The sequence below is a fragment of the Streptococcus cuniculipharyngis genome, assembly GCF_007859195.1.
GTDB classification, from domain to species: Bacteria; Bacillota; Bacilli; order Lactobacillales; family Streptococcaceae; genus Streptococcus; species Streptococcus cuniculipharyngis.
This window is the reverse complement of sequence record NZ_VOHL01000005.1, coordinates 1-57,671: the sequence shown is the minus strand read 5'-3', so window position 1 is coordinate 57,671 and position 57,671 is coordinate 1. Positions and strand designations below refer to the sequence as shown.

Sequence of the window (57,671 nt, the reverse complement as noted above, 5' to 3'; positions counted from 1 at the left end):
ACCAGCCATGGCTGCCTTGCCCGTATCACCAGAGGTTGCTGTTAGAATAACAATCTTATCCTTGACCCCTTGTTTTTTAGCCGCCACCGTCATGAAATAAGGCAGGACTGACAGGGCCATATCCTTAAAGGCAATAGTGGCGCCATGAAAGAGTTCCAAATGATATTGCTGACCCAATTTAACCACGGGTGCGATAACTGACGTGTCAAATTTATCATCATAGGCATGTTGAATACAATAGTCCAGCTCTTCTTCTGTAAAATCATCCAAAAAGGCTGACAAAATCAACTTGGCTACCTCTTGGTAGCTCGCCGCCTGCAACTGCTCAAAATCAAGATCAAGCTCTGGCAAGTCCGTCGGTGTAAACAAGCCACCATCTGACGCCAAGCCCTGTAGAATGGCTTGACTTGCCCTAACCTTATTGTGTGCATCGCGCGTTGATTGATACATTAAGACCATAAACTTTCCTCACTTGTCAGAGTTTTCCTTAATTATAACACAAGCCTAGCAGTTTAGAAAAGTTTGACTCAGCAAAAAAGGGCTTAAAGCCCCTTTTTTAGCTATTTCAGACGACCTGGTCTTTCCTTGTAACCATAGTAAGCGTCCTGCACGATTTCTTTCATGTCATTGACCAGGGCCAAGCGTGGGTTGGCTGGGGTACATTGATCTTCATAAGCCAAATAGGCAATTTCTTCAGCCTTAGCCATGAATTCTTTTTCGTCAATGCCTTGGTCCTTGAAGCACATCTTAATACCGATACGCTCACCCAATTCATAGACAGCCTTAGCATAAGACGCCACACCTTCTTCTGGTGTTGAAGCTGGAAGACCTAGCATTTTGGCAATATCTTGGTACTTCTCATCAGCCTTATAATAATTGTACTTAGGCCAAGTCGCTGTTTTAGCTGGACGAGTACCATTGTAACGGATGACATAAGGAAGCAAAATGGCATTGGTCCGACCGTGAACAGTATGGAAGATACCACCAATCTTATGAGCCATTGAGTGAGAAATGCCAAGGAAGGCATTGGCAAAGGCCATACCGGCAATGGTTGACGCATTGTGCATCTTCTCACGAGATTCAAAGTCAGCATTCTTAACTGAATTTTCCAGATTTTCAAAAACCAGTTTAATCGCTTGTAACGCTAGACCATCCGTATAGTCATTAGCCACCGTTGACACATAGGCCTCTGTCGCATGGGTCAAAACGTCCATACCTGTATCTGCTGTGACATGAGCCGGTACAGTCATGACAAGGGCTGGGTCCACAATGGCAACCGTCGGTGTCAACGAATAATCAGCGATTGGGTATTTACGGTTGTTGGCCTTGTCAGAGATAACCGCAAATGGGGTTACTTCTGAGCCTGTTCCTGATGTGGTTGGGATAGCGATAAACTTAGATTTCTTACCAAGTTCAGGGAATTTGAAGGCACGCTTACGGATATCCATGAATTTTTGCACCAAATCATGGAAATCAACCTCTGGTTGTTCATAGAAGAGCCACATCACTTTAGCAGCATCCATAGGGGAGCCACCACCCAAAGCAATAATGGTATCTGGCTTAAAGCTTCGCATCAAGTCAGTTCCCTTATAAACCGTTGTAATGTCTGGGTCTGGTTCAACATCAGCAAAAATTTGGTAAACAACCTTGTTGCGACGAAGTTCTAGTTGCTCCAAAATCCGATCAAGGAAGCCTAATTCAACCATGGCATGGTCTGTAACAATCATGACACGTTCCACATCACGACATTTTTGAAGGTATTGAATCGAATCACGCTCAAAGTATGTTTTTGAAGGAACCTTAAACCACTGCATATTATTTCTCCGTCTGCCCACTTTCTTAATATTCAAGAGATTGACTGCGCTGACATTATCGCCAACTGAGTTACGGCCATAAGAACCACAACCAAGCGTCAATGACGGTAGGAAGGAATTGTAAACATCACCAATCCCACCAAAGGTTGATGGAGAATTCCAGATGACACGGATAGCACAGACCAACTTACCAAATTCTTTGGCCAAGGCTTCATCTGCTGTGTGGATAGCCGCTGAGTGACCCAGTCCGTCAAATTCGACCATTTGGCGGGCTTTTTCAAGACCATCCTCACGAGAGTCAGCTTTCAGGACTGCGATAATTGGCGAGAGTTTTTCACGTGTTAGTGGCTCAGCCTCCCCAACCTCTGCTACCTCTGCCGCCAAGATATTGGTTCCCTCTGGCACACTGAAACCTGCTTGTTCAGCAATCCAGGCAGCTGGTTTTCCAACGATGGCTGCATTAAGTTTAGCTTCAGCACAGTTCTTGCTACCTGCCTTGGCACCAAAGCAATAGGCTTCCAAGAGTGCTTTTTCTTTCTTAGTGACAAAATAAGTGCGATAAGACTTGAATTCTTCTACAAACTCATCATAGATTTCTTGGTCAATAATGACCGCCTGCTCAGAAGCACAAACCATCCCATTATCAAAGGACTTGGACATGACAATATCATGAACAGCTTGACGGACATTGGCTGATTTTTCCACGTAGGCAGGAACATTTCCCGCACCAACACCAAGGGCTGGTTTCCCACAAGAATAAGCTGCACGCACCATGCCATTACCACCAGTCGCCAAGATTGTCGCAATCCCATCGTGATTCATCAAGGCCGATGTTGCTTCCATTGATGGCTGACTAATCCATTGGATACAGTCTTCTGGGGCACCTGCTGCAACGGCTGCATCACGCACAATCTGAGCCGCATGGGCTGATGATTCTTGGGCGGATGGATGGAAAGCAAAGACAATCGGATTTCGTGTCTTCAAGGCAATCAAGGATTTGAAGATTGTTGTTGACGTTGGGTTAGTGGTTGGCGTTACCCCACAGACCACACCAACTGGCTCAGCAATCAAGGTCAAGCCTGTCACATCATCTTCTTCAATGATACCAACCGTCTTGGTGTGACGCATGTTATTAACCACATGCTCACAGGCAAAGAGATTTTTTGTTGCCTTATCTTCAAATACGCCACGCCCTGTTTCCTTGACCGCATGCATGGCCAACTCACCATGGGCATCTAGAGCCGCAACAGAAGCCTTGGCCACAATGTAGTCAACCTGCTCTTGATTGAGTTCTTTCATCTGCTCAAGGGCTGCCAATCCCTTTTGAACCAGCTGGTCAACATGCACTTGAGCTTCTAGCACTTTATCGTCTTGGACATCCGTCTTTTTAACCATATAATCCTCCTTGGATGCGATTGTTAAAAGTTTCACAATTTATGTACAATCTTATTATAGCTTATTTTAGTTTTATTGTAAACACTTTCTTGAAATTTTGTCAAAAAAAAAGAAAATGAGTTTCTCAACCCATTTTCTTGGCTTCTCAAGTTTCTTTATTTAGCAGCACTTTTAGCGGCTTTCTTGATTGCCCCTTGGATGGTTTCTACATAACGTTTGGCTCCTTCAGTATTAGCATCAGAATAATGGACACCATCCGTTCCTCGCCAAATAGTTGGGTAATCTAAAGCTGTCTGATACCAGTCGGCCACAGTCACATAAGAATATTTCTTGGCCAATTCTAACTCATAGTCCCTCATGGCCGCAATTCGGCTATCTTTTGCATTATAAGGGGTCACCAGAATCAGGCGATAGCCTTTCGGTAAATCGTCAATAAAGGCTTGGAGAGCTTTAGCATAACCGTCTACCGAATTCACTCCGACTGCTAGAACCACTGTTTTTGATAGGGTATTGGTCTTAATATGATTCTGGAAAATCGTGTAGGCATCTGTAAAATTACGACTAACAGCCGCATCCAGTTGAACCTCAGGCAACAGTTCGGTGAAAGCGCTGCTTGACCGAAGAGCCACCGAATCACCAATAACCATGACATCACTCATGGCATTAGCATCCCCAGCAATCAAAGTGTGCGTCCGATTCACGTTAGCCTGGGCCTGGGTCAACGAATTGACCAGGAGTTCATTTTCAAAATTCCCCACCTTGGGTGCGAAGGCTGCAATTCCTAAGGTCACCACCCCTAACAAACCAACCGTGCCATAAATCCATTTCTTATAGGGAAGCAAGTTAAGTTCGTAGTCAAATAAGCGAACCGTTTTACCTGCGATATAAGGCTCAATCACATAGAAGGATAGGCTTGAAAAAATCATTGAAAAGACCAGGGTTAGAAAAACTGCCAAGCCGTTAGACATTAGCTGGGTGAAAATCACATACAAGGGCCAATGGAACAAGTACATGCCATAACTAATGTCAGCTAAATACGTCAAAATAGCTGGCTCTTTACTAGATGCCGTTTGGTCACTCAAGACACGCGCTGCGTAAATCATGACCACACTAAAGAGACTAGCCAAAATAAAACCAAAAAGATAGGTAAAGAGGTGATTAAAGTCCAAAATCACACTCAGCAACATGAGGAGGGCAAAAGCGCCAAAAAAATAGAAAATTGTTCGTGATTTTGGCCATAGACGGACATTTTTCTTAAAGCGAGTAGTCGTTTCTTTTACCCCAGTCAAAGTGGCAAACATGGCACCGAGGAAAAAGGCAAAACTATGACTCAAGCTTGAAAAATAAATGGTTGAAAAATTATCGACCAGAAAAGCACGGATAAACATGCTTAAAAAACTAATCGTAAAAAAGACACTGGATAGTAAAAAAACCGATCCGCGAAATTGTTGAGCTGTCCCCCTTCTTTTAGTCATCAGCCAGAGGAAAAAGGCCCATAGAAGATAAAATTGTACCTCAATTGCCAAGCTCCAAGTATGGACAAACAGGTGCGGAATAAACTGACTCTCGTAACTGCTACCAGTGAAAATCTCATAGAAATTGGTCGTAAATCCCAGAGCTCCCGCAATTTGTTGACCAATATCAGCAACAAAGTCCCGCCTTACCAAAAATGTAAAGGGCATGACCAATAAAACCATTAGCAATAAGGGAGGGAAAATTCGATAGAAACGCCGCTTATAAAACCCAATGAGATCAATTCTTTCTTTCTCAGCATATTCGTCTACCAAGAGTGCCGTAATCAAAAACCCTGAAAAAGTGAAAAAGACGTCCACTCCAATAAAGCCACCAGCAAATTTTGTTTTAAAGAAATGGTAGAGAAGAACCAGCAGTAAACCAGTTATCCTTACCAAAGAAAACCATTTTATTCTCATTTTTGATAAATCCCCTGCTTAAATGTTCCTTTATACACTTTTTTGTCCTTAGCAATCAAGGTTCCCTGACCATCTGGTTGGCCATTTTTAAATTGACCTTCATACTGCCAGCCGGTTGCTGCAATAAATTTTCCCTGACCGTTGAACACCCCATTGATAAATTGGCCTTCATAAACATCACCATTGTCATAGGTTAATTTCCCTTGACCATTCAACCGCTGATTAACCACCTGACCAGAATAGCTCAGCCGTCCATTATCATAGCTCAAGGTAGCTTGACGTTTGATTGGTACAAAAAAGACAGAAGCTCCTAAGACTAGTATGATAATACAGGCCAAGACTTCTGTCATCACCCTGCTGATCTTTTGTCCTCTCATCCTCTCATCCCTACCTTTCTTTTTATTCCTTCATGCCTTGCTTTCTGAGCCATTTTTGGCAGGCTCCCTTAACTAGGCGATAGGTCTCCTCAAAATCTCCAGTATACCAAGGGTCAGGCACACCATCCTCAACTAAAAGTTGGATTTTATCATCAAATTGACCTGCCGAAAGAGCTCGTAAATCCGCTAGATTTTGCTGATCCATGGCAAAAATCACGTCAAAGTCAGCCAAATCAGCCAGACTAACCTGTTGCGATGTCTTATTGACATCAAACGGGATACCATATTGACGCAAAATCTTCTGCGTTCCTGCATGAATGGGATTGCCATGTTCCCAACTAGAAGTCGCCCGACTGACAACTTCAATCCCTGCCTCATCCTTGACTAAGTCTTTCATCACAAACTCTGCCATCGGGCTACGGCAAATATTACCCAAACAAACAAAACAAATCTTGGTCATCTTAGTCTCCTTTCGCTAGATAAGGGTAGCCCATGTGGTCATAGGCCTTCTGCGTTGCCACCCGACCAGAACGAGTGCGCATGATAAAGCCCTTTTGAATGAGATAAGGCTCATACATGTCCTCAAGGGTCTCTCGCTCCTCAGCAATGTTGATGGCCAAGGTCCCAAGACCAACAGGGCCTCCCTGATAGACTTCAATCATGGTTTTAAGAATTTTCTGGTCCGTGTAATCCAAGCCCTCATGGTCCACATCTAAGAGGGTCAGGGCCTGGGCGGTTATCTCTTGGTTGATTTGACCATCCCCCATAATCTGGGCATAATCCCGCACCCGTTTCAGCAAACGATTGGCAATCCGAGGTGTCCCACGACTACGGCGAGCTAGCTCTAGGGCAGCTTCTGGGCTAATGCTGGCCTCAAAAATATCAGCCGTTCTTTCCACAATTTCCCTTAAATCTGCCAGGTCATAGTATTCCATGTGGCCATTGATACCAAAACGAGCTCGCAAGGGATTGCTCAACATCCCTGCTCGTGTGGTTGCCCCAATCAAGGTAAAGGGTGGCAATTCCAAATGCACACTGCGACTGGTCTCTCCTGCCCCAATCATAATATCAATATAAAAATCTTCCATGGCACTATAAAGTACCTCTTCTACTGCCATGGGCATGCGGTGGATTTCATCAATGAAAAGGACATCGCCAGGCTCCAAGTCATTAAGAATAGCGACCAAATCTCCTGCTTTTTCAATGGCTGGGCCAGAGGTTTGTTTAAGATTTACCCCCAGTTCATTGGCAATGACAAAAGCCATGGTCGTTTTTCCCAAACCTGGTGGGCCAAAAAGCAAGACATGGTCTAGGGCCTCATCACGTAACTTGGCTGCCTCAATAAAAATTTGTAACTGTTCCTTAACCTTATCCTGACCAATATATTCCTTAAAGGATTGGGGACGTAAGCTACGCTCCACTCCTTCATCACTGGGCAAAAGGTCCTGGTCTAAAATTCTATCCATATCCCTATTATAACACAAATCATGACTCACTTGAAAAACACAATTACCAGAAACTAACTTATTTTTCAGAATAATTAACTTTCTATTTTTATTGTAAGCGCTTTTTTGCTATACTAATAGTGTCATATATTACATAAAAAATAATGGAGGTAGGTTATCATGAACAAAAAATATCAAAAAGCACTCATTTGGTCAAGTTGTTGTTTACTAGCGCTGTCAAATATATCCCCCACCATAGCTCTTGCGACAACCGATAATTCTCCAACTATACAAGAAACAACACCAACCAATTCGACAGTGGTTACTTTCAGTAGTTCAGATTTATTACAAGCAGCTCAAAAATTATATGATGATGGCATCTTTACCAAAGAACAGTATCAAACTGTGTTCACAACCTTAACGCAACGTCTCGGTAGAAAAGGAGTTAATAAGACAGTCTATTTAGGTAATAATCTCTATGACAACTACATTGACTCTGTTACCTGGTCTCTAGCTGTTAGTCTCGGAGCAGGTGCCTTTGGAACTTTATTAGGAGCTATCCCTGGTATAAATGCTGCTTTAGCAGGATTTATTGCATCTGTTGCCTCAGGTGTTGGAAGTAGCTATCTCTCCGCAGATAGAGGCGTTATTATCAGAACAAGGCAAGTCTATGTCCCTTCTAACGGTGTGGGAGGGGCAAGGATTGAAAATCGAATTGTCAGCATTAGGGAACAATGACTCTAAATCAGTTGATTGATCAATTCCTTGATTTTTTTATCAAAAGACCCATCATTCTTTCCTTTCCCTTAGGTTTTATATTGGGTAGATGGTTGAGGAAATTTCTTGCTAAGCACCGTTAAAAAACACCCTAGTCAATCATGACTAGGGTGTTACTTGTTTTATAGACGAGCATTAAGTTCAGCCGATAGGTCTTCAAATCCTGGTTTACCCAGTAGGGCAAACATGTTTTTCTTATAGGCTTCTACCCCAGGTTGGTCAAATGGGTTAACTCCATTGAGATAGCCAGTAATGGCAATGGCCAACTCAAAGAAATAGATGGTATAACCAAGGGTGAATTCATCCTGAGCAGGCAGGGTCAAGTGCATATTGGGCACACCACCGTCAGTGTGGGCTAAGAGAACACCGTCAGTGGCTTTTTTATTAACAAAATCAACATCCTTACCTTGCAAATAACCTAGACCATCAAGGTCCAAATCTTCACTTGGAATCACCAAGTTACGACGTGGTTTGTCCACACGCACGACGGTTTCAAAAAGATTGCGGTAACCTTCTTGGATATATTGACCAAGGGAATGAAGGTCCGTTGAGAAATGAGCAGAAGTCGGATAAATGCCTTTTTGGTCCTTGCCTTCAGACTCACCTGCTAATTGTTTCCACCATTCAGCAAAATACTGCAAGGATGGCTCATAATCGGCGAAAATCTCGGTAATGTAGCCCTTGCGGTAAAGTGCGGTACGAACCGCCGCATATTGATAGGCTTCATTTTCAGCCAACTGGTCTGACGCATAAGCCTTGCGGGCTGCATTTGCCCCTTCCATCAAGGCAGTGATGTCGGCTCCTGAAACGGCGATTGGCAAGAGGCCAACAGCTGTCAAGACGCTAAAGCGACCACCAATATCATCTGGCACGACAAAGGTTTCCCAACCGTTAGCATCTGCTTCAACCTTGACCGCACCTTTCTCACGGTCAGTTGTGGCATAAATCCGCTGATTAGCTTCTTCCTTGCCATATTTCTTGACCAAAAGTTCCTTGAAGACGCGGAAGGCAATAGCTGGCTCTGTCGTTGTTCCTGACTTGGAAATCACATTGATTGAGAAATCCTTGTCCGCCACATAATCGACCAAGTCTGCCAAATAGTTTGACGAAATTGAATTTCCAGCGTAGAGAATTTGTGGTGCTTTACGTTCTTCCTTGCTCTGCAGATTGACAAATGAATGGCTCAAAAAGTCAATCGCCGCACGAGCACCAAGATAAGACCCACCAATCCCAATCACCACCAGGACATCACTGTTGCTTTGAATGGTTTTAGCCGCTACTTGAATACGAGCAAACTCTTCCTTGTCATAATTTTCTGGCAAATCCAACCAACCCGTCATTTCTGCACCTGGACCAGTTCCCTGGCGTAGGGCTTGGTCTGCTAGGCTAACCTGACCTTGCAGGTAGTCCAACTCATGCTGACCGATAAAATCTAATGTTTTTGAATAGTCAAATGTAATATGTGCCATGAGGCAACCCTCCATAATTTCAATGTAGTTACTATAATACCGCTTTCTTTTCTTTTTTTCAATCATTTTCTGCGATAATTAGCTAACTTTTTAACAAACTCTTCTCAACCACTTGCTCTCTCAAATGATGATTAGAAAAAATCATCAAAGAGGCTTAATTGGTTATCCTCCGGGAGATTACCCAAGATATTCATCTCAGCCATTTTCTCAACCAAGGTTGTTGACAGCCCGCCACGTTTACGCAGTTCGGTCTTGGACAGAAATTCTCCCTCTTCACGAGCCTTAGCAAACTGGTTGGCCACACTTTCTCCCAGTCCATCCATAGCAATCAGCGGTGGAATTAAGGTATCACCATCAATCAGAAACTCGGTCGGATGACTGCGGTAAATGTCCAACTGACCAAACACAAAACCACGCTCTAACATTTCATTAACAATTTCCAAGGTGGTGAAGAGGTCCATCTCAACCTTGGTTTCTTGGTTGTTTTTCCGCTTTTCTGCAATTTCAGCCATTTTTTTCTTGACTGCATCAAGGCCCGCACTCATGGTTTTGATGTCAAAGGCCTTGGCACGAATCGAAAAGTAAGCACAGTAGTAATAAAGTGGGTGGTGGACCTTGAAATAAGCCACCCGCAAGGCCATCATGACGTAGGCTGCCGCATGGGCCTTGGGGAACATGTATTTGATTTTTCCACAAGATTCAATGTACCAGTCTGGCACCTGATTATCTCGCATGGCTTGGATATAGCCATTACGTTCCTCCTCGGAAATTTTCAACCAAAGGCCCTTACGCACCCGTTCCATGATATTAAAGGCCATCTTGGGCTCCAAACCAGCATGCATGAGATAAACCATAATATCATCACGACAGCCGATAACCGTAGATAGGTTGGCAATACCTTGCTTGATTAAATCCTGAGCATTGCCCAACCAAACATCCGTCCCGTGAGAAAGCCCTGACAGCTGCAAAAGTTCTGCAAAAGTGGTTGGGTGGGTTTCATCTACCATCCCCCGAACAAAGTTTGTCCCAAACTCTGGAATCCCCAACATCCCCGTTGAGGTGCCAATTTGTTCTGCACTAACCCCCATGACTTCTGTTCCAGAAAAGAGTTTCATGACGTCTGGGTCATCCATGGGAATATCAGCCGGTGAAATTCCTGACAAGTCCTGCAACTTACGAATCATGGTCGGGTCATCATGACCCAAAACATCTAGTTTAAGGACATTTTCATCAATATCATGGAAATTGAAATGGGTGGTTTGCCAACTAGCTGATAAATCATCCGCTGGGTACTGAACAGGTGTAAAATCATAAACATCCATATAATTAGGAATCACGACAATTCCCCCTGGATGTTGACCAGTCGTTCGTTTGACGCCGCTGGCTCCCATGGCTAGTCGATCCACTTCGGCATCACGGTAAAACTTACCATAATCTCGCTCATAGCCCTTGACAAAACCATAAGCTGTTCGGTCAGCCACCGTACCAACCGTTCCTGCACGAAAGGCATATTTATCACCAAAAATATCACGCACATCTAGATGGGCGTTGGGCTGGTCATCGCCAGAAAAGTTCAAGTCAATATCGGGTACCTTGTCCCCATCAAAGCCGAGGAAGGTTTCAAAGGGAATGTCCTGACCATCTTTTTTATAAGGAATCTGGCACTTAGGACAGTCTTTATTGGGCAGGTCAAAACCTGATCCATAGGAACCGTCCGTAATGAACTCCGAGTGCTGGCACTTAGGACAGACATAGTGGGGTGGCATGGGGTTAACCTCGGTAATCCCAATCATGGTCGCTACAAAGCTAGAGCCAACCGAGCCACGACTACCCACCAAATAGCCACGTTCATTAGACCGTTGCACCAGCATTTGAGAGGCCAAGTAGATCACGGCAAAGCCATTCCCCAAAATCGAGGTCAATTCTTTCTCAATCCGTAGGTCAATAATATCCGGCAGGGGATTGCCATAGATTTCAAAAGCCTTGTCATAGGTTAGGCGAGCCACCTGTTCTTCAGCATCTTCAATGAAGGGCGTGTAAAGGTCTTTTTTCACCACCTCAACATGCTCAAACTGGTCAGCCAGTTGATTGGGATTGGTAACCACCAGCTCATAGGCTAGGTCCTGACCCAAGAAGGCCAACTCATCTAGCATTTCGTTAGTTGTCCTAAAATGAGCCTGCGGTAAAGATGCTGGCTGAGCATTTTCACCACGACCAATCGTACGATTAATCATGGCTCCCTGCCCCAGACTGCGGACAATGATTTCCCGATAAATGGCATCCTCCGGCTCCAAATAGTGAACATTGCCGGTAGCTAAGACTGGCTTGTCCAATCGACGTCCTAATTCCACCAAATCACGAATCATCTGTTCAACACCTGCCTGATCCTTAATCAATTCTCGTTCAACTAACGGTTGGTACAGGGCCGGCGGCATAACCTCAATAAAATCGTAATACTGGGCCACTTCTTGGGCTGCCTCCAAACCATGCGACAAGAGGGTATCAAAAACTTCCCCTTCAGAACAAGCTGTTCCTAAAATCAAGCCCTCTCGGTAATCATCTAAAACCGTGCGTGGAATCCTTGCCACACCAGAAAAATAGGTGACATTGGATAAGGAGACTAGCTTAAAGAGATTTTTCAAGCCTGTCTGATTTTTGACATATATGGTTGCATGTTTGGTTTTAGCCTGCTTATAAGAATCCTCTGCCACCAAGCGAGTATTCAGCTGATTGAGATTGGTCAAACCATATTTTTCAATGGCATCATTGATAAAAATAAAGAGTAAGCGTCCTGTAGCTTCCGCATCATAATTAGCCATATGATGATGTTCCAGACTGATTTGGAAACGTTTAGTCAAGGGCCCCAAGCCATGACGTTTGAAGTCTGGATAAAGATTTCTCGAAAATTCCAAGGTATCAATGACCGGTTGACTAATTTTGGGTAAGCCATGGCGCTCATAGTTAGCATTTAAAAAGCCAACGTCAAAGGTAGCATTGTGGGCCACTAAGACTGTCCCCTTACAAAAATCTTGAAACTCTTGCAAGACCTGCAGGAGGGGTTTGGCTCCTTTGAGATGATTATCCGTGATTCCTGTCAATTCTGTCGTAAACTGGCTAAGAGGGTAACCTGGATCAATAAATTCATCAAACTGGTCAATGATGTTATTCTTATACATCTTAGAAGCTGCCACCTGGATAAGGTCATTATTAACCGCAGAAAGACCGGTTGTCTCCACGTCAAAAACCACATAAGTCGCCTCTTTTAGGTCAAGATCCTCCTCATTGTAGGTAATAGGCACACGGTCTTCCACAATATTTGCTTCTAAGCCAAAAATCACCTTAATCCCTGCTTTTTTACCACGATGATAACCATGGGGGAAACTCTGCACATTCGCATGGTCCGTAATAGCGACAGCCGCATGTCCCCACCTCGCTGCTTGGTCAATTAACTCTTCAACCGTCGGTAAGGCATCCATGGTTGACATGTTGGTGTGGGCATGAAATTCCACCCGTTTCTGTCCTTCTGGCATCAAATCCTTGCGGGGCTGATGTACAATAGCCTTAACGTCCTGCACATTCATGGTGAGAGACTTGGTATAGGGATTGTTTTCCACATTACCCCGCACCCGTAGCCAGGCCCCCTTAGCAATCATGTCAAACTTCTTCAACTCCTCATCATCCTTAGCCCAACGCTGCATGGGAAAAGAAGATGTATAGTCGGTCATCTTAAAATTAATGATATGGCGACCTGTCTTAGTTGTTCGTTTTTCGACATCAAAGACCAAACCTTCAAAAACCAGACGATTTTCTTCTGTTTCCACCTCAATCATCGGCGTAATTTTAGCCTTATCAAAACTAGCTTGACGTTGGCTATTCTGTTCTTGATAATTTACTGATGGCTTGACTTCCTCAGCTGGTGGCTGCTGAGCTGCCAAGGACGCTTGCCACTGAGCAGCTTCCTGACTGGCTTTTTCTAGCAATTCTTGCTTATTGGTTTCTAGCTGAGATTTCAGGGTCTGCGTCATCTGTTCATCTGAAACCATAGAAAAATCCAACTTGCCAAACCCAAAATCTGCAAATACCTGACTCAATTTAGGCAAATGTTGTTGGCGAAAATGGTCATTGTTGACAAATTGTGGTGCCAAAATCGTGACCTGTTGCCTACTAGCTCTCACCTGCAGTTGAGCAAAGGAAGCCCGGAAGCTCGGTTCATTGCAAGGAGGATGCTCAAAAGCCTCCTGATAATAAGCCTGAAGTAACTCTTCATCAAAGGTCGCTTGTTGACTGCTAATGTCAAAAGTCACCCGAATATCTGCCCGTTCAAATGTGGTTTGTAAACAAGTCCGTAAGGTTTGATAACTCTCTATCGGTAAAATTTCTGGAAAGCTAAAATGAAAATGCCACCACCGAGATTGCGCATGCAGGTCAACAGCCTGTAAATCTCCCGCCAAAAAAAGGGGGGAATTGCGCAAGTCCAGTGGTAGTTCAATTTGTTCCATTAATTGGTTAAAGGAAGCTGACATAAAATTCTCCTTGGTCTAGTAGCTTTATTATAACAAAAAAGCGAGCTATCGTCAGAATTTGATAAAGAGAGAGCCCTTTCTTGACTTTTACACCTAAGAACTTACAATAGAAATATGAAATATTTAATCCCAACGGCCAAAGAAATGGCTGAAAAAGACCCTATCGCCCCGCATCCCCTAAGTAGTCAAAGCAAGACTATCATTCAAGAACTGGCCCAGTATAGTCCAGACCAGCTTGCCAAACTTTATAAAATAAAGGCAGAAGCCAGCCTTCTTGAAGAGCAACGATGGCAGGAGTTAGCTCAAAACAAGGCAAGCAGCTACCCCGCCATCCAGCTATTTAATGGGCTTATGTACCGCCAGCTTGACCCAGAAGTCATTCAGCACGGGCAAGACTTTCTGCAAAATCAGGTCTTTATCACCAGTGCCCTCTACGGGGTCATCCCCGCCAATTTCCCAATCCAGCCCCACCGCTTAGATTTTAACTGCTCCTTAAAGGTGACTGGCAAATCCTTGAAACATTACTGGCGAACTGATTTTGACCAAGCTGTTGAAAAAGAACCAGTTGTTTCCCTCCTCTCTAGCGAGTTTGAAACCGTCTTTTCTCCGAAAATTGCCAAACAATTTATCCGAATAAGTTTCCAAGAAGAAAAAGATGGCCAACTCAAAACCCACTCAACGATTTCTAAAAAAGGGCGTGGCCTCTTGCTAAATCAAGTTATCCAACACCAGGTAACTGACCTAGAAACCATCAAGCAGCTAAACTTTGCTGGCTTTGCCTATGCTCCTCAGCTCTCAGAAGAGTATCATCTGGTCTTTGTCAAAACGGTCAACTAAGCCTACCAAAATAAACGCGTGCCATGCACCTGCTCAATCCCCAAAACATCGACCAACTGATGATAGTTGGTCTGAGTTAGTCCACCACCCACGACTAGCTCTATCCGGCCATCAGCGTAGGTCACCAATTCTTTCAGCCAATCCAGGTGTTCCAAGGCAGAACCTGCCAGACCACCCCTGGTTAAAATTCGTGTGACCCCATAATCAACCAGGCAATCCAAGGCTGCCAATTGGCGTTGACGAGGAATCTGATCAAAGGCCATGTGAAAAACAGTTTGACAGCCCTCAGCCTGCTGCATGAGTTGAGCTAGAGCAACTTCATCCAACCACCCCTCTTTGGTCAAGGCACCAAAGACCAGACCATCGGACCCTAGGGATTTTGCCAGTTGGCTATCCGCCAGCATGATGTCAAGCTCTGCTTGATGGTAACAAAAATCTCCCCCGCGTGGGCGAATCATGGTCATGACAGCTGCTCCTTGGGCATGGGCCTTGCGGCAAACATGGTCAATGACCCCATAACTAGGGGTTGTTCCCCCTACTGCCAAATTGTCACACAATTCAATGCGGTTGGCTCCTAGACTCAAAGCCCGTTCCACATCACTATGATTTTCTGCACAAAATTCCCTAATCATACCGTTTCCTCCTGTTTTTCATTTATTATAACACACCTTTGACAAGCTACGATAGCGTTTGCCAAAGCTCCGCAAAAAAGATAAAATAGAGACATCATGACATGTAAGGAGAGCCTATGACATTTTCTGATTATACTTATGTTCGCCCAGACTATCCAGCGTTCAAGCAAACCTTTGCTGAAAAAACAGCCAAACTAGCAACAGCCACTAGCTTGGCTGAAACCCGTCAGCTGGTTCAGGACATCACGACCCTGCTTCGCCAGATTGACACCCAAGCCAATCTTTGGTATATCCGCCATTCCATTGATATGACTGACGAGTTTTATAACCAAGAAACCAAATTCTGGAATGAACACACCCCCTTATTTGACGAGCTGACAACTGATTATTATCGAGTTATTGTCGCATCACCTTTTCGCCAAGACCTATCGGACCTGCTCCCTGATACCTTTTTCATGCAGGCAGAAAACAAGATAAAAACTTTTTCTGCGGCAGCTATTCCCCTTTTCCAAAAGGAAAATGAACTGGTAGATGACTACAATAAATTGATTGCAGGGGCAGAAATCAATTTCCAAGGGCAAAGCTACAATCTCTCCCAGATGATTCCCTTTGGCCAATCAACAGACCGAGACGTCCGCCAAGCAGCCTCAGAAGCCACCACAGCCTATTATGTGGACCATGAGGAAGAGTTTGATCGAATTTACGACCAACTGGTCAAGGTCCGCACAGAGATTGCCCAAACTCTTGGCTTCAAAGACTATGTGGACTATAGCTATCTCAAGATGAACCGTTTTGACTATAACCGCGAGATGGTTAAGGTTTATCGCCAAGAAATTCTCAAGCATATCGTGCCCATCGTCGCTCAACTTAGGGAGCGTCAGGCCAAACGCCTACAACTAGATAGCCTCAAGCACTATGATTTGGCCCTGACGTTTTTGGATGGCAACGCTCGGCCTCAGGGTGACCCTGACTTTATTCTAGCCCAAGCCCAAACCATGTATCGGGAATTATCCAAGGAAACGGGCGAATTCTTTGACTTTATGGTGGAACATCAACTACTGGATTTAGTGGCCAAAACTGGTAAAGATAGTGGTGGTTACTGCACCTATATCGCTGATTACCAGAGCCCCTTCATCTTTTCTAATTTCAATGGCACTAAGGGAGACATCGATGTCTTAACCCACGAAGCTGGACATGCCTTTCAGGTTTATCGTTCGCGATGGATTCAAAGTCCCGAAGTGATTTGGCCAACCTATGAAACATGTGAAATTCATTCCATGTCCATGGAATTTTTAACCTGGCCATGGATGGACCGTTTCTTCAAGGACCAGGTTGACAAATACAAGTTCAGTCATTTGGCTGACGCCCTGACTTTTCTCCCTTACGGGGTCTTGGTTGACCATTTCCAACAGGAAGTCTACGAGCAACCAAACATGACGCCTGCAGAACGCAAGGCAACCTGGGCTCGTTTGCAAGCACTCTACTTGCCAGACCGTGATTATTCCGACTCAGAAGCCCTCAGCCGAGGTATTTTCTGGTACCGCCAAGGACATATTTTTGCCAGTCCTTTCTACTACATTGACTATACTCTGGCCCAGGTTTGTGCCCTACAATTCTGGAAACGCAGTCAGGTGGACCAAGACCCGACAGCTTGGGCAGACTACCTTGCTATCTGTGACTTAGGTGGCAGCAAGACCTTCCTACAGGTCATTGAAACAGCCCATCTCAATTCGCCATTCCAGCCAGGTGCTTTGGAAACAACCGCCAAGGCCGCAACTGATTGGTTAAATGCCATTGACGATAGGCAACTTTAAAACTAAGCAAGATGTCACTAATCAAAAGGACTGAAAATCATTCAGTCCTTTTCTTGTCGTTGCAGGTGTTCATAACTGGTCTGGCCATCCTTTAACTTGTCCCAAATAACGACCTGACCACTAGCTAACGATTTTTTGACATCAATAATGCGTTGATTTGACGAACCTCGAAATTGTAACATCAGATTTTTTTTGGCTAATTCAAAACGTCCATCTACCAAAATATCAACCAAACCTAATAGCTCCAACTTATCTGGAGTTTCCAGCATCAACTCCTCCCAAGTATAACCCGTCCAAGACCAAATATCCTTATCTGGTAACTCTCGCCGAACCCGCTTAACCAAGGGAAGTAAAATTCCCGTATTTAAGAAAGGTTCTCCCCCCAACAAGGTCAAACCTTGAACATAAGGCTGGGCTAAATCAGCCATAATCTGTTCTTCTAATTCAGCCGTGTAGGGAATTCCCGCCTTAAACGACCAAGTCGCCTTATTGTAGCATCCCTCACAATGAAACATGCAACCAGCAACATAAAGCGAATTGCGGACCCCTTCACCATCGACAAAATTAAAAGCCTTATAATCAATAATCCGACCCTGACTAAGTTCCTCAGCTGTCCACTCCTGAGGCTTGGGATTGTTCATACCGACCTCCTAATGTAATCCAATAACGTTCCGTCCCTTGACGGGTATCTTCTAACACGCCACACACGCCAAAATTGTCCGACGACTAGCCTCGTTTTCCTGATCACAAGTTACCAAGACCTGCTTAATATTCTTTTGTTGACATTCTTGTAAACCAAGTAGCAACTGTTCCTTAGCATAGCCCTTTTGACGTTGACTGGGACGAATCGAATAGCCAATATGACCTCCTTGTTCCAAAAGGTAGTCATTCAAACGTAGTCGCAAATGCAGGACACCAATTGCCTGACCTTGCTCATTAAAAGAGACAAACTGGATAGCAGGAACAAAATTCGGAAGTAAATTCAGACCCATCTCAGCTTCAAGATTGCTAGATAACCAGGCCTCATAGTCAAAAATCTTCCCAGGCCAAAAACCACCATGAACATGAGATTCACCGTTGGCGACAAATTCTGCTATCATTGCCCTGACCTCTGATTCATCAGCCAAGGTTGGTCTCCTGAGTTCCATCAGCTAACCCTCCTCTCTTATTTCCCTTTTTTGGTCAAAAATTGTTCTTTCAACGCCTGAATACGACTCTTTTTATCTGATTTTCCTTGAGAATGTTTCTCGTGAAACCTCGTTACCTGTGCTTGTCCTTTATAATCTAATTGATATTTTCCCATTTTATTTTCCTTTCCATACCATGGTCGAGCCATTCATGTGCTTGACTCGAGCTGCAATTTCCTTATGTCGTCCACTAACCATGGGACGAATTTGTGGATTTCCCAGATAACCACAGGTCCGCTTTACCACATCTACCGTCTGAGGGTCCGTATTCTGGCAGGATGGGCAAGCAAACCCACGTTCGGTCGGTGTAAAATCCCCTTCAAAACCACACGCGTAACATTTATCAATGGGCGTATTCGTTCCCAAATAACCCACCCGATCATAAGCATAATCCCAAACCGCCTCCAAAGCCTTAGGATTTTGCTGCAAAACAGGGTATTCACAATAATGAATAAAGCCACCACTAGCCCCAGCTGCTGGATAAGCCTTTTCAAAATCTAGTTTTTCAAAAGGAGTCGGGTTTTTCCGAACATCATAGTGAAAACTATTGGTATAATAGCCCTTATCCGTAACATCTTCCACCTGACCAAAACGTTCCGCATCTAGACGACAGAAACGATCCGTCAGACTCTCAGATGGCGTCGAATAAACCGAAAAATGATAACCATAGGCTTCTGACCACTGCTCACACAAGTCTTTCATCTGCCTGATAATGTCCAAGGTAAACTCCTTAGCTTCCATGTTGGTCTCCCAGTGGTTACCATAAAAAACAGTCGCCACCTCATACAAGCCAATGTAACCTAAAGAAACCGTTGCTCGTCTATTGGTAAACAATTGCTTCACCTCATCACCTGAATCCAATCGTTGCCCAAAAGCCCCATACTGGTAAAGAATCGGCGCATTAACTGGACTGGCTTGACAAACCCGCTGCACACGAAAAAGTAGGGCTTTTTTCGCTAGGGCCAACTGGTGATCAAATAATTGCCAAAAAATCTCTTGTCGTCCTCGACTGGCCAAGGCCAAACGTGGTAAATTAACGGTCACCACTCCTAAATTCATCCGACCAGAATTAACCTCTTGCCCGTCCTCATCTTGCCACCCTTGCAAAAAACTTCGACAACCCATGGGCACCTTAAAAGATCCCGTCAGCTCAATAATTTTATCATAAGACAGGATATCAGGATACATGCGTTTGGTTGCACACTCCAGGGCCAATTCTTTAATATCATAATTGGGAGTTCCAGGTTCCAGATTCAGCCCACGTTTCAGGGTAAAAATCAACTTCGGAAAAATGGCAGTTCGTCCCTCTTTTCCCAATCCCTTAATCCGAATCTGCAAAATAGCCTTTTGAATCTCACGCGCAAACCAGTCCGTTCCCAAACCAAATCCTAGCGACGTAAAAGGGGTTTGCCCATTAGAAGTAAACAGGGTATTGATTTCATACTCCAGAGACTGCATCGCATCATAAATATCTTTCGCCGTTTTTTGACGGGCATAATCCTCACGCTTCCCAGCTTCAATCCAACATTCAGCCTCCTGCAAATGTTTGTCATAATTGAGACTAGCATAAGGGGCCAATAACTCATCTATCCGATCAGCAGAACAACCACCATACTGACTAGAAGCAACATTAGCAATAATTTGTGCAATCTGAGCTGTCGCCGTTTGGATAGATTTAGGGCTCTCCACCTCTGCATTACCGATCTTGAAGCCCTTGGCTAACATCCCCTTAAAGTCAATCAAACAACAGTTGGTCATCGTTGTATAAGGGCTATAATCTAAATCATGGTAGTGAATATCACCGCGCTGATGAGCTTGGGCAACATCCAGGGGCAGGAATTGCAAACCCATAGACTTGCTCACCACACCAGCCGTCAGATCCCGCTGCGTGTTAAAGACATTACTATCCTTATTTGCATTTTCGTTAACCAAACGACTATCCCTAGCCATCAGCTGTTCCATACTCAAATTAATATCTGTCGCCAGCTGGTAAGCTTGATCGTCTACACGATACTGTTCAATCAAGGATTTAGCCACATGATTTAGCTCAACAGTTTCCAACTGATGCTCCAATTCTTGACAAAAAAGAGACCAGGTCAGACCACTATCCTGGTAAAAGCTTAAACCCCTGAGAATTTTCTGACCAATTTTTTTGGCCAATTCAATATCATCAATTTCCTGATACAACAGGCTCAACAACCGTCCCTGATCAAGGACCATCACCGAATCAGGTAATTGGGTTTTCGGCAATTTCTGTTTGTCAATTTGCTGTAAGACGCTCATATCATGTCAACTCCTTCACAATCTTATTATAGCACACACGCAAAAAAAATCAATATATTGTGTTAGATAAATCAAAAAACACAATATATTGATTTTCTATTCAAAACGATAGACCATAAATCTTGTCAAGCCCTTAATCTCTTGCCGTTTATAATTTTTTTTCAAATTATCAGAAACCGCTGGAGAGATCGGAAGGGTTTTATTAACAACAATATAACTAGCCTGATTCTGTAACAAATCGTCTTCCAACAGACGGGCATTGGTCTTGGTCGCCGTATGCGCATCTGGTAAGATAAGCTGGGAGCTTGGCGTCAAACCTGTTTTTTCGTAAATCTTGGTGCTATTATCCCAAGTGTACAATTTTTCCTCAGCATTGGCTGTTTTATTCAAATACTTAACCACTAACTGCCGATCTGCTGCAAAAGTAGACTGGTTAAGGCCTTGCCAAATCGGATAAACCAAACCAAACATCACGACTAGGAAAGGAAGATAGGCATGAGCTTTCATCATATCCATGAAAACTTTATCATTGACCCGTCCCTCTTTTTGACGACGATGAGACTTAACTTTTTGGGTATCATCCCTTCGAGCTGAAAGATAGCTGGCTGTCAGCAACAATCCATAAGGTAAGCTGTCTAAGAGCAGATAGGGAGCAAAACTCCTTGAAAAGAGGGCAAAGACTGCCATTAACAAAAAGATTAGAGCAATGAACCCTTGAAGATGACGCAAGCCAACTTGACCCGCTGATGTCTTAAACATCAATAACATCCCTGTGGCCAAACCTGCTCCCACCATCATTAGCAATTGAACACCGAAGGCCACCCATAAATTTTCACCACCTTGACTCAAAGCAGTTAGGCGGTAAACCAGGGCTTGCCCCACATAATTGTCCAAAATTTGCAAGTTAATCAAGAAATAACTGGCTGTGTAGAAAACAATAATGGAACCAAAGATTGTCGCTAGAAGCTGATAAAAACCGCGTGCCCTTTCTTTTCGTTTAAAACTCACACTTAAAACTAGCACACTGGACAAAAGCCAAAAAATAATTGTTCTAGGGTCAAGCAAGAGACTCAAAGCTCCTAAAAAACCATACACCATAAAAGATTCATCCAACGCCTGCCCTGCCAAATATTTAGCCAAAAACCAAAGGCCAATTAAGACAAATGGCAAGGCTAATTGAACAGGATAAAGCCCGCCAAACCCCAAGCTTCCGTTCAATAAATAGAATAATAGACTGGTAGCCATGGCCAAATCTTCCTTACGGGTTAAATAGCCTACCAGACGATAGAGGTATATGCCCGATACATAAAAAGCCATCACATAGGGAAGCAATAACCATAAAGGGGAACCCAAAAGGTAACTTAACCCCACGATCACATAATAGAGAAAGCCTCCCGTTGAAAAAATATCACCGTAAGGCAGTAAGCCCTTGGTTAACATCAAGCCCGAGTAAAGGTATTCCTCTTGTGCGGTATTGGTTAAACCAACTAACAAGGGAAGGGCTAGAGTCACAAGACCTGTCACTAAACTAAAAAGAAAGAGCGATAAGCGATGACGCCCGGTCACAGGAACCTTAAAAAATACCTGATTTCCCTCTAAAGAGACCTTGCCTTGCTGGCTGTCATAAGAGCGTTCTGAACGGCTATAGGCTGCCATATTCTCTCCTATATTAGAAACATGCCCTGTTTCTATATCTGTTGCTTTATTTCCCACAAATCTTCTCCTTGAATTCTCCTATTTCCAGTATATCAGAATTCGTCATTTAGTCAATTTTCTAAGGAGGTTGAGATAGCGACAAATATCGCGGAAATAGTGATAGGGACGGGCCTGATAGGCCTGCAAAAATTCTTTTTCCTCTGGACTTAACAATTCTTTTCTCATACCTATTTATTCGTCATTTGGCACAAAAAATCAGGTAGCACCCGCTACCTGACCCTTATTCTTCATCTAAAAAGCTATTAAATACTTCTTCAATCATGTTCCACTCAGCTTCTGAATCTTCAGGAATTGGTTGCAAATCGCCTTCGGTGCCATCTTCATTCTCGATAAACGAATAAGCCTGAATTTCAACCTGACCTGCTTCGTCTTCCTCAGCACCAACCGGTACTAGCAAGACATAATTTTTACCATACTCCTCTTGACCATCAATGGTTAACAGAATCTCAAAGAGGGTTTCATTTCCCGCTTCATCCACCAAAGTAATAACTTCATGATCATGCTCATGGTTATGTGACATTTTTCTTCTCCTTAAAACATTCGATCTAAATAATTTTGTAAAATCAGTTGGGCAGCCAGCTTATCAATAACTTTTTTACGTTTGTTACGACTAATATCTGCCTGTTCTACCAGCATGCGTTCGGCTTGTACCGTTGTCAACCGTTCATCTTGATAATCAACTGGTAAATGGAACAAATCTTCCACTTTTTTTCCATAGGCTTGGCTGGCTTCCACCCTTGGTCCACTGGTATTATTCATGTTCTTAGGCAGACCAATCACAAAACGTTCCACCTGGTAGGTCTTGACCAACTCAGCCAAACGATCCAAGCCAAACTCTTCCTTGTCCTCATCAATGCTAATGATTTCAAGTCCTTGGGCGGTAAACCCCAAAGGATCACTGATGGCAACACCTACCGTCTTAGAACCAACATCTAGCCCCATGACCCTCATAGGCTATCAATCCCATTTCCTTTAAGATAGAAACGAACAAGTTCTTCAACTATCTCGTCTCGCTCATACTTGCGGATTTGATTGCGTGCATCATTGTAACGGGGAACATACGCTGGATCACCACTCAAGACATAACCGACAATCTGGTTGATTGGATTGTAACCTTTTTCTTCTAGCGAACGATAGACCGCTGTCAAAGTTTCGCTAATTTCTTTTTTATTACCATCATCCAATCTAAATCTAACAGTTTCATCTGTAAATCCCATAAATCCACCTACTTTCCATGGTAATCTTAGGTTTTATTATAACGTATTTACGGCAAATTAACAAGAACAACTACTTTATTTCTTAAATTAATTTTTCCACTACTCATCCACTCTCACTGCCTCTTGTGCCACAAGATTGGCAATATAATCCGTCGGCTTTAAAACCTTAAAATCAGCAAAATTTCCTGTCAAGCCATCCAGAGCAGAAAGTTCATCCAGATTGACCACCTGCATGTCAATCACCACCCGCGCTACAAATGTGTAATCTTCTCGCAAATCAATACTCGTTGTAATGCCTTTAAGCGCTCTTAGTTGAGATAAACTGGCCTCATTTTCAACAGAAGTAATAATCTCCTCTTTAATACTGGCCAAATCTTGTCCTGCTAACACAGCCTTAGTCTCCGCATCTAGAGGCTCCTCAATCAGCAAATCCAAACTTAAAAAAGTATCTCCTTGATAGGTAATTTTTTCAGTCATTGTTTGAATCTGTCCTTCATCAGTCTCCTGATACTGGTAGGTCTCCGTCTTAATCTCTTCCTTCTCTACTGAGGCATCCGACTGAAACCATACAATCATCTCCTTAGTAGTTTTTATAATTACATTACACCTTAAATAAATTTGCGTTGCAAGCGTTCACTGATTTATTCCAATTTCCTTTTGACAACAAGAAATCTTACTAACATGTCCGCACAAAAATCACAAAAATCAAAAGTTTTATCGCATAAGCTCACTCAGCCAAAAGAAAAAATCTCTCTAATTACAATATCTTTTCTTTTTACTTTTACTGATATAGATATGATTGTGCAACAACTGAAATGTGATTATCTCCCAGATTATCTGAAACAATTTTTATAGCCACACGATTAATGGCTTTCTCCAACTCTGTCTTTTTCGCATGATACCTTTTTCTTTATTTGAAACATTATCTAAATTTCTAACATAGCATTTATATAGCCTCATTGCGTAGCTAATTCGGTAGCTATATTGTCATATATGGAAAATATAAAATTTATCTCCGAGTTTCATAAAGTGGAACTTTCAGCTACTTTTTCCTTGAAATTTAGTTAAAATTTGTTGATTAAAGTTCTTCTCACTTTCCAAAATAAGAAACTTTTTAAAAATTAATCAATTATAGAGTTAAAATAAAACTATCAAATAAATCAAAAGGAGGTTAACATGACAAAAATTATTTATGGAGATCAAATTATTAAAAACTCTATTCAAAAATTACCCAAATTATTTAAAGGAGAATAAATTATGTTTGCTAGAATCTTTAAAAACTGTAAATGGTATGACGCAAACGGGAATGTCATTCCCCAAGATAAGCGAAATGTAATTCATAAACAAGTACAAAAAGAGTTAGATGATGAATTACATGATTCTGGATTTGAAGGATTTATTAAACGATTTGTCTTAAATATCATGAATAAATCAGTTGTGGAGGAATAAACTTATGAATAGTCAAAAACTAAACAAACTACCAAATAATACTGTTACCACTCAAGGAGCTATCACTATTACTATCTATTGCCCTTCTAAGTAATTAAGGAGAAAAAAATTATGAACACTCAAAAATTAAATCAATTACCAAATAATACTGCTACTACACAAGGGATTATCAAAATCACTATTTATTGCCCTTCTAAATAACTAAATAGGAAATAATAACCATACATACTTAAAAAACTAATAATCTTATTATTTAGTAACTAATCAATCCATCACTATTATTCTTTATTGAACTGATAAAATAAAGTAAAAAGAAAACTAGTTAAAAATTCTACTATAAACCCCTACCATCAGAATAACTACCATAAATGATTGTAGTTATTCTGATGGTGGGGGCTTTTCAATTCATCAAAAATATTGTTATAATGGTTATAAAACACATTCTATTTTTTAAATAGGGGGAATTAGATATGATTGATACAGTAGATATGGGAAGTTTATTTAAAAAAATACGACTATCTAAGAAGCTTTCTCTAAAAGATGTTGCAGGAGATTATTTATCTGTTTCCTTTCTTTCAAAATTTGAAAGAGGAGAATCTGAAATCTCCCTATCCCGTTTCTTTTCATTATTAGAAAATCTCGATGTCAGCATAGAAGAATTTTATGGTTTAGTATCTAAAGAAAATCCTACAAATACTGAAGAATTACTTGAACATGTTAGTAAAGCTTTTTACCAAAATAACATATTAGCTTTACGAAAATACCTTTCGACAGAAATAGCTAAATACAACGAAACAAATAAAAAAACTTTTCTTTATAATTCCATAATGATTGAATCGTTTTTAGTGAATCTTACTGGTAATAAAATCGATGAAAAAAAAATTAGACAGATTTCTGACTATCTTTTTGATATAGATCAGTGGGGAAAACGAGAATTAATTATCTTTGGGAATAGCATGACTGCAATACCAACAGAAACACTTAATATTTTAACAAAAGAAATTGTTTATAAAACTACTTTATTCGGAAATAACGATTCAAACAAAAGAATTCGAATTTCCATATTAATAAATGCCATATCTGAATTTTTAGATAGAAATGATCTCGAACATTCTAAACTATATCTTGACTTATTATCAGAAATGGATATTCCTGAAATATTTCTATATGAAAAACTTGAATACAATATTGTAGAAGGAAGTTATTGGATTAAAATAGGAAAAGTAGAAATTGGTAAGAAAAAAATAGAAATGGCTCTTGAATCATTAAAAAACCTAGGTGCTGAAAATCTTTTTCTCGCAAGAGAGCTGTACTATGAAAATTTGCTAAATTCCATTATATGACAAATAAAATTTCTTAGATATTTTATATAGTAAACTGTAATTACCAAAGGAGATCAGTCCCCGTAATTACAGTTTTTTTGAAAGGAATAAAAATGTCATTAATTACTCTTGAAAATATCACTTTTTATGACGATGTTACTATAAAGAATACTGACTGCTTTACTTACATTTCTATGTCTGAAACTGCTATTCCCTATCAAGGCTGGAAAATTCACATATCTGCGACTCTTGAAAACTATCAAGATATCCTAACAAAAACTATGTCTTGTTGTTATGAGGAACACATCTCATTCAAGTTTATCAATAATACCAAAGATCTATTAGATATATTTTCAAAAAAATCCTCACCTATTGAAGTTGGAAAATTCATAACCATATACCCAGAAAATGATAAAAAATTTTTAAAGATTTTAGAACTACTTCATAATCTATTAGATGGTTTTCAAGGAATTCAAATTTTAACTGATCACAGATACAAAAATTCAAATGTCCTTTTCTATCGTTACGGGGTAATGAATGCCACTTTAATAAATGGAGAACGCCCTCTACTAAAAGATTTAGAAGGTAATACCTATCCTGATATACAGGGACCTTATTATGAATGTCCAAGCTTTATTGAAGAGTTATTCCCAGACAAATCATACACATCTGCTCATGATAATAATGAAATAAAAATGAATAATCGTTACATAATGAAGTCGATTATTCATCAAACAGGTTCAGGTAATGTCTATATTGCTTTTGATATACTCAATGAAGAAAATGTAATTGTAAAAGAAGCAAGAAAAAATGTTTATATAAATGAGGATATATCTGCAATTGATTTACTACAGAACGAATACCATACATTATCTACTCTGCAAAAATCATTTATTCCGAAAGTTATCGATGAATTTTTTGATGATGAAAACTACTATCTTGTTGAAGAGTATATTAGAGGAGAAAGATTGGATTGCTTGAAAAACAAATTCAATCTCCTACTAAGCCGTCCATCAATCGAACATGATCTATTTTGCGACAATATTTCTGCAATAATTACTCAAATGTTTGAAAAACTAGAATTGATTCATAAAGAAGGTATACTTCTTGAAGATATCTCTACTAGTAATATGATTTTAGACTCTGAGGATAATCTGTATTTCATTGATTTTGAAACAGCTTATAGCAAAAAATCTGATATGTTAGTAGAAACTACAAATAATCATTATCCTTCTCATATTACTTCAAAATTTGAAAAACGAGATCGTATTAAGTTGTGGTACTCCATAATTGACTTGTTAACAAATGCTACTTCACTTCTAAAATTTGATAAATCTGGCTTTTCTACTGTGAAATCATTTTTAAAAATGAGCTATGAAATGAATTTTCCTATCCATATCATCCAGTTATTCTTGAACGATTTTAATAATGAAAAACAATTTGATCTTTCAACATTAATCTCTACTCTTCCGAATATAAATCTTGAACTGCTTGATTTTAAAAGAGTACAAATTCTAGAAACTTTACTTACCGTAAATTCTTTTGAAATACCCGGAACATCGTTGTTGGATACAGTTGATAATTATCTTGCTGTCAAATACTATGATTTACCATCTTCTGAGAACAATCTATTCGACGAAATACTACAAGACAAGCAAAATGATAATATTGAAACAGTACTTGCTAAGTTAATTCTAAAAAAAGATTCTTATAAAAAACACTTGGATTTTCTTGATAAAATCATTTATTCAAACAATACGAATTACAAATACAAATATCGTGTTTTACAAATTTTAAATAATCACGATGGGGAGGAAACTCTATTTAGAGAGACAGTTAAATCAATTAAAATTACTGATATTTCCTTTGAAAAGGGCATTCCTTATATAAAACTAGATCAATATCTTTCACCTTATTTGACTAATGGAAATTCTGGGCTAATCATCGAATTGATTAAATTTAGCCTAAAACACAATACTACTGAATTTGATGACTTTATCAAAATCTTAAGTCTAGGAATCGATCACACCTATGCCAAGAGTACCTCTCTCAACACTGGTTTAGCTGGTCTTGGACTCGCAAATGCTTGGCTGTATTTTTATTTTAATGATATTAAATACCTCAATATTAGTGTAAAAATTTTTAATCATATTTATGACTATTCAATTTATAAGGCAAATAAACTGGTCTTAATTGACCCTCTACAAGAGAAAATAAATTATAGCTATGCTAATGGTATGCTAGGACAATATTATTTTATTGATCATCTATTAACTTTAATCAAAAAAGGGAAATAAACTATGAAAAGATATATTCTTCAATTTAAATATAAAAACTTGCTTCATATCATTCTCCTAGCTCTTAATTCTGCGAGTATTGTCGGGGCATCCGTTACTCTTTCCCTAATGACAAATGAATTGGCAAATAAAAATTTTAACGGATTCTTATGGTGGCTTTTGGTTGAAATCAGTTTGTACCTTCTTTACATGTTCTTTACCTATATTATTGAGGTCCATCAAACACAACTAATTCAATTTATGTCTCTTTCTATACGAGAACAGTATATTTCAAATATCACCAAAGCAACTTTCTCTAATTTTCAGTCAAAAGATATCGGAGATCATCTTTCCATTTTAAACAATGATATAAAAATGATTGAAGATAGCGGTTTTTCAAGTTTTTATAGTCTACTAACAACCGTATTTACTACTCTTTTCTCCATCATTGCCTTACTTAGTTATGATTACAGAATTGTTGCCTTAACTATTATTCTAACTCTTCTCCTAACATATCTACCACGCCCATTTGCAAGCAAGATGGAGAATCTAATGGGAGATTTCTCAACGGCTAACGAAAATTTAATTTCAGAACTTACTGATTATCTAACGGGTTACAAAGATCTCTACTATTCTAACCGTAAACTTTCTCTAACAATCCAAATCAAAAAAACTATTCAAACTTTCATCTCACAAAAAATCGAATTCACCCAAAAGACAACATTTATTGAAATTATCATGGCATTATTTTCAATTGTTGGTCAAATGTCAATTATACTTCTAACAGGCCTTCTTATTGCCGCAGGACAAATTTCACTCGGAGCAATCTCTTCTGTTGGACAAATTTCTGGAAATATTTTCAACTCATTAACTACATTTAATCAATTACAAGTTGCAATTTCTTCTGTAAAACCACTCTTCAACAAACTTGAAAAAGAAACCATCAATGACGGAACAAACCTTTCAGAAGAAATTAACGCTATTGATATCCAAAATTTAAACTATTCTTTTGGAGATAATAAGGTGTTTAGTAACCTTAACCTCACTTTTGAAAAAGGGAAAAAGTATGCTATTATTGGAGAATCAGGTAGCGGTAAATCAACTTTGATTAATATCCTTTTAGGAAATAGTAAAGATTACTCTGGACTACTCAAATATAATGCTAGCGAATTAAAAAATCTAAACGAAAGTAGTCTCGTATCAAAAATTGCTTATATCGGTAATCATACACATATCTTCAATGATACACTAAGAAATAATATTAGTCTTTGGGATAGCAATATCAGTAATCAAGCTATTGAAAATATTTTAGAAAAAGTGAACCTTTTAGAATTACTTCCCCGTTTAGATGAAATTATTTCTTCCGATTTTCTTTCTGAAGGGCAAAAACAACGTATCGGTATTGCAAGAGCTCTGCTAAGAAATCGAAACTTTATTATTATGGATGAAGCTACTGCAAATCTAGATCGAAATAACGCTAATTTAATCGAAAACTTTTTGTTAGACAACCCTGATATTACTTATATTACAGTAACTCACCATTTAAATAATGAATCTACTAATAAATTCAATAACATTATCCAATTGAAAAAATAAATACTACTTATTATCAAACGATAATAGCACAGAATCACTCTCATAGCACATCTAAAATGTTCTAATTTTTTATTAACATTATCCATCTTAGTTAGATGGATTTTTTGTCTGCAATCCGTAAGGGCAGACAATCGCCCGTATTTAGGGCGACAAGAGGGCATTGGGAGCGTGGAGCGACCTTTGACCGATAATTGTTTATACGATTATTTGGGGCTGCGTAGCGGGCAAAAATGAACGTATAAACAATTATCTATAGCTTTTGTGGTTTATCTTTAATTTTTTAGTTTTTTTTCGTTTCACTTAAAATGGCAAGATTAAAGTATAGATTAATTGATAGATTGGAGCATATACAGAGGAAATAAAAGCATAAATTTTTGAGGAAACACTTTAGGTAGATGAGGATATGAAGTTTCAAGTTTAAAGAAGGTTGGATTTTGTGGGGATATGAAATTTAAGGATAAAAGGAAATGAAGTTTAGTCACACACCGAGTTTTTGGTGAAGTCAGTTATTAGAGAGCTAGCTCTATATCTAGCAGTCATGCAAAAGACTAGAAAGTTGCCATTATGTCATCGCATAGACATTCAGAAAAAAGTTGCGACAGGGTGGATAAAGCAAGGCCACCGGCATAGAGGAGTGATTACCTCGACGTTTGAACAGACATGTCTGGATAAACCAATAACATCTTTTTTAGAAAGGGTCACTATGGCTAACATGCAATCAAAAGGACGTTGGGCGAAGAAACGTCAACGTAAAAAGGAAAAAGAAACTAGGGTAGAGAGTTATCGAAAAGTAGGGCGTTTGCGTCTTCAAAATATGCTTCAGACTGGTATTGGAACGAAACGTTCCAAAGACAAGGCAGAAGCGGATACGAAAAATAAGATTTATTCAAAATCGACGTTTAACACATACAAGAACCAGTTCCGTTATTACTGTGACTGGTTACAACAAAATCATCCAGAGGTTAAAGGGATTGATAATGCCCTCAAATTCGTGGATGAATACTTAATACATTTAATAAACAAAGACAGGTCTGCTTATAGCATATCAACTGCCAAAGCAGCACTATCCAAGGTATTTGGAGTAGATTCTACCCAGTTTATCAGAATACCTCCCAGAAGTCGTGAGAATATTACAAGGTCGAGGAGAAGTGTAGAACGAGATAAACATATCTCAAGTGAAAAAGAACGAGTTCTAGCACGTTTTACGAGTGCTACAGGACTTCGTAGAGCAGAAATGATGAGAATTACAGCAGAAGACCTTTTCTTTCAGAATGGAAAGGCGATGCTTCGGGTTAACAAAGGAACAAAGGGCGGTAAGTCCAGAGTAGTTGAAATCGTTGGAAAAACACCAGCTGAAACAGGAGATATTGTTAGATGGATCCAATCAAAAAAAGGGAGATTATTCCCCAAGGTGTCGAGTAATTATGATAACCATAGCTACCGAGCTAGCTATGCAAGAAGAGTTTATGACAAGTACTCTCGAAGTACAGATAAAATACCTAAAGTTGACCGCTATGTCATGAGAAAAGACAGAGCGGGCGAGATATTCGATAAAATCGCAATGCAATTTGCGAGTAAGAATTTAGGTCATAATAGAATATCAGTCATCGCACAATCGTATTTGTATTAACGAAAAAGATAGAAAAGAAAAGTCTGCCAAAAAGGTAGGCTTTTCTTATGTTTTGACTGAGTTCGCTTATGCCGAGAAAACTCTGGACAATAAGCCCTGCTAGAGTACGCTAGCACGGGACGAGCCGAAAGGCTTTAGACTTTCGAGCCGACACGTCAGCAAAAAGACAAGGTATGATATAATAAAAGAGTCGCATTCACTATACTGCGCAAGTGGGAGGTGAAATTCTTATGCGTGCAATCACAGAACTTGTCGTCGTACCACTTTTGATAAGTGTAGCGTCAGAGCTAATTGCGGAATGGCTGATCCGTAAGTACTTCGAAAAACGCGACAAAAAATAAGCCTGAGTGCCTTGAGCAAGCACAAAAAAACACCTTTGGAATGCCCTCCAAGGGTGTTTTCTTATGCGCTTAGCTTTCACAGAACTTCTTAAGCATTTACATTATCTCATTCAGAGGGAGTTTTGTCAAATATTAGGGTCACAAATAGTGCCTAGAACAAACCTCTGAACAACTTAAAGAGCAAAACTATTCTCGTATTAATCCTTTTTATCGTTAGGGTTACTGCTATCTAAACCCTTTTTATTTTATTTGGTAAATTTTTTGAGGGACAGTTGATTCCAAATGGATATTTCTTCTTTTTATTTAACATTAACTTCCTTTAGACACCTCCATACCAGCTATAACCAGTAATAGAATAATGAAACTCATCATAAGTCCATTCACTAAAGTATTTTGAATAGATGACAAACCAATAATTTTTTTAAAGTTATCAGTTAGAGTATCAAAAGAATCTGACATTTTTCTTTGTTCATTTTTTTCACCATTAAAAGCTTTCATCAAACGAATATGATTAAATTTATGACTAATTCTGCTTGAAATTTTACCTAATCCTTCTTGATAATTAGTGTAGTAATCTTCTAATCTATTATTAACCGGTATAATAACAAATACCAAAATTGGAACTAGTAGAAAACTTATTAATGTTAATGATAAACTAATCTTCAACATAAAATAGATTGAGCCACCAATAACAACTATATTTAAAATCATATTTGGAAATACAACCGTAATAAAGTTCAAGACAACAGACATATCATTTGTTAAACGACTAGCTAAATCACCAGAACTATATCCATCTAACTCACTAACTGAAGAATTTAAAAGATGATTATAAATATATTTTTGCAACCTATTCATGGCTTGACTACCACAAATTCCTAATAAATAGCTAGCTAGAGCTTGTAAACCATAAACACCAATAAAGAAAGCTACTAAACTGATTAAAATTTCTTTTTCCGTAATTAACTTTTTTAAAAATTCCTCATCTAATAATTGGCCAATAAATTGAGGAAGTAACAAACCTAAAGTAGTTCCTAAAAAACTAACTGTTAATCCTATAATAACTTGTTTTTTATTTAAAAAGTCAAATAAAATTCTCAATAACTTTCCATGCTTCATATTAAAACTCCATATGTCTAAATTTTTTAAACCCAATTCCAGACAAGAGTAAGATATAACAAAGACTAATCCCAATAGCTCCCATAAAAGCAAATAACAGCTGATTGCCATAAACCAGTTGAATGAAACCAGTCGGGTAAATCATAGCCAACTTTCCTCCAATGATGGGAAGAATAGTCGTCACAATTCCTATAATGAGAGATGACGTCATCGTTACCCCGCTACCAAAATAAAGAGACAACAACATCGCAATAAAAACAGATATTAAAAAATCTAGTGAAGTGATTAAAATTGTAACAGCCGTCTGTGCCAACTCTACCAGAGTAGATGGGAAAACAGCTGGTGTGCCATATGGAAGATTAACTACTGCTGTATAGTGGGCAAATGTGGTAAAGACAAAACTTGAGCACAGAAAAATAACAACAATCAGTACTAAGCTGAGAATCTTAGCCCAAAAGACGTTTTGTCTACTAACATCTTTGTACAAAAACATAACTGAATCTTCAATTTCTTTTTTAAAAACAGTATGAGTCAAATAATAAAGGGAGAGAATGGGTAAGGTTAAAGAATTAATTGAACCTAATAAAAGACTATATAACTCAAGCAAACTCAGCTGATAACCATCTTCCATATGAATTTTCATAAACTCCGAATTAGGAAATAAGGTTGATAAGTAAAAAACCAACGGATATAGACTAAAAGCCAAAAATATCTTAGTTTCTTTTCTCTTCCAAACTGAACTAAAAACTGCGGAAAATATATTTTTCATGAACTTATCCCTTCATAAAGACATCCTTCAGGTGATTTTCTTTAATCTCGATGGATTCAATTAAATTATTGGATGCCAAAACTGTAAACAAAGTATTTAAGGTATTTTTATCTGCTCCAGTTGAAATTTCTAAAACATTGCCTGTCACAGTGACAACATCTGATTGATAGCTGTCATAATTTCCTTCTGAGGCAAGGTGCACCAGGATACTTGGATTCTCATGACCATCAAACTCATCGGCCAACTGACCACCTTCGATATAAACATAACGACTACACAAAGCTTCTAGCTCTCCTAGTTGGTGACTGGAAATCAACATCGAAATTTGTCGCTCACTGGACCATTTTTTCAAAATATCAATTAATTTTTGAACCCCAATTGGATCAAGACCAACAAACGGTTCATCTAAAATAAGAAAATCCGGTTCCGCTACCATAGCAATAGCCAAAGCAGTACGTTGCTTCATCCCAAAAGAGAAGCCCTTAGGTTTACGATTCCGTGCTTTCCATAATTCGACTAATTTTAGGGTGGGCTCAATATTATCATATAACGCTTGCTTACCATACAATTTAAGATAAAATTTTAAGTTATCAATAACTGACATTTCCGGATAAAATACGGGGTCAATCATGATACCAAAATCTTCCAAAACATTATCACGACTATTAATATCAATGCCCTTATAGGTAATAACCCCTGTCGTTGGCTTTAATGATTTTGCCATCATCTTCATTAACGTTGACTTTCCCGCACCATTTTTACCAATTAGGCCAACAATCTCACCTTTTTTAATCTCCATTGATACATCATGAAGTGAGTAGAAATCATTCCCCACAAATTTCTTTGATAGATTTTCAATTTTAAGCATACTGTTTTCCTCTTTGTTTTTTGTCTTTTTTGGTTGATAAGTAATAAGCTGTCAATGAAATACCGAAATACACTAACACCATAAAAATAATTTGACTAGGATCAAACCCATTGGCTTCAATTTCTACTGTTAGATTTTGATTAGAAACGGTATTATGATTAACAAAAGCTTGCCAAGATCCCGACTTTTCTGTTACCCACGACAAGGCTGCATAAAACAAGGTAGAAAACAAAGGTAAGATCAAACTCAAACTTAGTTTTTCTGTCTTATTTTTTCTCAAAGTAATACCTAAAACATTCAATAATGGTGGTAATAAATAAATTAAGGCTAAGTAAAGAACTACAGACATTGAACTCAAAAACTGATTGCCTAGCAGGGTTAACCCAAAATAAATTGCAGCATACATAACAAGTGTTACTAGCATCATAAATCTCCTTAGAAACCAAATTTAATCACGGTTAAATTATATAACCAATGAGAAGCGATTGCATATTGTAATCCAAATCTTTGTGATAGGTAAGAGAACAATAGTGCAAGAGGGAAACGTAATAATAGATTATCTACAACATCATAATTCAAATGTAGAACAAGAGCAAATAGTAGGGAATTAATAACTATTGATTGCCATTTGGTCATGCTGTGGCGTAAAATATTATAGACTAAATACCGAAACAAGAATTCTTCACTAGTTGCAATAATCAACTGATTAAAGGATTCTCCTGTCTTAAAGAAAAGCAAGTCTGCTAGGAAAAGAGATACTGCTAAAAGAATCATTGATTTGATATTGAATGATGTCTCTACTGACTCAGAAAGGAGGGACTTCTTCTTTGTTATCAGATAAGGTAGAAGAATAAAACCTATAGGCATTGATAATGCTATTGTGTACAAATAAGCATTAGGTCCCATGGTTGTCCCATTCATGAATAGAACCGCCAAGCCAAAATTATAACTAATAGAGGCTATCATGATCAATCCAATAACAATCATCAGCCTTTCAAACTTAACTGTTTTCATAGACAGTCTCCTAAAATTCAATATTCTCAAAACGATGCTTAGCTAAAAGATAGGTCACGCTGAGATAAGCCAACGACAATCCTAAAATAGAAAATAGACTAACCAAAAATGTATTTTCATCTCGAAGGTCTAAATAGCCATTTGGAAAAACGTATTTCATAAAACTTAGCATTGGTGCAATCATTGCTAATAGCGTTAAAAGAACTCCTGACAATACGGCTACTAGCGTCTTATACTTAATAGACACCAAAGAAACTACATAGATGGTGATTGTATTTAACAAGACCGTGGATAGAACACTTAAGATGCCTTGTTCAACACTCAGAAGATCTTTCGGAAAAAGACTCGGATTTAGTTGCCATTTAGGCACTACTAAACCGTAATAAGCCCAGACACTAGCTAACAGTGACAGGATAAAATATCCGATATAAACTAAACATAAACTCTTCAGTTTAAGATTAAAGATATCTTTTCGTTTAATATCTTTATAGAGAAATATAATCCCTGTATCAATCTCATCCCTAAAAACCGAGCTGACAATAAATCCCATAATCAGAGTTGGAATAATTAGCTTATACTGTGTGTCCAGAGCACCAGACATAAATGATAAGAGACTTGAAGTAAAATCGGATTTACTCATTGTTTCAAAATCCTGATTCCCCATTAAAAAGGGGGGTAGTAATGGTAAGATTGAAAAACACATCAGTAGAGCCACGTCTCGTCTCTTTATAGTTGATGTAAAAATTGCTGAAAACATATATAACTTCTTTATCAATAGTATGATACATATAACAGTTAATAAGTAAAAATAACGTATTCCTACTTACAGACTTCCTTTACCGTAACGAGCTGTTACACTAACTTTACCTACTTTAATTGTGTTACGTTTAATGGTGCGTTTTACTGCTTTTGACATTACTTTTCCTCCTCTATGATTATCCTCTATAATAATTATCGACTCTACCTAAGCTCTACTGACTTTTCAAAAACTTTATTAATTATTTCTAATTAATAAAACCAGTTCGATCTTTTTTAGATTTTAAAAAATCATCTGGTAAAGTCCAAATCGACACTCTATTATCAACCTTATTTTGAATCATTTATAAATTGTTCCTTTCATTAATCTATTTTTGACTTGGTCTAGCTTACCACGTCCTTACACCAATTAGTATATCGTAAGCTCTCCAAAATAAATAACCACTCTAATGAATGGTTTATTTTTTATAACGAATAGCAACTTACTTCCCATTTACTTCATTACAACAATCACTTAAACAGACTGTCCAACTAGTTTTAAATTCCTTAATATTATATTTTGGTGCCAAGTTAGTCATTACACAAGAACTATCTATTGGCCAATTAATCACCTATACTACCTTGCTTACTTATTTTATTATTCCTTTAGAAAATATTATTAACTTACAAACAAAACTACAAGCTGCTAAAATAGCTAATAATCGACTAAATGAGATCTATCTTGTAAAATCTGAATATGACGAATTAGCACATCAAATACCTGAAATGATATCTCCCGGAATACTTGAAATCCGAGATTTAACCTATCAATACGGATTTAACTCTCCTACGTTAGAGCATCTCAATCTCTCTATTTCCCCTGGAGAAAAAGTATGCTTTGTTGGAACAAGTGGCTCTGGTAAGTCAACACTCGCCAAACTTATTGTCAGATTTTTTGAACCAACTTCAGGAGATATTTCTATTAATGGAATAAGAATTTTAGATATTGATAAAAAAACTCTCCGAAAATATATCAACTATCTACCTCAGCAACCATATCTCTTTAATGGTTCAATACTGGATAATCTAACACTAGGAGCAACAAATGTATCAAAAACAAAAATCACGGAAGCCTGCCAAACAGCAGAGATCCTATCTGATATTCTAAATATGCCGCGGCAATTTCAAACGGAGCTAACAACCGACAGTGGTATACTCTCTGGAGGCCAAAGACAGCGGCTAGCACTCGCTAGAGCCTTACTAACTGATTCACAGATTCTTATTTTAGATGAGTCTACTAGCAACCTTGATTTACTAACTGAACAGAAAATCATTAATAATCTATTAAAAATGAACGATAAAACAATTATTTTTATTGCACATAGACTAGCGATAGCTGAGCATTCTGATACCATTTTTGTTTTAGACAAAGGAAAAATTAAAGAACAAGGATCCCACCTTGAACTACTTCAAAAGCGTGGTATTTATTACCAGATGCTAAATACTAAAATATCATAACTTACCATTCATTACATATTTGTAAAAGACACTTCCTTTTATTATATACTTACTACATAAACAACAAGTAATCAGTAATTAAAGGAGATTAAACAATATGACATCCTCAATTAAAGATTTCGGTAAAAACTTCCAAACACTTAATGTAACACAACTAAAATCAGTTATTGGTGGTAATGGCGGATTAGTTCAACCAATGGCTATTGATAAACGTAAGAAAAAATTCGGTTAATAATTAAATACCAGCTCGAATAAAGCTGGTATTACTATCTTTACGACTCAAAGACTAGTTCTTGTCTGAATATATAATTATCACTATATGTCTTTAAGTAAACTTTTGAATTATATGATAATATCTCTTTTACATTAGACAAACCAATTCCTCTATTTTTCCCTTTCGATGAATTTCCATAATTGAAAATAGATTTAGTGTTTATTTTTTCTTCCCTAGTTGAATTTTCAATAATCATTATTTTAGTGGCATCTTCTCTAAAATATACAAAAGAAAGATAGGGAACTTCTGCATTAACTGAAGCTTCCAGAGCATTATCTAAAAAAATAGAAACTATCTTTAACACGTCAATTAACTCTAAACTATTAGGAATATCAATAGGTTCTTCAACTTCTACAGATAGATTAATTCCTTTATTTTGTGCTTCAATCATTTTAACAGAAACTAATGATTTTAAAGCATCATTATCTAAATTTGATAAGTTACCTATATCATACTGACTACTTTGAAATCGTTTATCAGAATCTCTAAATACACTATTATAAATTTTCTCAATACCAACAATATCTTTATTTTGTATAGCTTGATTCAAACTAGATAATAAGTTGGTATAATCATGACGAAATCCTCTGATTTCTTTATATAATCCTTCAATATGATTATTATAGATACTCAATGAAGTAATTTGTTCATCTTTCATTTTTTGAATTTCATCATTAATATTTTTCTTAGCAACATAACTAATATATAAAAGAAATCCTAAAAAAATAGGAAGATAAATAAATAATATCAATCTACGATAATAAATATCATCTAAATTTGTTATAATCCAACCTTCATTCTCTAAACTAGGTAAACCAGTTAAAATATATTCTAGAATATAATAAACAGCAAGAGTAATATTGAAAATATTTATTACTCTTGATAAGTTATTGCTTCGTACTCCTATTTTAAAACTATTAACATCAAACTGAACTAATTTTAAGAAGATAAAATAAAACGGTAATGTTAAAATAGTCGGAATCCAATCTGACCATGCATGCGAAATAATCTCATCATAAGACAGCCGTGAAATAAACTGAAAGTATATTGAAGAAATTCTACTAAACAAATCATCTACAACCAAACTAAAAAAACAATAGAAGAGATATTGCGTCCAGTTCCAGTTTTCTTTGTTTTTTATGATATATACAATAATAGGAAGAAATAATATCTCCCCCCAAAATATAAAATCATAATTCCAATATTCAATTAATGTCAGGAACAAAGGAATTAGTACCAAAATATATGATTTAAATTTGTAGCGACTAACTTGTTGAAAAATAATTAACTTTATCAACCAACTAAAAAAATCCCTTCATATTCTAGCGTCATTTTTTATTTACCTTTTCAAGCAATCCTTTGAGCTTCAATCTTGAAACAAAGCAGGATTCATCGTTTTCAAAATAAACAATATGATTTGCTTTATCAATACGAATCACATTCTCTGGATTAACAACATAAGCCCTATGACTTTGATAAAGCCGCTTATCTGATTTAGCAATATCTGAGACTTTACCATAAAATTCCATATGCCCTTTTTTAGTTGTCAAAATGACCTTATGAATCGTGGATGAAGTCTCGAAATATAAAATATCTGAAAAAGGAACTTGAACCTGAGAATGTTGTGACTTAAAACTAAAAGAATCTTCTCCTATTGTCCTATCGATATGACTTGTAGCATGAATCAAAACAGATGATATCGCTTCTTGATAGTCATTATCAGCCATCCCCTTGTCAATAAAATCAAGTACTGATACTCGGTATCTATAAGTTACTGGCATAAATTCGGAGTGAGTTGTCACAAATACAATAACGGCACTAGGGTCCTTTTCACGAATGTCACGTGCAATCTCCATACCTTTCTTTTCCTCGCCTTTAATTTCAATATCAAGGAAAAAAAGTTGATGATTGCCTGTCTCCTTAATAGCCTCTAACAACTGTTGGGGCTTCCCAAACACCTCTAAATATCGATACTTCAGATTATTATCAGCCACACTTTTCTTTATCGCTGTCTCAATACGAGTTTGCTGAAAAAATCATCTTCTAACACGAAAATATTTAGTATTTATTACCCTCTATTTTCTATAAACTTTTCCATTCATTTAAAACTCCAATAAAATTCCGCCGAGAACATTCTATTGAATTAATCTTACTATTATCAAACAAAACTTGTCTAGTTTCCATATCAATAGCTTTGACACGTCTAAGATTTACTAAATATTTGCGATGACAACATTTAAAAGTTAATCCTAATCTCAGTTCAAAATCTTTTAGTTTACCATAAGCCTCATAAACATCACCATCAGTTACAAACCTTAAAACTCTTGGCCGTTTTGGATTTGTCCCAATATATAAAATATCTGCAAATTGAATTTTAAATACCAAATTATCTTTCTTAACAAGAATATAATCCATAATTTCCTCCTTGTTACAACTAATCTAATCATAACAAAAAGAATCTATCAAAAATATAATATATCATTAATGGTATTTATTTTATAATAAACGGTAAAATACTACCAACCATTATAAAAATACTTCTATTAATGACAAACTCCTTCATTAACTCATCGCTCATGATAAAATTAATCACGGGAGGTATAAAATAATGATTTACATAATTCAACCCTTTAGATACAAACACCCTCTAGCAAAAATTATTAGACAATTTCTTAAAGAAAGATACCCTAAAACAAAACTTAAAATTAAACGAAATTACAATAGTTTAAAAACTAACTTAACTAATACCTATTTTATCATAAATGACCCTAATCTAAAATCTTGGGATGGTCTGAAAATTTCTAAAGAAATTAGAAACAAAGAACCTAAAGCACTATTAATACTAGCTTCAACAACAGTAGATTATACTCAATTCTTTAGAAGTCATATAGGATTTTTAGGAGTTATCAATCTCCAAAATACTAATAAATCTGAAATTGAAAATTACCTAGAGGATAGCATCAAACTAACATCAATAGACACCTAAAGGTGTTTTTTTCCCTAAAAATACCATATTTATCCCTATAACGTCTAAACGTTCTAGCATTGATTCCGACCAATTTTTCAACATCTTTATCTGAATGGCCAGCCATAAATAACTCAAAGGCATGCTGCAACTTGGGATCATTCCATAAGAGCTTTCTCTCCACGTATTTTTGAGGTAGTCTTAAGAAGACGATACCAAGGCTCATCAATCTGATTTTGACCTTCTATTCCAGTCAAAACGAGAAAGTTTGTTTTTTGTGTCCCCTAAATCATCTTGCTGCATGGACCAACTAAACCATTCAGCAAACATATAGGTATTATTTTGTTCATTATAACACACCCCAATCGTTTTTTCCTTAATCTTAACTCAAAAAAACAAGGAGGTTGAATACCAACACCCCTTGTTTTCCTATATTATAAAGCTGCACGTAATCGTGCTTCTGCATTCTCAACATTGCGAATAGAACGTGGCAAGAAAGCTCTAATATCGTCTTCCTTATAGCCAACCTGCAAGCGTTTCTCATCAATCAAAATAGGACTTTTGAGAATGCGAGGATTTTCTTGAATAATATCAATGACTTGACTGACACTTAAATCATCTAAGTTACAATCAAGTGCCTTGGCATAACGATTTTTAGATGAAACAATGCTCTCAACACCACTTTCCGTTTTCTTTAAAATGGTTAAAATTTCTTCTTTTGTGAGGGGCTCTTTTGCTAAATTCTGCTCCTTATAAGGAAGCTTGTGAGCATTTAGCCAAGTCTTAGCCTTCTTACAACTAGTACAGCTTGAAATGGTATAAATCTTAATCATATCCAACTCTCACTTTCTATATCAAGGTGCTGATAACATTATAACATAATTTTGTCAAATAGAAAGTCGGTCTTGAGGCCGATTTTATTCTTCAATGTCAATCGTCTCATCTAAATCGAGAACCAAATCATCCAAAACTAGCTCTTCTTCCTCTTGTTCGGGCTCTTCCTTGGTTGGCTTCTTAGCCTTTGATTTACTCGCTTTTTTCTCTTCTTGTTCTTGGACAAGCTCTGCAGTATCAGCAACTGTCATGCCATAATGCTCACGCACCTTACGGTCAATTTCTTCAAAAATCTCAGGGTTATCAAGCAGGTATTTCTTGGCATTTTCTGAGCCCTGACCAATCTTGGCATCATTGTAAGAATACCAAGCTCCCGATTTTTTGATGATGTCTAGGTCAGTGGCAATCTTAACTAGCTCACCAGTTTTAGAAATCCCTTCACCATACATGATTTCTACCATAGCTTCCTTAAATGGCGGAGCAATTTTATTTTTAACCACCTTAATCTTGGTTTCACGACCTAAAATCACCCCTTTTTGGTCACCTGTTCCCTCTACCTTGTTAGCTGTTCCCCGAACATCCAAACGGACAGAGGCATAAAATTTCAAGGCACGACCACCTGGCGTAGTCTCTGGACTACCAAACATGACACCAATCTTTTCACGCAGTTGATTGATAAAGATAGCAATGGTCTTGGTTTTATTAATTGAAGCTGATAGTTTACGCATGGCCTGACTCATCATCCGAGCCTGCAAACCAACCGTACTATCACCTATTTCCCCATCAATTTCCGTACGAGGAACCAAGGCCGCAACCGAATCCACAACAATCAAATCAACCGCACCTGACTCAATCAGCTTCCCAGCAATTTCCAAGCCCTGTTCACCAGAATCCGGCTGGGACAAGAGCAATTCATCGATATTAACTCCCAGAGCTTGGGCATAGGCTGGGTCTAGGGCATGTTCTGCATCAATGAAGGCTGCAATCCCGCCATTTTTTTGAGCCTCAGCTACCGCATGCAGGGCAACTGTGGTTTTACCTGAGCTTTCTGGGCCATAAATTTCAACAATGCGTCCCTTGGGATAACCACCTGCACCTAGGGCAATATCCAGGGCCAAACTACCTGAACTCATGACCTGAACCTTTTGCTCGGCACGTTCACCTAGCCGCATAATGGCCCCCTTACCATGGTCCTTTTCAATCAGTTTGAGGGCATCGTTAAGGGCTTTTTCACGTTCTTCACCAAATTTTTTGGTGATGTCTTCTAATTTTTTCGTTTTTTTCTTAGCCACAATTTTCTCCTTTTACTCTTTCATCTTTACAATTTTAACAAATTTTAGGGGCTTAATAAAGTTCGACGCACTAGGTCCAGGGCATGAAGAACCGCAATTTGGCGGATATCCTGACGACTTCGCTTGCCAATGTCAACCTGATAAGACCTCGTTTGCTGGGCGTTAGCAATCCCTATGTAGACACGACCTAGCGGCTGGCCTTCCAGAGAATCTGGACCAGCGACACCAGTCAGGGATACCCCTAAGCTTGTTCCCAACTTGAGCCTTGCCTGCTCTGCCATTTTCTCGGCTGTAAAAGCACTAACAACCCCATGTTCTTCTAGATCTTGCAAGGGAATCTCCAAAAGATTGGCCTTGGCTGCCATGCTGTAAGCCACAAATCCTCCGACCAGGTAGCTTGAAGCTCCGGAAAATTGGGCCAAACTGGACTGAAAGAGGCCTGCTGTCAAACTTTCCGCTGCCGCCAGCGTCTGCTCTCTGGTTTTTAGCAAATCTGCAACCTCCTTGGCTAAAGAATGATCCTCACCATACCCATAAAAATAATCAGCCAACCGCTCACGTGATAAAATTAACTGTTCAAGAGCATCTAATTTAGCTTGAGCTAGGCTTTCATCACTAGCCTTGGTTGACAGGCGTAAGGTGACTTCGCCAGTTTTAGCATAGGGAGCCAAGGTAGGATCGGTCTGCTGCTTAATCACATCATCCAAGATGGTCACTAAACGACTTTCCCCAATCCCAAAAAATCGAAGAACTCGTGAGTAGAGTCTACCTTGAGGTGACAGACGGGGTAGAAGTTCCTCCTGCACCATGGCTTTCAATTCACTGGGTGGCCCAGGTAAGACCACATAGGTAACCTGATTAACCGTCAGCATGCCGCCAACGGCTAAACCGTTTGGGTTGGCTAGGGCTTGACTGCCTGCTACTAGCTGGGCCTGACGGTCATTATTTGGCGTGCGAGAGCTTGCTGGTCGCTGAGCAAAAAAATTGTCTAGTTTCTGACTGGCCTGTGGGTCAGTTACCAAATCCCTAGCTAAAAATTGCGCCAGGGTTTGCTTGGTCAGGTCATCATCAGTCGGTCCCAAACCGCCACACAAGACAACGAGATCGCTGCGGCCACTAGCAATCTCCAACACCGACAAGAGACGTTCATGGTTGTCTCCTACTGCCGTTTGAAAATAAACATCAATGCCTAATTCAGCCAATTTCTCAGATAAAAATTGGGCATTGGTATTCAAAATTTGACCGGTTAAAATCTCTGTTCCGACAGCGATAATTTCTGCTTTCATCAGCCACCTCACTTATTTATTCGTACTTTGATGCTCAAAAATGGTAATCACAACTAAGTTCATGATCATTTACCAAGCCTGCAGCCTGCATAAAGGAATAGAGGGTTACTGGACCCAAAAACTTAAAGCCTCGTTTTTTCAAATCTTTGGCAAGAGCCTGTGACAAGACTGTTTGGTTAGGAACTTGTTTGTAGTCACTGACCTGATTATCCAAGGGGTGGTGATTGACAAATCCCCAAAGGTAGTGACTAAAACTCCCCTCTTCCTCTTGCAAAACCTGCATCGCCTTGGCGTTATTAATGGTGGCTGCTAATTTTAGTCGGTGACGAATCAGAGCTGGATTTTGTAACAACTTCTCCAAATCCGCCGCTGTCATCTGAGCCACTCGACCAATATCATAGTTGTAAAATGCCTGCCTAAAAGCTGGGCGTTTTTTCAGAACAGTTAGCCATGACAGCCCTGACTGGTAACTTTCCAAGCAAAGCAGTTCAAAAAGGGCCTGATCATCCGTCAAGGGACGTCCCCACTCCTCATCGTGGTACTGACAATAGAGGGCATTATCCTCTGGCACCCAAGAGCAACGTGTCATCCTAGTCTCCTCACTTCATCAACATCTTCAAGCTGGATTTAATATAATTTTCTGTCGTGTCATTGGTATTATCAAAGAAGGCACGAATTTTTTTCAATTCACTGGCCTTGTAACCCAGAGCTAACAGAGCCTCCATGGCCTCATCCAAGGCTGGATTGCCGGCCACTTGACTCGTTACCTTAACATCAGTTTCTGCAGGAACAAACTTGCCAGCCAAGTCTAAAATCATCTGTTGGGCAGTCTTTTTACCAATTTTAGGAAATTTAGTCAGGTAAGTAATATTGTTCTCATCAATGGCCCGAATCAGCCCCTCATTGTCATCGGCAGCAATGATAGCTAGGGCTGTTGTCGGTCCAATACCAGACACTGAAATCAAATTCAAAAAGACTTCTTTTTCAGCCTCGGTCTGAAAACCATAGAGGAGTTGAGCGTCTTCTCGCACCACCTGATGGAGATACATCTGCACCGCCTGATTGACCTGATCGGAGAAACGATAGGGATTAGCCACATGGACCATGTAACCTAGGCCTCCTGTTTCTACCACGATATATTTGGCAGTGATTTTTGTCAACTGACCCTTGATATAGTCGTACATCTAGCTGCTTCTCCTCCTTAATATTTTCCTAGTTCACGTAAACTAGTGTGATTTTCTTGAATGCGACGGAACATTTTCTCCATGTCTGATTTGGAAAAATTAACCAAAACTGGACGCCCATGCGGGCAGTTATAAGGATTTTGGCACTGGGATAGTTGCACTAGCAAATCTCTGGCCGAATAGTCGTCCAAGGCATGATTGGCCTTGATACTTCGTTTACAACTCATCATAATGGCTAGCTCTGCCCGATATTTTTTAATCGAGACCTCGTTGGTTAACAAGAGCATGTCACACATTTCATAAACGCCTGACTCGATTTCCTCTTCCTTAAACCAGATGGGGTGTTCCCGCAAGATAAAAGTATTTTCCCCATAAGGCTCCAGCTCAATTCCCACTTGATTGAGCAGGGGCATTTTTTCCTGCAAGGCCATAAAATCTGACCGCGAAAATTCAAACAAGTAAGGGATTAATAACTGCTGTAAACTACTGTCAACGTCGCCAATCTTGTCACGGTAATACTCATACTTGACCCGTTCCTGGGCAGCATGCTGGTCTATGATGTAAAGTCCCCCTTGACCTTGGGCAAAGAGGTAGGTCCCATGCATCTGACCAAAATAGTCTAATTCGGGGAAGGTTGACGTTTGTTCTTTTTCCAAGCGGCTCAACAGGCGCTGGAGACTTGATTTATTGGATAAATCTAACTCAGTATGTTCACTAGGTTCAGTTGTCCTTTCTTGGCGGTTGGCATACTTGACAGCTGGTTGCGCTGGGCTGGCTGCTATTTTGACAGGCTCGTCAAGGGTGTCAACGTCCTGTAAACCTACTTTTTCGTTGATTTCACTGCTTGTTTTGACAAGAAAATCTTGTCGGTTCGTATCGTAGTAAAGTTGATGAGAGCGTAGCGGTAAACTGGTCTGAACCGCCTTATGTTGGCTTCGTGTGCTAGATCTCGCCAAATTTTCCAAGGCATCTGGAATCAATTCTTGTTCTTTTAGGGCTTGGCTAATCGCCTTGGTCACCAACTTCATCAAGTCGCCTTCCTTAGACAAACGCACCTCTTGCTTGGTGGGATGGACATTGACATCAGCCAAGTAGGGATCCAACTGAATGTCAATGACAGCGATAGGAAAGCGTCCAACCATGAGTTTAGAACCATAGCCCTCCAAAATAGCCCGATTTAGCAGGAAATTTTTGACATAGCGACCGTTGATTAAAAGAGTCAGATAATTCCGGTTGGCTCGGGTTAATTCGGGAAGGCTGACATAGCCTGATACCTCAAAATCAAAATCCGAAGCCTCAATGGCAATCATCTTGCGAGCCGTATTTAACCCATAAATCCCTGCAATCGCCTGACGGAGGTCACCATTTCCGGCCGTCTGCATCAGTTGCTTGCCTTCATTGATTAGAGTAAAGGAGATTTCTGGATGAGCTAAACTAAGCCGATTGACCACATCAACAATATGGCCTAGCTCCCCTTGCAGACTCTTCATGTATTTTAAACGAGCTGGTGTATTAAAAAACAAATCTTCTACAATAATCTTAGTTCCCTTTGGGGTGCTAATCGCTTCTTGTTTATCAACCTTACCCGCAGTAGCAAAAAGATAACTACCATGACTTGCTTCTTCACTAGCTGTCTTAATACTTAGACGGCTGATTGAGGCAATAGAAGGCAAAGCTTCTCCTCGAAACCCTAGCGTTCTAATCCGAAATAAGTCTGCCTGATTCTTTATTTTACTGGTTGCGTGTCGGCGCAGACTTAAAAGCGCTTCTTCAGCTGACATGCCTTCGCCATCATCTGTAATCTGAATCTTTTTTAAACCAGCTTCTTCAATCTCAATGGTAATCTGTTGACTACCCGCATCAATGGCATTTTCTACCAATTCTTTAACCACGCTGGCAGGGCGTTCAACCACTTCACCGGCAGCAATTTGATTGGCAAGAACTTCTGGTAATTCAATAATTTTTGACATCTTTGCGCTCCTTATTTAAGGACTATTATAACACAAATCAGGACAGGCACCTTAAATAAAGTAAGGACTGGAGAAGTCCCAGTCCTTTACAAGCTAGTTCTGATGAGAGGCTAATTGCTTTAATTCGTGCAAAATAGGTAAGGCCTCCAAGGGGGTTAGGTTTAAAATATCAAGTTCTCGTAAACGGTTGACAATCTCATCTTGAACACCATCTTGAAATAAATCCAACTGCTGAACAATTTCTTCTTGTGCAACTGTTGACTGACCTTGGTCCCTCATTCTGGCAGAATGGGTTTCAAGATTGGTTAAAATCAATTGAGCCCGCTCTAAGAGAAGAGGCGGTAAGCCAGCAATTTTGGCAACATGAATCCCATAAGATTTATCCGCTGGGCCCTCGGTAATCTTATGCAAGAATGTGACCTCTTCATTTTCCTCCAAAATGGCAACATGGACATTAACAAGATGGGGCAATCTCTCCGACAAGTCGGTCAATTCATGGTAGTGGGTAGCAAACAGGGTCTTTGCCCCTACGTGATCATGAATATGTTCAATAATTGACTGAGCAAGGGCCATCCCATCATAGGTGGCCGTGCCACGTCCCAGCTCATCAAAAAGAATGAGAGACTGTGGGCTAGCGCACTGGATAGCCTGATTAGCTTCCATCATCTCTACCATAAAAGTTGATTGGCCTGAAATTAAATCATCAGCCGCTCCAATTCGGGTAAAAATGGCATCGAAAATAGGCAAATTGGCTGACTCTGCCGAAACATAAGAACCTATTTGAGCCATGATAGCAGTCAGGGCTAGCTGACGCATATAAGTTGATTTACCGCTCATATTAGGGCCTGTAATCAGCTGAATATCCGTGGTCTGATCAAAATAAATACTATTAGGAATGTATTCCTTGACCCCCATCACCCGCTCTACCACAGCATGGCGTCCCTCTTTAATGGCGATGACTCGCTCTTGGTTAAATTCCGGTCTGACATAGTGATTTTTTTCCGCCACAACAGCTAAGGCCTGCAAAACATCAACAGTTGCCAATTGCTTGGCTAACTTTTGTAACCGTTGAATATATCGTTCAACTTGGCCACGAACCCTCATAAAAATATCATATTCTAGGCTACTTGATTTTTCACGCGCCTCTAGCATGTCACCCTCTATCTTAGCTAGTTCTGCTGTCCCAAATCGCTCTGAATTTTTTAGGGTAGCCTTACGGAAAAAATAATCCGGAACCGCATTCAAATGAGCATTAGTCACATGAAAATAATAACCATCTTTACGATTATAGTCAATTTTGAGATTACTAATTCCCGTTGCCTGACGTTCTCTGGCCTCCATTTCAGCAATCCAGCCCGAACCTTCTCGCATGACCTTTCGATAACCATCCAACTGCTCATCAAAACCAGGTTTGATAATGTTCCCTTCCGTTAAAACAGCTGGAGCATCTGGGGAAATGGCTGCAAAAATTAAACTTTCCAACTCGGGCAAAGTATCCATCTGACTAACCAAGGAGGCCAGACTGGGGCTAGCAAAACTCTCTAAAATGGCCTTAATGACAGGAACCTGGGTCAAGGTCTGACCTAATTGTAGGAGATCTTTGGGATTGGCCTTACCAAACGAGACCTTGCTGGCCAAACGCTCAATGTCATAAACCCCTTTGAAACTCTCGGTCAAGTCATGACGTTCAAAAAAACGCTCCAAGAAAACATGAATAATATCTTGACGTTCTTTAATTTCCCGCGGACTAATCAAGGGGTGGTTAATCCATGCACGCAGGAGACGTGTCCCCATAGCCGTTTTTGTCTCGTCCAAAAGCCAAAATAAACTCCCATGTTTCTTACCGGTCCTAGCATTTTCTAACAAATCCAAGCTGGCCTTGGTCGCATAAGACATTTGCAAGAAATCTTTAACCTCATAATGGACCAAGGGTTGTAGGTGAGACAATTCGCGTAATTGGGTTTGATGGACATAATGCAGAAGCTTGCTGGCTACCCTAAGTTCAATAGCTGGTAAGTCAACAGCTAACAAGTCACTCTCTTGACTTTCCTGATCCACAGATAAGAGTAAGTTGAGTTGCTTGGTCAAAATGGTGCTTTCTTCCTCGGTTAATTCATAACCAACCACTACTTCACGAGCACGAAGATTAATCATCTCACCACACAAAAGAGAAAAATCTTTGAGGTGGGTGACATAAAACTCACCTGTCGAAACATCCATATAAGCCAGTCCATATAGGCCTTGATGATAATCTATGGCCACTAAAAAATTATTACCCTGTTCCAGATTGGTGGCTGTCCCTGGTGTGATGATTTGCACAACCTCACGTTTGACTACCCCAATAGCCTTCTTCGGAGCTTCCATCTGTTCAGCAATAGCTACCTTATAACCTAATTCCACCAAGGTATCAATATACTGCTGGGCAGAATGATGGGGAACCCCGGCCATTGGAATTGGATTTTCCGCTGAACGGTTGCGGCTTGTCAAACTGATTTCTAGAAGCTGAGCCGCCTTAACTGCATCCTCATAAAATAACTCATAAAAATCCCCCATTCGGAACAACAAAAAGGCATCTGGATACTGAGCCTTCAAATCTAAATATTGCTGCATGCCTGGTGAAATTTTTTCCTGACTCATGTCTTGCTCCCTCACTTTCTGGTCTGGTTAACTAGCAAAAAAGGCAACATTTCCCTTGCCCAATCTCCTGTTCTCTTCCCTTTTTTCTCTATCAATAGTTTATTATACCTTATTTCAAGGAAAAATGTTAGATTTTCCTTTCTCCTCGTCTATTTCGTCAAAATATGATAAAATATAGTGATACTATCATGATTAGGAGAATAAGATGAGCAATAAACAATTCGTTGCCCAAGAAATTGCTAAGGTGCTACCCGACCTTGATGCAGCAAGCATTGTCAAGCTCTTGGAACAACCCAAGCATGCTGATATGGGTGATTTAGCCTTTCCCACCTTTACCCTAGCTAAAACCCTACGCAAGGCCCCTCAAGCCATCGCCAGTGAATTGGTTGATCAACTGGACAAAAGTGCTTTTGAAAAAGTGGAAGCTGTCGGCCCCTACCTCAACTTCTTCTTTGACAAGGCAGGGACATCTGGTCAGGTCTTGAAGCAAGTGCTGAGTGCTGGTCCTTCTTATGGTCAACAAGACCTTGGACAAGGCAAAAACATCGTCATTGACATGTCTAGCCCCAATATTGCCAAACCATTTTCAATCGGCCATCTGCGGTCAACCGTTATCGGTGACAGCCTGTCCAACATCTTCCAAAAAATCGGCTACCAAACGGTCAAAGTCAACCACCTAGGTGACTGGGGCAAACAATTTGGTCTGCTCATTGTGGCCTATAAACTCTGGGGAGATAAGGCAGCTGTCGAAGCCAATCCCATCTCAGAACTGCTCAAACTCTACGTTCGCATCAATGAAGAAGTCACCGACCACCCTGAATACGATGAAGAAGCTCGGGCTTGGTTCTTGAAATTAGAAAATGGTGATGAAGAAGCTACCGCCCTCTGGCAATGGTTCCGTGACGAAAGTTTGGTTGAATTTAACCGGATTTACAAGGAACTGGACGTGACCTTTGACAGTTTTAATGGTGAAGCCTTCTACAATGATAAGATGGACGAAATCATTGACCTATTGACAGAAAAAGACCTCTTGACTGAATCAAAGGGTGCCCAAGTAGTCAATCTGGAGAAATATGGCATTGAACATCCTGCCCTCATCAAAAAATCTGACGGGGCTACCCTCTACATCACGCGTGACTTGGCGGCTGCCCTCTACCGCAAACGCAATTATGATTTTGCCAAAGCAGTCTATGTGGTTGGTCAAGAACAGTCTGCCCACTTCAAACAATTAAAGGCTGTCCTAGCTGAAATGGACTATGACTGGCATGACGACGTGGTCCATGTTGCCATGGGCTTGGTCACTAAAAATGGTCAAAAACTATCAACGCGTAAGGGCAATGTGATTTTACTTGAACCAACCATTCAAGAGGCCATCAGCCGAGCCCTAACACAAATTGAAAGTAAAAACCCTAACCTTGCCAACAAGGAAGAGGTTGCCCATGCTGTTGGTGTCGGAGCCATTAAATTCTATGACCTCAAGTCTGATCGTCTCAATGGTTATGATTTTGACCTCGACACCATGGTTTCCTTTGAAGGAGAAACTGGACCTTACGTTCAGTACGCTCATGCTCGGATTCAGTCTATTTTGAGAAAAGCAGACTTCACCCCTGATGCAGCTGGAAACTATCAACTAGCTGACGCTGATAGCTGGGAAATTATCAAATTGCTGCAAGATTTCCCACGCCATATCCAACGTGCCGCTGAACTCTACGAACCATCCATTATAGCTAAATTCGCCATTAACTTGGCTCAGCATTTTAACCGCTACTATGCCCATGTCCGTATCCTTGAGGACAATGCAGAGCGTCCTAGCCGCCTAGCCCTCTGTGCAGCGACAGCAACTGTTCTCAAAGAAGCCCTTGGTCTCCTTGGCGTTGAAGCCCCTGATGAGATGTAATATCGTAGATTTAATTGAGAGCCCTGTTCTTAGCTAAATTAACTTTACCTTTACCGATAAACAAAAATAAAGCTAGGGAAATTTCCCTAGCTTTATTGCATATCCTTACCATAATTCTTTCGGCGGATATTGAAATCCGAACTGATGACTTCATCGACATTGATAACAGAAACAAAGGCATCGGTGTCAATACTAGCGACAATACGCTTCACATCCAAAACCTCACTTGGATTTAAAACAATGTATAGCACCTTGTGGTCTTGGCCAGAATAGGCTCCCTGACCGTTGAGATAGGTCACCCCACGATTGATGTCCTGCAAGATGGTTTGGGCAATTTTCTCTGACTCTTTGCTAATGATAATCATTCCGCGAATCATATAACCCCCATTTTGCACCACTGTCAAAATCTGAGTAAACACAAAGCTGGCAATCAAGGTGTACATCATCTGACGAATATCAATATAGGTCAGCGAAGCCAACAGGACCAAAATATCAATAACCAGCAAGGTCTGACCAATCTGACGACCCGTCTTGGCCTCAACTACCTGACCAATAATATCAGTTCCCCCAGTCGTTGCCCCATAACGAAAGACTAGACCAGCACCAACACCCGCAAAAATCCCAGCCAAAAGGGCAATAATCAGGGTATCTCCTTGTAAATCAATCGTTAGAGGAACCTCTTGCCAAAGCCCAATGAAGACAGACAACATAACCGTACCATAAATGGTTAATAATAAGGAACGTTTACCAAAAGTCCTTGCTCCTAAAATGAAGAGAGGGAGGTTGATAAAGAAGGTACTGTAGGCAGGATTAATCTTGAATAAAGCATCTAAAATTAAGGTAATCCCTGCCACCCCTCCTTCTGCTAGGTGGTTGGCCATGTTAAATTTCACAAAGCCAAAGGCATAAATAGCCACTCCAATCGTAATAAAAACAAGATTTTTTACCTTCAGTTGTGATTCATAATGACTCATCTCAGCTCCTTTTAATGATCATCATCGACAAAGCGGCCAATAATCCGGACATCCTCTGCTACCGAAACAAAGGCCGCTGGGTCTGTCTTTTTCATCCAATATTTAAACTCAGCAAACTCAGCTCGTGTAATAACCGTCAGCAAGACAGATTTTTGCTCACGATTATAGGTCCCTTCAGCATTATTGATACAGGTCACCCCACGATGGAGTTTTTTATGAACCATACCAATGACTTTGTCAGCATGACTAGTGATAATCAAGGCCTGCATTTTTTTCTGCTTGGTAAAAACAGCATCCGTCACCCGCCCTGAGACAAAGATAGAAAGCATGGAGTAAAGAACATATTTCCAACCAAAAAGGAGACCAGCAAAAATCATGATGACAACATTGATAGCCATGGTAATACTGCCCACCTCATGTCCTGTTTTTTTACGAACATAGAGGCTGATAATATCGGTCCCTCCACCAGACACATTATTTCTGAGATTGTAACCAACCCCTAAGCCCATGATGAGCCCTCCAAAGACGGCATTGATAATTGGGTCCTGGGTGATGGTTACTACTGGAATCAACTCAATAAAGAGGGAACCGATAGTAACCGTAATAAAGGTGAAGATGGTAAATTTATGACCTATATATTTCCAAGCCAGTATAAATAGGGGGATATTCATCAGGTAGTAAATGACCGCAATCGAGAGGCCAAAGCCTAATACTCGCTCACTCAAGGTTGACAAAATCTGCGAGAGCCCCGTCAAACCACTGGCGTAGATATTTCCCGGCTGAAAGAAACAGTTGACCGCAATACTGGACAAAAGGGCATAGATAAGGGAGGCAGAAATCTTTTCTGCATATTTTTCCCTGGAAATGCTCTTGAGCACACGCAGAAAACCATGTTTCTTGGCCCAGCGTTTAATGACAAATTTTATTTTTTTCCGAACGGTTGTCTTTTTAATCATGACTTTCTACTCGAAGGGCTAACTCTTTAAGTTGATGATCGGCCACCTGACTAGGGGCCTGCGTCATTGGGTCAGTCGCCTTATTATTTTTTGGAAAGGCAATCACTTCACGGATATTCTGCTCACCCGCCAACAGCATGACAAAACGGTCCAATCCAATAGCCAAACCACCATGTGGTGGGAAACCATAATCCATGGCCTCGAGCAAGAAACCAAATTGTTCCGTCATTTCTTGAGCTGAGAAACCAAGAGCAGCAAACATACGCTCCTGCATGGCCTTTTGGTTAATCCGCAAACTACCGCCGCCCAGTTCATAACCATTTAGAACAATGTCATAGGCCACTGCACGCACCTTAGTCAAGTCGCCCTCTAACTCTGCAGCAGTTTCTGCCGTTGGCAAGGTAAAGGGATGGTGGGCACTGGTGTAACGTCCCTCTTCTTCTGACCATTCAAACATTGGCCAATCAACAATCCAAAGGAAGTTGAAGAGTGACTCATCAATCAATCCTTGCTCTTTTGCAATCCGTGTCCGTAGGCCGCCCAAGCTGGCATTGGCAACAGCCAAACTATCTGCCACAAACAAAACCAGGTCATTATCTTCCAAGCCTAAATCAGCCACCAACTGTTCAGCAATAGCTGGCAAAAACTTAGCAATCGGTCCTGTCAACTCACCAGCAACCAACTTGACCCAAGCTAGGCCCTTAGCTCCTAATTGTTTAGCTTGTTCGGTCAGCTTATCAATATCCTTGCGTGAGTAAGCATCAGCCTTATCCTTAACAACAATTGCCTTAACTGCCTCTGCTTCTGCAAAAACCTTGAAATCAGCCTGCTTGGCCAAATCGGTCAAATCCTGCAAGAGCATGTCAAAACGTGTGTCAGGCTTATCAGACCCATAAAGGTTCATGGCGTGGTCATAGGCCATGCGAGGGAAAGGCAAGCTAACATCAATGCCTTTAGTTTCCTTCATCACCTTGGCAATCATGCCCTCAACCAAATCCTGAATCTCCACTTCTGACAAGAAAGAGGTCTCCAAATCCACCTGAGTAAATTCTGGCTGACGGTCACCCCGTAAATCCTCATCACGGAAACATTTAACAATCTGATAATAACGGTCAAAACCGGCATTCATTAACAATTGCTTGGTGATTTGTGGGCTTTGCGGCAAGGCATAAAATTGACCTTGATTAACCCGACTAGGTACCAAGTAATCTCTGGCCCCTTCTGGCGTTGACTTGGTCAAAATTGGCGTCTCCACATCAATAAAGTCCGACTCATCCAAATAGCGACGCATGATCTGTGTTACCTTAGCCCGCAATTTGAGGTTGGCCAGCATTTCCGGACGTCGCAAATCCAAATAGCGATAACGTAAACGCGTATCATCACTAACCTCAACACCGTCCTTAATCTCGAAAGGTGTGGTCTGAGCGGTATTGAGAATGGTTAGGGCGGTCACCTGCATCTCAACCTGACCAGTTGTCAGGTCAGGATTAGCTTGCTCACGAGCCACTACCTGACCAGTTACCTCAATCACATATTCATTACGTAGCTTTTCCACCTCAGCCAATAGCTCCGCAGACACGGTCTCAGGATTGATGACCAACTGCATCAAACCTTCACGGTCACGAAGATCAATAAAAATAAGACCACCTAAGTTACGACGACGACCCACCCATCCTGTTAGGGTCAATTCTTTTCCAATATGATTTTCTCGCACACGACCAGCGTAGATTGAACGTTTCATCACTATTCTCCGTTAAAAAATATTTGTTTCTATTGTACCATAAAGACCGAGAAACTCCCACCTATTTGGAGGAAGTTTCTGCATTTTATTTACTGGCTGATGTAGCTTGACTTGCCATGACTTGAGCAAAATTGGTCATCAAATCAGCCAAACTTAGGCTAATTTCTGCTCGAGTCTGATTATTTTTCAGACTAATCTGACCTGTATCAATCTCATTGTCACCTAAGGTCACTAGATAACTGGCCTTGAAGTTGTCAGCTGATTTGAATTGGGCTTTTAACTTGCGGTTAAGGTAGTCCCGTTCAGCAGAAAAACCTTGTTGGCGGACAGCCTGAACCAGCTCCAAGGCTTTGCTATTAACCTGAGGATTATCCCCTAAAACTGCCACATAAAGGTCAAGCGGCTCCTCAACTGGCAGATTAATACCTAATTTTTCCAAAACCAAAAGGAGACGCTCAACCCCTAAACCGAAACCAAACCCAGGCGTTTCTGGACCACCAAAATAATCAACCAACTTATCATAACGCCCCCCTGCACAAATGGTCAAATCATTACCGTCAAGCTGGGTGATAAATTCAAAAATCGTATGATTATAGTAGTCCAAACCACGAACCATCTTGGTATCAATCACATAATCAATTCCCAAAAGGGTCAACATGTCACAAACACTGGTAAAATAAGCCTGACTTTCAGCATCTAGGTAATCCAAAATGGATGGTGCTTGGGCAACAATCTCGCGGTCTTCCTTTTCCTTACTATCAAGAACCCGCAAAGGATTTTCTTCCAGACGTCGTTGGCTATCTTTGGACAATTGTTCCTTATAAGGGAGAAGATAGTCAATCAAGGCCTGACGATAGGCTTTCCGGCTATCCGCAGTTCCCAAAGTATTGAGGTGTAGCTTGACTTGTTCAATCCCTAATTCCTTAAAGAAGTGTGCCGCCATGGCAATTGTTTCCACATCCGTTGCAGGATTTGACGAGCCAAAACATTCCACCCCAATCTGATGGAATTCCCGTAAACGCCCCGCTTGCGGTCGCTCATAACGAAACATTGAGCCCATGTAAAAAAGCTTCACCGGCTTTTGTACCTCTGGGGCAAAGAGTTTATTTTCAACATAAGACCTTACAACAGGAGCAGTCCCTTCCGGACGTAAGGTAATGTGCCGCTCTCCCTTGTCGTAAAAATCATACATTTCTTTGGTCACAATATCTGATGTGTCACCAACAGAACGACTAATCACCTCATAATGTTCAAACATGGGAGTACGAATTTCACCATAGTGATATTGAGAAAAAAGCTGGCGAGCCTTTTCTTCAACGTAATGCCACCTAGCTGCTTCCTTAGGTAAAATATCCTGTGTTCCCTTTGGTTTTTGTAATTTCATCTTATTTTCCCCTAAATTTAGTAGTCTCTTCATTCTATCATATTATTTAACTAAAGAAAACATAAAAAGATGGTCTTTCGACCATCTCTTATATCTTCAATCGGGAAGACAGGATTCGAACCTGCGACCCCTTGGTCCCAAACCAAGTACTCTACCAAGCTGAGCTACTTCCCGATAATTGATGATGCACCCTAGAGGAGTCGAACCTCTAACCGCCTGATTC

Annotated in this window: 49 protein-coding genes, 1 tRNA gene and 2 pseudogenes (1 of these 52 running past the window's edge); 12 read left to right on the top strand and 40 right to left on the bottom strand. The window is 39.9% G+C overall.

Annotated features, from left to right (window positions below; all coding sequences use genetic code 11):
• The 6 genes from thrC to ruvB form a co-directional block, all read right to left on the bottom strand.
• Positions 1 to 459, bottom strand: the start of a protein-coding gene (thrC, locus tag FRX57_RS06125; RefSeq protein ID WP_146567728.1) for a threonine synthase. It extends 1,026 nt beyond the left edge of the window; the window shows 459 of its 1,485 coding nt (coding positions 1-459); it begins with the start codon at positions 457 to 459; the stop codon falls past the left edge of the window.
• A gap of 101 nt (positions 460 to 560) precedes the next feature.
• On the bottom strand, positions 561 to 3,209 hold the full coding sequence (adhE, locus tag FRX57_RS06120; protein WP_146567726.1) for a bifunctional acetaldehyde-CoA/alcohol dehydrogenase: 2,649 nt from the start codon (positions 3,207 to 3,209) through the stop codon (positions 561 to 563).
• Between the two features lie 155 nt (positions 3,210 to 3,364).
• Positions 3,365 to 5,140, bottom strand: a complete 1,776-nt coding sequence (locus FRX57_RS06115) for an acyltransferase family protein (protein WP_146567724.1) — start codon at positions 5,138 to 5,140, stop codon at positions 3,365 to 3,367.
• The gene (locus FRX57_RS06110) at positions 5,137 to 5,517 is read right to left on the bottom strand and encodes an MORN repeat-containing protein (protein ID WP_146567722.1); all 381 of its coding nucleotides are present in this window, start codon (positions 5,515 to 5,517) and stop codon (positions 5,137 to 5,139) included. The genes FRX57_RS06115 and FRX57_RS06110 overlap by 4 nt, the downstream gene beginning before the upstream one ends.
• A 22-nt stretch (positions 5,518 to 5,539) precedes the next feature.
• Complete coding sequence (locus FRX57_RS06105) at positions 5,540 to 5,977, bottom strand: low molecular weight protein-tyrosine-phosphatase (RefSeq protein WP_146567720.1); 438 nt, start codon at positions 5,975 to 5,977, stop codon at positions 5,540 to 5,542.
• 1 nt (position 5,978) lies between these two features.
• Positions 5,979 to 6,983 carry a Holliday junction branch migration DNA helicase RuvB gene (gene ruvB, locus FRX57_RS06100; protein WP_146567718.1) on the bottom strand — a complete coding sequence of 335 codons (1,005 nt, stop codon included), beginning with the start codon at positions 6,981 to 6,983 and terminating at the stop codon, positions 5,979 to 5,981.
• 159 nt (positions 6,984 to 7,142) lie between these two features.
• Between ruvB and FRX57_RS06095 the strand changes: the two genes are divergently transcribed.
• Positions 7,143 to 7,700 carry a hypothetical protein gene (locus tag FRX57_RS06095; RefSeq protein ID WP_146567716.1) on the top strand — a complete coding sequence of 186 codons (558 nt, stop codon included), beginning with the start codon at positions 7,143 to 7,145 and terminating at the stop codon, positions 7,698 to 7,700.
• A gap of 161 nt (positions 7,701 to 7,861) precedes the next feature.
• On the opposite strand, the gene FRX57_RS06090 is transcribed toward FRX57_RS06095, so the two are convergent.
• Both FRX57_RS06090 and FRX57_RS06085 read right to left on the bottom strand, forming a co-directional pair.
• Positions 7,862 to 9,208, bottom strand: coding sequence for a glucose-6-phosphate isomerase (locus FRX57_RS06090; protein ID WP_146567714.1), 1,347 nt, complete (start codon positions 9,206 to 9,208; stop codon positions 7,862 to 7,864).
• Between the two features lie 131 nt (positions 9,209 to 9,339).
• Positions 9,340 to 13,731 carry a PolC-type DNA polymerase III gene (locus FRX57_RS06085; RefSeq protein WP_146567712.1) on the bottom strand — a complete coding sequence of 1,464 codons (4,392 nt, stop codon included), beginning with the start codon at positions 13,729 to 13,731 and terminating at the stop codon, positions 9,340 to 9,342.
• Between the two features lie 114 nt (positions 13,732 to 13,845).
• On the opposite strand from FRX57_RS06085, the gene yaaA reads away from it, so the two are divergent.
• A complete protein-coding gene (yaaA, locus tag FRX57_RS06080) occupies positions 13,846 to 14,568 on the top strand; it encodes a peroxide stress protein YaaA (RefSeq protein ID WP_146567710.1) in 723 nt (240 codons plus the stop codon).
• A 2-nt stretch (positions 14,569 to 14,570) separates the two neighbouring features.
• Here the strand turns inward: yaaA and FRX57_RS06075 are convergent, their stop codons facing one another.
• Complete coding sequence (locus FRX57_RS06075) at positions 14,571 to 15,200, bottom strand: copper homeostasis protein CutC (RefSeq protein WP_146567708.1); 630 nt, start codon at positions 15,198 to 15,200, stop codon at positions 14,571 to 14,573.
• Between the two features lie 116 nt (positions 15,201 to 15,316).
• On the opposite strand from FRX57_RS06075, the gene FRX57_RS06070 reads away from it, so the two are divergent.
• Positions 15,317 to 17,014, top strand: a complete 1,698-nt coding sequence (locus FRX57_RS06070; RefSeq protein ID WP_146567705.1) for a M3 family oligoendopeptidase — start codon at positions 15,317 to 15,319, stop codon at positions 17,012 to 17,014.
• A gap of 41 nt (positions 17,015 to 17,055) precedes the next feature.
• On the opposite strand, the gene nrdG is transcribed toward FRX57_RS06070, so the two are convergent.
• The 10 genes and pseudogenes from nrdG to FRX57_RS06030 form a co-directional block, all read right to left on the bottom strand.
• Positions 17,056 to 17,655, bottom strand: coding sequence for an anaerobic ribonucleoside-triphosphate reductase activating protein (nrdG, locus tag FRX57_RS06065; protein WP_146567703.1), 600 nt, complete (start codon positions 17,653 to 17,655; stop codon positions 17,056 to 17,058).
• Positions 17,621 to 18,162 (bottom strand): annotated as a pseudogene (locus FRX57_RS06060) (GNAT family N-acetyltransferase). Before FRX57_RS06060 ends, nrdG begins: the two are co-directional and overlap by 35 nt.
• Positions 18,163 to 18,179: 17 nt before the next feature.
• Complete coding sequence (locus FRX57_RS07645; protein ID WP_186600842.1) at positions 18,180 to 18,317, bottom strand: hypothetical protein; 138 nt, start codon at positions 18,315 to 18,317, stop codon at positions 18,180 to 18,182.
• Between the two features lies 1 nt (position 18,318).
• Positions 18,319 to 20,421, bottom strand: a complete 2,103-nt coding sequence (nrdD, locus tag FRX57_RS06055) for an anaerobic ribonucleoside-triphosphate reductase (RefSeq protein ID WP_246100970.1) — start codon at positions 20,419 to 20,421, stop codon at positions 18,319 to 18,321.
• 159 nt (positions 20,422 to 20,580) lie between these two features.
• On the bottom strand, positions 20,581 to 22,197 hold the full coding sequence (locus FRX57_RS06050) for a DUF2079 domain-containing protein (protein ID WP_146567701.1): 1,617 nt from the start codon (positions 22,195 to 22,197) through the stop codon (positions 20,581 to 20,583).
• 45 nt (positions 22,198 to 22,242) lie between these two features.
• Entirely contained in the window at positions 22,243 to 22,365 is a 123-nt protein-coding gene (locus tag FRX57_RS07825; protein WP_281287373.1) for a hypothetical protein, read from the bottom strand.
• Positions 22,366 to 22,420: 55 nt separating this feature from the next.
• On the bottom strand, positions 22,421 to 22,720 hold the full coding sequence (locus FRX57_RS06045) for a DUF1292 domain-containing protein (RefSeq protein WP_146567699.1): 300 nt from the start codon (positions 22,718 to 22,720) through the stop codon (positions 22,421 to 22,423).
• Between the two features lie 11 nt (positions 22,721 to 22,731).
• The gene (ruvX, locus tag FRX57_RS06040) at positions 22,732 to 23,151 is read right to left on the bottom strand and encodes a Holliday junction resolvase RuvX (RefSeq protein ID WP_146567697.1); all 420 of its coding nucleotides are present in this window, start codon (positions 23,149 to 23,151) and stop codon (positions 22,732 to 22,734) included.
• On the bottom strand, positions 23,148 to 23,417 hold the full coding sequence (locus FRX57_RS06035) for an IreB family regulatory phosphoprotein (RefSeq protein WP_146567695.1): 270 nt from the start codon (positions 23,415 to 23,417) through the stop codon (positions 23,148 to 23,150). The genes ruvX and FRX57_RS06035 overlap by 4 nt, the downstream gene beginning before the upstream one ends.
• A 99-nt stretch (positions 23,418 to 23,516) precedes the next feature.
• Positions 23,517 to 23,993: an SP0191 family lipoprotein gene (locus FRX57_RS06030; protein WP_146567693.1), complete on the bottom strand. Its 477-nt coding sequence runs from the start codon at positions 23,991 to 23,993 to the stop codon at positions 23,517 to 23,519.
• A gap of 681 nt (positions 23,994 to 24,674) precedes the next feature.
• On the opposite strand from FRX57_RS06030, the gene FRX57_RS06025 reads away from it, so the two are divergent.
• From FRX57_RS06025 to FRX57_RS06005, 5 genes are all read left to right on the top strand, one after another.
• Positions 24,675 to 24,866: a hypothetical protein gene (locus FRX57_RS06025; RefSeq protein WP_146567691.1), complete on the top strand. Its 192-nt coding sequence runs from the start codon at positions 24,675 to 24,677 to the stop codon at positions 24,864 to 24,866.
• Between the two features lie 470 nt (positions 24,867 to 25,336).
• The gene (locus tag FRX57_RS06020; RefSeq protein WP_146567689.1) at positions 25,337 to 26,209 is read left to right on the top strand and encodes a helix-turn-helix domain-containing protein; all 873 of its coding nucleotides are present in this window, start codon (positions 25,337 to 25,339) and stop codon (positions 26,207 to 26,209) included.
• Positions 26,210 to 26,301: 92 nt separating this feature from the next.
• A complete protein-coding gene (locus FRX57_RS06015) occupies positions 26,302 to 28,485 on the top strand; it encodes a class III lanthionine synthetase LanKC N-terminal domain-containing protein (protein ID WP_146567688.1) in 2,184 nt (727 codons plus the stop codon).
• 3 nt (positions 28,486 to 28,488) lie between these two features.
• On the top strand, positions 28,489 to 30,060 hold the full coding sequence (locus FRX57_RS06010; protein WP_146567686.1) for an ABC transporter ATP-binding protein: 1,572 nt from the start codon (positions 28,489 to 28,491) through the stop codon (positions 30,058 to 30,060).
• Between the two features lie 703 nt (positions 30,061 to 30,763).
• Positions 30,764 to 31,690, top strand: coding sequence for a site-specific integrase (locus tag FRX57_RS06005; RefSeq protein WP_186600841.1), 927 nt, complete (start codon positions 30,764 to 30,766; stop codon positions 31,688 to 31,690).
• Positions 31,691 to 32,340: 650 nt separating this feature from the next.
• Here FRX57_RS06005 and FRX57_RS06000 read toward each other — a convergent pair.
• The 6 genes from FRX57_RS06000 to FRX57_RS05975 are packed head-to-tail and all read right to left on the bottom strand — an operon-like array spanning position 32,341 to position 36,558.
• Positions 32,341 to 33,150 carry an ABC transporter ATP-binding protein gene (locus FRX57_RS06000; RefSeq protein WP_186600840.1) on the bottom strand — a complete coding sequence of 270 codons (810 nt, stop codon included), beginning with the start codon at positions 33,148 to 33,150 and terminating at the stop codon, positions 32,341 to 32,343.
• Between the two features lies 1 nt (position 33,151).
• Positions 33,152 to 33,919 (bottom strand): hypothetical protein, encoded by a 768-nt coding sequence (locus tag FRX57_RS05995; RefSeq protein ID WP_146567680.1) that lies wholly within the window; start codon positions 33,917 to 33,919, stop codon positions 33,152 to 33,154.
• Positions 33,920 to 33,923: 4 nt separating this feature from the next.
• Entirely contained in the window at positions 33,924 to 34,787 is an 864-nt protein-coding gene (locus FRX57_RS05990; RefSeq protein ID WP_146567678.1) for an ABC transporter ATP-binding protein, read from the bottom strand.
• Complete coding sequence (locus tag FRX57_RS05985) at positions 34,780 to 35,214, bottom strand: Msa family membrane protein (protein ID WP_146567676.1); 435 nt, start codon at positions 35,212 to 35,214, stop codon at positions 34,780 to 34,782. Before FRX57_RS05985 ends, FRX57_RS05990 begins: the two co-directional genes overlap by 8 nt.
• Before the next feature lie 8 nt (positions 35,215 to 35,222).
• Positions 35,223 to 35,801, bottom strand: a complete 579-nt coding sequence (locus FRX57_RS05980) for a CPBP family intramembrane glutamic endopeptidase (RefSeq protein WP_246100967.1) — start codon at positions 35,799 to 35,801, stop codon at positions 35,223 to 35,225.
• Positions 35,802 to 35,811: 10 nt separating this feature from the next.
• Entirely contained in the window at positions 35,812 to 36,558 is a 747-nt protein-coding gene (locus FRX57_RS05975) for an amino acid transporter (protein ID WP_146567673.1), read from the bottom strand.
• A gap of 620 nt (positions 36,559 to 37,178) precedes the next feature.
• Here FRX57_RS05975 and FRX57_RS05970 point away from each other — a divergent pair.
• Both FRX57_RS05970 and FRX57_RS07820 read left to right on the top strand, forming a co-directional pair.
• Positions 37,179 to 38,054, top strand: a complete 876-nt coding sequence (locus tag FRX57_RS05970; RefSeq protein ID WP_146567671.1) for an ATP-binding cassette domain-containing protein — start codon at positions 37,179 to 37,181, stop codon at positions 38,052 to 38,054.
• A gap of 97 nt (positions 38,055 to 38,151) precedes the next feature.
• The gene (locus FRX57_RS07820; RefSeq protein WP_281287372.1) at positions 38,152 to 38,286 is read left to right on the top strand and encodes a hypothetical protein; all 135 of its coding nucleotides are present in this window, start codon (positions 38,152 to 38,154) and stop codon (positions 38,284 to 38,286) included.
• Positions 38,287 to 38,326: 40 nt separating this feature from the next.
• On the opposite strand, the gene FRX57_RS05965 is transcribed toward FRX57_RS07820, so the two are convergent.
• The 3 genes and pseudogenes from FRX57_RS05965 to FRX57_RS05955 all read right to left on the bottom strand — a co-directional run bounded on the left by FRX57_RS05965 (position 38,327) and on the right by FRX57_RS05955 (position 40,743).
• Complete coding sequence (locus tag FRX57_RS05965; protein WP_246100965.1) at positions 38,327 to 39,625, bottom strand: GHKL domain-containing protein; 1,299 nt, start codon at positions 39,623 to 39,625, stop codon at positions 38,327 to 38,329.
• A 31-nt stretch (positions 39,626 to 39,656) separates the two neighbouring features.
• Positions 39,657 to 40,393, bottom strand: a pseudogene (locus tag FRX57_RS05960) (response regulator transcription factor).
• A gap of 17 nt (positions 40,394 to 40,410) precedes the next feature.
• Positions 40,411 to 40,743 carry a LytTR family DNA-binding domain-containing protein gene (locus FRX57_RS05955; RefSeq protein WP_146567669.1) on the bottom strand — a complete coding sequence of 111 codons (333 nt, stop codon included), beginning with the start codon at positions 40,741 to 40,743 and terminating at the stop codon, positions 40,411 to 40,413.
• Between the two features lie 193 nt (positions 40,744 to 40,936).
• Between FRX57_RS05955 and FRX57_RS05950 the strand changes: the two genes are divergently transcribed.
• The gene (locus FRX57_RS05950) at positions 40,937 to 41,314 is read left to right on the top strand and encodes a hypothetical protein (protein WP_146567667.1); all 378 of its coding nucleotides are present in this window, start codon (positions 40,937 to 40,939) and stop codon (positions 41,312 to 41,314) included.
• Positions 41,315 to 41,727: 413 nt separating this feature from the next.
• On the opposite strand, the gene spx is transcribed toward FRX57_RS05950, so the two are convergent.
• The 7 genes from spx to mutS form a co-directional block, all read right to left on the bottom strand.
• On the bottom strand, positions 41,728 to 42,126 hold the full coding sequence (gene spx, locus FRX57_RS05935) for a transcriptional regulator Spx (RefSeq protein WP_146567663.1): 399 nt from the start codon (positions 42,124 to 42,126) through the stop codon (positions 41,728 to 41,730).
• Positions 42,127 to 42,210: 84 nt separating this feature from the next.
• Positions 42,211 to 43,419 carry a recombinase RecA gene (recA, locus tag FRX57_RS05930; protein ID WP_146567661.1) on the bottom strand — a complete coding sequence of 403 codons (1,209 nt, stop codon included), beginning with the start codon at positions 43,417 to 43,419 and terminating at the stop codon, positions 42,211 to 42,213.
• A 44-nt stretch (positions 43,420 to 43,463) separates the two neighbouring features.
• Complete coding sequence (locus tag FRX57_RS05925; protein WP_146567659.1) at positions 43,464 to 44,705, bottom strand: competence/damage-inducible protein A; 1,242 nt, start codon at positions 44,703 to 44,705, stop codon at positions 43,464 to 43,466.
• A 34-nt stretch (positions 44,706 to 44,739) separates the two neighbouring features.
• Complete coding sequence (locus tag FRX57_RS05920) at positions 44,740 to 45,294, bottom strand: DNA-3-methyladenine glycosylase I (protein WP_146567657.1); 555 nt, start codon at positions 45,292 to 45,294, stop codon at positions 44,740 to 44,742.
• 10 nt (positions 45,295 to 45,304) lie between these two features.
• On the bottom strand, positions 45,305 to 45,889 hold the full coding sequence (gene ruvA, locus FRX57_RS05915) for a Holliday junction branch migration protein RuvA (RefSeq protein WP_146567655.1): 585 nt from the start codon (positions 45,887 to 45,889) through the stop codon (positions 45,305 to 45,307).
• Positions 45,890 to 45,906: 17 nt separating this feature from the next.
• Positions 45,907 to 47,859: a DNA mismatch repair endonuclease MutL gene (gene mutL / locus FRX57_RS05910; RefSeq protein ID WP_146567653.1), complete on the bottom strand. Its 1,953-nt coding sequence runs from the start codon at positions 47,857 to 47,859 to the stop codon at positions 45,907 to 45,909.
• Positions 47,860 to 47,952: 93 nt separating this feature from the next.
• Positions 47,953 to 50,496, bottom strand: a complete 2,544-nt coding sequence (mutS, locus tag FRX57_RS05905; protein ID WP_146567650.1) for a DNA mismatch repair protein MutS — start codon at positions 50,494 to 50,496, stop codon at positions 47,953 to 47,955.
• A gap of 205 nt (positions 50,497 to 50,701) precedes the next feature.
• Between mutS and argS the strand changes: the two genes are divergently transcribed.
• On the top strand, positions 50,702 to 52,393 hold the full coding sequence (gene argS, locus FRX57_RS05900) for an arginine--tRNA ligase (protein WP_146567648.1): 1,692 nt from the start codon (positions 50,702 to 50,704) through the stop codon (positions 52,391 to 52,393).
• A 92-nt stretch (positions 52,394 to 52,485) separates the two neighbouring features.
• Here the strand turns inward: argS and FRX57_RS05895 are convergent, their stop codons facing one another.
• The 5 genes from FRX57_RS05895 to FRX57_RS05875 form a co-directional block, all read right to left on the bottom strand.
• Positions 52,486 to 53,367 carry a YitT family protein gene (locus tag FRX57_RS05895; protein WP_146567646.1) on the bottom strand — a complete coding sequence of 294 codons (882 nt, stop codon included), beginning with the start codon at positions 53,365 to 53,367 and terminating at the stop codon, positions 52,486 to 52,488.
• 11 nt (positions 53,368 to 53,378) lie between these two features.
• The gene (locus FRX57_RS05890) at positions 53,379 to 54,323 is read right to left on the bottom strand and encodes a YitT family protein (protein WP_146567644.1); all 945 of its coding nucleotides are present in this window, start codon (positions 54,321 to 54,323) and stop codon (positions 53,379 to 53,381) included.
• Entirely contained in the window at positions 54,316 to 56,064 is a 1,749-nt protein-coding gene (gene aspS / locus FRX57_RS05885) for an aspartate--tRNA ligase (protein ID WP_146567642.1), read from the bottom strand. The genes FRX57_RS05890 and aspS overlap by 8 nt, the downstream gene beginning before the upstream one ends.
• An 85-nt stretch (positions 56,065 to 56,149) precedes the next feature.
• Complete coding sequence (hisS, locus tag FRX57_RS05880) at positions 56,150 to 57,448, bottom strand: histidine--tRNA ligase (RefSeq protein ID WP_146567640.1); 1,299 nt, start codon at positions 57,446 to 57,448, stop codon at positions 56,150 to 56,152.
• A 100-nt stretch (positions 57,449 to 57,548) separates the two neighbouring features.
• A tRNA-Pro gene (locus tag FRX57_RS05875) sits at positions 57,549 to 57,622 on the bottom strand.
• Between the last annotated feature and the right edge of the window lie 49 nt (positions 57,623 to 57,671).

Coding starts and splice junctions, on each gene's coding strand:
- FRX57_RS06110 (WP_146567722.1), bottom strand. CDS start 5,517: ATGAGAGGACAAAAGATCAGCAGGGTGATGACAGAAGTCTTGGCCTGT.
- argS (WP_146567648.1), top strand. CDS start 50,702: ATGAGCAATAAACAATTCGTTGCCCAAGAAATTGCTAAGGTGCTACCC.
- ruvA (WP_146567655.1), bottom strand. CDS start 45,889: ATGTACGACTATATCAAGGGTCAGTTGACAAAAATCACTGCCAAATAT.
- FRX57_RS06000 (WP_186600840.1), bottom strand. CDS start 33,150: ATGAAGCATGGAAAGTTATTGAGAATTTTATTTGACTTTTTAAATAAA.
- FRX57_RS06020 (WP_146567689.1), top strand. CDS start 25,337: ATGATTGATACAGTAGATATGGGAAGTTTATTTAAAAAAATACGACTA.
- FRX57_RS06085 (WP_146567712.1), bottom strand. CDS start 13,731: ATGTCAGCTTCCTTTAACCAATTAATGGAACAAATTGAACTACCACTG.
- FRX57_RS06070 (WP_146567705.1), top strand. CDS start 15,317: ATGACATTTTCTGATTATACTTATGTTCGCCCAGACTATCCAGCGTTC.
- yaaA (WP_146567710.1), top strand. CDS start 13,846: ATGAAATATTTAATCCCAACGGCCAAAGAAATGGCTGAAAAAGACCCT.
- FRX57_RS06115 (WP_146567724.1), bottom strand. CDS start 5,140: ATGAGAATAAAATGGTTTTCTTTGGTAAGGATAACTGGTTTACTGCTG.
- mutS (WP_146567650.1), bottom strand. CDS start 50,496: ATGAGTCAGGAAAAAATTTCACCAGGCATGCAGCAATATTTAGATTTG.
- FRX57_RS05895 (WP_146567646.1), bottom strand. CDS start 53,367: ATGAGTCATTATGAATCACAACTGAAGGTAAAAAATCTTGTTTTTATT.
- spx (WP_146567663.1), bottom strand. CDS start 42,126: ATGATTAAGATTTATACCATTTCAAGCTGTACTAGTTGTAAGAAGGCT.
- FRX57_RS05995 (WP_146567680.1), bottom strand. CDS start 33,919: ATGAAAAATATATTTTCCGCAGTTTTTAGTTCAGTTTGGAAGAGAAAA.
- nrdG (WP_146567703.1), bottom strand. CDS start 17,655: ATGAACAATCCCAAGCCTCAGGAGTGGACAGCTGAGGAACTTAGTCAG.
- FRX57_RS05950 (WP_146567667.1), top strand. CDS start 40,937: ATGATTTACATAATTCAACCCTTTAGATACAAACACCCTCTAGCAAAA.
- FRX57_RS07820 (WP_281287372.1), top strand. CDS start 38,152: ATGACATCCTCAATTAAAGATTTCGGTAAAAACTTCCAAACACTTAAT.
- nrdD (WP_246100970.1), bottom strand. CDS start 20,421: ATGGTCCTTGATCAGGGACGGTTGTTGAGCCTGTTGTATCAGGAAATT.
- FRX57_RS06045 (WP_146567699.1), bottom strand. CDS start 22,720: ATGTCACATAACCATGAGCATGATCATGAAGTTATTACTTTGGTGGAT.
- FRX57_RS06005 (WP_186600841.1), top strand. CDS start 30,764: ATGGCTAACATGCAATCAAAAGGACGTTGGGCGAAGAAACGTCAACGT.
- FRX57_RS06010 (WP_146567686.1), top strand. CDS start 28,489: ATGAAAAGATATATTCTTCAATTTAAATATAAAAACTTGCTTCATATC.
- FRX57_RS06015 (WP_146567688.1), top strand. CDS start 26,302: ATGTCATTAATTACTCTTGAAAATATCACTTTTTATGACGATGTTACT.
- ruvX (WP_146567697.1), bottom strand. CDS start 23,151: ATGAGGGTCATGGGGCTAGATGTTGGTTCTAAGACGGTAGGTGTTGCC.
- ruvB (WP_146567718.1), bottom strand. CDS start 6,983: ATGGATAGAATTTTAGACCAGGACCTTTTGCCCAGTGATGAAGGAGTG.
- FRX57_RS06035 (WP_146567695.1), bottom strand. CDS start 23,417: ATGGGATTTACAGATGAAACTGTTAGATTTAGATTGGATGATGGTAAT.
- FRX57_RS05920 (WP_146567657.1), bottom strand. CDS start 45,294: ATGACACGTTGCTCTTGGGTGCCAGAGGATAATGCCCTCTATTGTCAG.
- FRX57_RS07645 (WP_186600842.1), bottom strand. CDS start 18,317: ATGGGAAAATATCAATTAGATTATAAAGGACAAGCACAGGTAACGAGG.
- FRX57_RS07825 (WP_281287373.1), bottom strand. CDS start 22,365: ATGAGAAAAGAATTGTTAAGTCCAGAGGAAAAAGAATTTTTGCAGGCC.
- hisS (WP_146567640.1), bottom strand. CDS start 57,448: ATGAAATTACAAAAACCAAAGGGAACACAGGATATTTTACCTAAGGAA.
- FRX57_RS06095 (WP_146567716.1), top strand. CDS start 7,143: ATGAACAAAAAATATCAAAAAGCACTCATTTGGTCAAGTTGTTGTTTA.
- FRX57_RS05980 (WP_246100967.1), bottom strand. CDS start 35,801: ATGAAAACAGTTAAGTTTGAAAGGCTGATGATTGTTATTGGATTGATC.
- FRX57_RS05925 (WP_146567659.1), bottom strand. CDS start 44,705: ATGAAAGCAGAAATTATCGCTGTCGGAACAGAGATTTTAACCGGTCAA.
- adhE (WP_146567726.1), bottom strand. CDS start 3,209: ATGGTTAAAAAGACGGATGTCCAAGACGATAAAGTGCTAGAAGCTCAA.
- FRX57_RS05890 (WP_146567644.1), bottom strand. CDS start 54,323: ATGATTAAAAAGACAACCGTTCGGAAAAAAATAAAATTTGTCATTAAA.
- FRX57_RS05985 (WP_146567676.1), bottom strand. CDS start 35,214: ATGATGCTAGTAACACTTGTTATGTATGCTGCAATTTATTTTGGGTTA.
- FRX57_RS06030 (WP_146567693.1), bottom strand. CDS start 23,993: ATGATTGTATGGTTTCAGTCGGATGCCTCAGTAGAGAAGGAAGAGATT.
- FRX57_RS05975 (WP_146567673.1), bottom strand. CDS start 36,558: ATGTTTTCAGCAATTTTTACATCAACTATAAAGAGACGAGACGTGGCT.
- FRX57_RS05955 (WP_146567669.1), bottom strand. CDS start 40,743: ATGGATTATATTCTTGTTAAGAAAGATAATTTGGTATTTAAAATTCAA.
- FRX57_RS05990 (WP_146567678.1), bottom strand. CDS start 34,787: ATGCTTAAAATTGAAAATCTATCAAAGAAATTTGTGGGGAATGATTTC.
- aspS (WP_146567642.1), bottom strand. CDS start 56,064: ATGAAACGTTCAATCTACGCTGGTCGTGTGCGAGAAAATCATATTGGA.
- mutL (WP_146567653.1), bottom strand. CDS start 47,859: ATGTCAAAAATTATTGAATTACCAGAAGTTCTTGCCAATCAAATTGCT.
- FRX57_RS06025 (WP_146567691.1), top strand. CDS start 24,675: ATGTTTGCTAGAATCTTTAAAAACTGTAAATGGTATGACGCAAACGGG.
- FRX57_RS06105 (WP_146567720.1), bottom strand. CDS start 5,977: ATGACCAAGATTTGTTTTGTTTGTTTGGGTAATATTTGCCGTAGCCCG.
- FRX57_RS06090 (WP_146567714.1), bottom strand. CDS start 9,208: ATGGCACATATTACATTTGACTATTCAAAAACATTAGATTTTATCGGT.
- FRX57_RS06075 (WP_146567708.1), bottom strand. CDS start 15,200: ATGATTAGGGAATTTTGTGCAGAAAATCATAGTGATGTGGAACGGGCT.